Source organism: Streptococcaceae bacterium ESL0687, from assembly GCA_029392475.1.
GTDB lineage: Bacteria > Bacillota > Bacilli > Lactobacillales > Streptococcaceae > Floricoccus.
This window is the reverse complement of record CP113940.1, coordinates 115,343-171,462: the sequence shown is the minus strand read 5'-3', so window position 1 is coordinate 171,462 and position 56,120 is coordinate 115,343. Positions and strand designations below refer to the sequence as shown.

General features: G+C 38.3%; 67 protein-coding genes, 9 tRNA genes, 3 rRNA genes and 1 riboswitch (2 of these 80 running past the window's edge). Of the genes, 9 read left to right on the top strand and 70 right to left on the bottom strand.

Annotated elements, in window-relative coordinates; translation table 11 throughout:
- Window positions 1–156, top strand: the end of a protein-coding gene (locus tag OZX60_00970; protein ID WEV45351.1) for a C39 family peptidase. It extends 588 nt beyond the left edge of the window; only the last 156 of its 744 coding nucleotides appear in the window; its start codon lies beyond the left edge, outside the window; the stop codon is at window positions 154–156.
- A 30-nt stretch (window positions 157–186) separates the two neighbouring features.
- Here OZX60_00970 and OZX60_00965 read toward each other — a convergent pair whose 3' ends face one another.
- Window positions 187–1,170, bottom strand: coding sequence for an alpha/beta hydrolase (locus OZX60_00965; protein WEV45350.1), 984 nt, complete (start codon window positions 1,168–1,170; stop codon window positions 187–189).
- A 584-nt stretch (window positions 1,171–1,754) separates the two neighbouring features.
- On the opposite strand from OZX60_00965, the gene OZX60_00960 reads away from it, so the two are divergent.
- The gene (locus OZX60_00960; protein WEV45349.1) at window positions 1,755–2,729 is read left to right on the top strand and encodes a glycosyltransferase family 2 protein; all 975 of its coding nucleotides are present in this window, start codon (window positions 1,755–1,757) and stop codon (window positions 2,727–2,729) included.
- A 27-nt stretch (window positions 2,730–2,756) separates the two neighbouring features.
- Here OZX60_00960 and OZX60_00955 read toward each other — a convergent pair whose 3' ends face one another.
- The 13 genes from OZX60_00955 to OZX60_00895 all read right to left on the bottom strand — a co-directional run bounded on the left by OZX60_00955 (window position 2,757) and on the right by OZX60_00895 (window position 9,582).
- On the bottom strand, window positions 2,757–3,227 hold the full coding sequence (locus OZX60_00955; protein ID WEV45348.1) for an ASCH domain-containing protein: 471 nt from the start codon (window positions 3,225–3,227) through the stop codon (window positions 2,757–2,759).
- 32 nt (window positions 3,228–3,259) lie between these two features.
- Window positions 3,260–3,796 (bottom strand): GNAT family N-acetyltransferase, encoded by a 537-nt coding sequence (locus OZX60_00950; protein WEV45347.1) that lies wholly within the window; start codon window positions 3,794–3,796, stop codon window positions 3,260–3,262.
- A 124-nt stretch (window positions 3,797–3,920) separates the two neighbouring features.
- Window positions 3,921–4,004 (bottom strand) — tRNA-Leu (locus OZX60_00945).
- A gap of 19 nt (window positions 4,005–4,023) precedes the next feature.
- Window positions 4,024–4,095 (bottom strand) — tRNA-Gln (locus OZX60_00940).
- Between the two features lie 8 nt (window positions 4,096–4,103).
- Window positions 4,104–4,176 (bottom strand) — tRNA-His (locus tag OZX60_00935).
- A gap of 10 nt (window positions 4,177–4,186) precedes the next feature.
- Window positions 4,187–4,257, bottom strand: a tRNA-Trp gene (locus tag OZX60_00930).
- Window positions 4,258–4,261: 4 nt separating this feature from the next.
- Window positions 4,262–4,342, bottom strand: a tRNA-Tyr gene (locus OZX60_00925).
- Window positions 4,343–4,359: 17 nt separating this feature from the next.
- Window positions 4,360–4,432: transfer RNA gene (locus OZX60_00920), tRNA-Asp, on the bottom strand.
- Window positions 4,433–4,445: 13 nt separating this feature from the next.
- Window positions 4,446–4,518: transfer RNA gene (locus OZX60_00915), tRNA-Val, on the bottom strand.
- A 96-nt stretch (window positions 4,519–4,614) separates the two neighbouring features.
- Window positions 4,615–4,730 (bottom strand): 5S ribosomal RNA (gene rrf / locus OZX60_00910).
- An 85-nt stretch (window positions 4,731–4,815) separates the two neighbouring features.
- Window positions 4,816–7,718 (bottom strand): 23S ribosomal RNA (locus OZX60_00905).
- A 146-nt stretch (window positions 7,719–7,864) separates the two neighbouring features.
- Window positions 7,865–7,937 (bottom strand) — tRNA-Ala (locus tag OZX60_00900).
- Window positions 7,938–8,036: 99 nt separating this feature from the next.
- A 16S ribosomal RNA gene (locus tag OZX60_00895) occupies window positions 8,037–9,582 on the bottom strand.
- Together the 16S, 23S and 5S rRNA genes with 8 tRNA genes alongside form the textbook arrangement of a ribosomal RNA operon.
- Window positions 9,583–10,160: 578 nt before the next feature.
- On the opposite strand from OZX60_00895, the gene OZX60_00890 reads away from it, so the two are divergent.
- Window positions 10,161–10,799: an ATP-binding cassette domain-containing protein gene (locus OZX60_00890; GenBank protein ID WEV45346.1), complete on the top strand. Its 639-nt coding sequence runs from the start codon at window positions 10,161–10,163 to the stop codon at window positions 10,797–10,799.
- Window positions 10,796–11,566: an iron export ABC transporter permease subunit FetB gene (fetB, locus tag OZX60_00885; protein ID WEV45345.1), complete on the top strand. Its 771-nt coding sequence runs from the start codon at window positions 10,796–10,798 to the stop codon at window positions 11,564–11,566. The genes OZX60_00890 and fetB overlap by 4 nt, the downstream gene beginning before the upstream one ends.
- 20 nt (window positions 11,567–11,586) lie before the next feature.
- Here the strand turns inward: fetB and upp are convergent, their stop codons facing one another.
- From upp to OZX60_00860, 5 genes are all read right to left on the bottom strand, one after another.
- Window positions 11,587–12,216 carry a uracil phosphoribosyltransferase gene (upp, locus tag OZX60_00880; GenBank protein ID WEV45344.1) on the bottom strand — a complete coding sequence of 210 codons (630 nt, stop codon included), beginning with the start codon at window positions 12,214–12,216 and terminating at the stop codon, window positions 11,587–11,589.
- Between the two features lie 54 nt (window positions 12,217–12,270).
- Window positions 12,271–13,437 (bottom strand): pyridoxal phosphate-dependent aminotransferase, encoded by a 1,167-nt coding sequence (locus tag OZX60_00875; protein WEV45343.1) that lies wholly within the window; start codon window positions 13,435–13,437, stop codon window positions 12,271–12,273.
- 125 nt (window positions 13,438–13,562) lie between these two features.
- Window positions 13,563–14,828: a nucleobase:cation symporter-2 family protein gene (locus OZX60_00870; protein WEV45342.1), complete on the bottom strand. Its 1,266-nt coding sequence runs from the start codon at window positions 14,826–14,828 to the stop codon at window positions 13,563–13,565.
- Window positions 14,829–14,844: 16 nt separating this feature from the next.
- Window positions 14,845–15,426: a xanthine phosphoribosyltransferase gene (locus OZX60_00865; protein ID WEV45341.1), complete on the bottom strand. Its 582-nt coding sequence runs from the start codon at window positions 15,424–15,426 to the stop codon at window positions 14,845–14,847.
- Window positions 15,427–15,499: 73 nt separating this feature from the next.
- Window positions 15,500–15,595, bottom strand: a riboswitch (purine riboswitch).
- 177 nt (window positions 15,596–15,772) lie between these two features.
- Window positions 15,773–16,669, bottom strand: a complete 897-nt coding sequence (locus OZX60_00860; GenBank protein ID WEV45340.1) for a GRP family sugar transporter — start codon at window positions 16,667–16,669, stop codon at window positions 15,773–15,775.
- Between the two features lie 214 nt (window positions 16,670–16,883).
- On the opposite strand from OZX60_00860, the gene OZX60_00855 reads away from it, so the two are divergent.
- Window positions 16,884–16,956, top strand: a tRNA-Thr gene (locus OZX60_00855).
- A gap of 120 nt (window positions 16,957–17,076) precedes the next feature.
- Here the strand turns inward: OZX60_00855 and OZX60_00850 are convergent.
- The 3 genes from OZX60_00850 to OZX60_00840 all read right to left on the bottom strand — a co-directional run bounded on the left by OZX60_00850 (window position 17,077) and on the right by OZX60_00840 (window position 19,245).
- Window positions 17,077–17,790, bottom strand: a complete 714-nt coding sequence (locus OZX60_00850; GenBank protein ID WEV45339.1) for an ABC transporter permease — start codon at window positions 17,788–17,790, stop codon at window positions 17,077–17,079.
- A complete protein-coding gene (locus tag OZX60_00845) occupies window positions 17,790–18,608 on the bottom strand; it encodes an ABC transporter ATP-binding protein (protein ID WEV45338.1) in 819 nt (272 codons plus the stop codon). Before OZX60_00845 ends, OZX60_00850 begins: the two co-directional genes overlap by 1 nt.
- A 223-nt stretch (window positions 18,609–18,831) precedes the next feature.
- The gene (locus tag OZX60_00840) at window positions 18,832–19,245 is read right to left on the bottom strand and encodes a hypothetical protein (protein WEV45337.1); all 414 of its coding nucleotides are present in this window, start codon (window positions 19,243–19,245) and stop codon (window positions 18,832–18,834) included.
- A 331-nt stretch (window positions 19,246–19,576) separates the two neighbouring features.
- Between OZX60_00840 and OZX60_00835 the strand changes: the two genes are divergently transcribed.
- The gene (locus OZX60_00835) at window positions 19,577–20,563 is read left to right on the top strand and encodes an ETX/MTX2 family pore-forming toxin (GenBank protein WEV45336.1); all 987 of its coding nucleotides are present in this window, start codon (window positions 19,577–19,579) and stop codon (window positions 20,561–20,563) included.
- Between the two features lie 47 nt (window positions 20,564–20,610).
- Here OZX60_00835 and ilvA read toward each other — a convergent pair whose 3' ends face one another.
- The 42 genes from ilvA to pbp2a form a co-directional block, all read right to left on the bottom strand.
- Entirely contained in the window at window positions 20,611–21,864 is a 1,254-nt protein-coding gene (gene ilvA, locus OZX60_00830) for a threonine ammonia-lyase IlvA (GenBank protein WEV45850.1), read from the bottom strand.
- Between the two features lie 20 nt (window positions 21,865–21,884).
- Complete coding sequence (ilvC, locus tag OZX60_00825) at window positions 21,885–22,907, bottom strand: ketol-acid reductoisomerase (GenBank protein WEV45335.1); 1,023 nt, start codon at window positions 22,905–22,907, stop codon at window positions 21,885–21,887.
- Between the two features lie 168 nt (window positions 22,908–23,075).
- Window positions 23,076–24,425: a PFL family protein gene (locus OZX60_00820; protein WEV45334.1), complete on the bottom strand. Its 1,350-nt coding sequence runs from the start codon at window positions 24,423–24,425 to the stop codon at window positions 23,076–23,078.
- A gap of 9 nt (window positions 24,426–24,434) precedes the next feature.
- On the bottom strand, window positions 24,435–24,701 hold the full coding sequence (locus OZX60_00815; GenBank protein WEV45333.1) for an ACT domain-containing protein: 267 nt from the start codon (window positions 24,699–24,701) through the stop codon (window positions 24,435–24,437).
- A 165-nt stretch (window positions 24,702–24,866) separates the two neighbouring features.
- Entirely contained in the window at window positions 24,867–26,210 is a 1,344-nt protein-coding gene (gene brnQ / locus OZX60_00810) for a branched-chain amino acid transport system II carrier protein (GenBank protein ID WEV45332.1), read from the bottom strand.
- A 63-nt stretch (window positions 26,211–26,273) separates the two neighbouring features.
- Window positions 26,274–26,513, bottom strand: coding sequence for an ACT domain-containing protein (locus OZX60_00805; protein ID WEV45331.1), 240 nt, complete (start codon window positions 26,511–26,513; stop codon window positions 26,274–26,276).
- A complete protein-coding gene (gene ilvB / locus OZX60_00800; protein WEV45330.1) occupies window positions 26,506–28,215 on the bottom strand; it encodes a biosynthetic-type acetolactate synthase large subunit in 1,710 nt (569 codons plus the stop codon). The genes OZX60_00805 and ilvB overlap by 8 nt, the downstream gene beginning before the upstream one ends.
- A 51-nt stretch (window positions 28,216–28,266) precedes the next feature.
- Window positions 28,267–29,979, bottom strand: coding sequence for a dihydroxy-acid dehydratase (ilvD, locus tag OZX60_00795; GenBank protein WEV45329.1), 1,713 nt, complete (start codon window positions 29,977–29,979; stop codon window positions 28,267–28,269).
- Window positions 29,980–30,439: 460 nt separating this feature from the next.
- Window positions 30,440–30,820, bottom strand: a complete 381-nt coding sequence (gene rplQ / locus OZX60_00790; protein ID WEV45328.1) for a 50S ribosomal protein L17 — start codon at window positions 30,818–30,820, stop codon at window positions 30,440–30,442.
- 21 nt (window positions 30,821–30,841) lie between these two features.
- Window positions 30,842–31,780, bottom strand: a complete 939-nt coding sequence (locus OZX60_00785; GenBank protein WEV45327.1) for a DNA-directed RNA polymerase subunit alpha — start codon at window positions 31,778–31,780, stop codon at window positions 30,842–30,844.
- A gap of 49 nt (window positions 31,781–31,829) precedes the next feature.
- Window positions 31,830–32,213, bottom strand: a complete 384-nt coding sequence (rpsK, locus tag OZX60_00780) for a 30S ribosomal protein S11 (protein WEV45326.1) — start codon at window positions 32,211–32,213, stop codon at window positions 31,830–31,832.
- Window positions 32,214–32,238: 25 nt separating this feature from the next.
- On the bottom strand, window positions 32,239–32,604 hold the full coding sequence (rpsM, locus tag OZX60_00775; GenBank protein ID WEV45325.1) for a 30S ribosomal protein S13: 366 nt from the start codon (window positions 32,602–32,604) through the stop codon (window positions 32,239–32,241).
- A gap of 17 nt (window positions 32,605–32,621) precedes the next feature.
- Window positions 32,622–32,738: a 50S ribosomal protein L36 gene (rpmJ, locus tag OZX60_00770; GenBank protein ID WEV45324.1), complete on the bottom strand. Its 117-nt coding sequence runs from the start codon at window positions 32,736–32,738 to the stop codon at window positions 32,622–32,624.
- Window positions 32,739–32,782: 44 nt separating this feature from the next.
- Window positions 32,783–33,001 (bottom strand): translation initiation factor IF-1, encoded by a 219-nt coding sequence (gene infA / locus OZX60_00765; protein WEV45323.1) that lies wholly within the window; start codon window positions 32,999–33,001, stop codon window positions 32,783–32,785.
- Between the two features lie 106 nt (window positions 33,002–33,107).
- Window positions 33,108–33,755, bottom strand: a complete 648-nt coding sequence (locus tag OZX60_00760) for an adenylate kinase (protein WEV45322.1) — start codon at window positions 33,753–33,755, stop codon at window positions 33,108–33,110.
- A gap of 117 nt (window positions 33,756–33,872) precedes the next feature.
- Window positions 33,873–35,186, bottom strand: a complete 1,314-nt coding sequence (secY, locus tag OZX60_00755) for a preprotein translocase subunit SecY (protein WEV45321.1) — start codon at window positions 35,184–35,186, stop codon at window positions 33,873–33,875.
- 12 nt (window positions 35,187–35,198) lie between these two features.
- A complete protein-coding gene (rplO, locus tag OZX60_00750) occupies window positions 35,199–35,651 on the bottom strand; it encodes a 50S ribosomal protein L15 (protein WEV45320.1) in 453 nt (150 codons plus the stop codon).
- Window positions 35,652–35,743: 92 nt separating this feature from the next.
- Window positions 35,744–35,923, bottom strand: coding sequence for a 50S ribosomal protein L30 (gene rpmD, locus OZX60_00745; protein WEV45319.1), 180 nt, complete (start codon window positions 35,921–35,923; stop codon window positions 35,744–35,746).
- 13 nt (window positions 35,924–35,936) lie between these two features.
- The gene (rpsE, locus tag OZX60_00740) at window positions 35,937–36,431 is read right to left on the bottom strand and encodes a 30S ribosomal protein S5 (GenBank protein WEV45318.1); all 495 of its coding nucleotides are present in this window, start codon (window positions 36,429–36,431) and stop codon (window positions 35,937–35,939) included.
- A gap of 21 nt (window positions 36,432–36,452) precedes the next feature.
- Window positions 36,453–36,800 (bottom strand): 50S ribosomal protein L18, encoded by a 348-nt coding sequence (gene rplR, locus OZX60_00735; protein WEV45317.1) that lies wholly within the window; start codon window positions 36,798–36,800, stop codon window positions 36,453–36,455.
- A 134-nt stretch (window positions 36,801–36,934) separates the two neighbouring features.
- Window positions 36,935–37,471 (bottom strand): 50S ribosomal protein L6, encoded by a 537-nt coding sequence (gene rplF, locus OZX60_00730; GenBank protein ID WEV45316.1) that lies wholly within the window; start codon window positions 37,469–37,471, stop codon window positions 36,935–36,937.
- Window positions 37,472–37,666: 195 nt separating this feature from the next.
- Complete coding sequence (gene rpsH, locus OZX60_00725; protein ID WEV45315.1) at window positions 37,667–38,077, bottom strand: 30S ribosomal protein S8; 411 nt, start codon at window positions 38,075–38,077, stop codon at window positions 37,667–37,669.
- Between the two features lie 128 nt (window positions 38,078–38,205).
- Complete coding sequence (locus OZX60_00720; protein ID WEV45314.1) at window positions 38,206–38,391, bottom strand: type Z 30S ribosomal protein S14; 186 nt, start codon at window positions 38,389–38,391, stop codon at window positions 38,206–38,208.
- Between the two features lie 17 nt (window positions 38,392–38,408).
- The gene (gene rplE, locus OZX60_00715; GenBank protein WEV45313.1) at window positions 38,409–38,951 is read right to left on the bottom strand and encodes a 50S ribosomal protein L5; all 543 of its coding nucleotides are present in this window, start codon (window positions 38,949–38,951) and stop codon (window positions 38,409–38,411) included.
- 23 nt (window positions 38,952–38,974) lie between these two features.
- Window positions 38,975–39,280 carry a 50S ribosomal protein L24 gene (gene rplX / locus OZX60_00710; GenBank protein WEV45312.1) on the bottom strand — a complete coding sequence of 102 codons (306 nt, stop codon included), beginning with the start codon at window positions 39,278–39,280 and terminating at the stop codon, window positions 38,975–38,977.
- Window positions 39,281–39,362: 82 nt separating this feature from the next.
- Window positions 39,363–39,731, bottom strand: coding sequence for a 50S ribosomal protein L14 (rplN, locus tag OZX60_00705; GenBank protein WEV45311.1), 369 nt, complete (start codon window positions 39,729–39,731; stop codon window positions 39,363–39,365).
- A 22-nt stretch (window positions 39,732–39,753) separates the two neighbouring features.
- Window positions 39,754–40,017, bottom strand: a complete 264-nt coding sequence (gene rpsQ, locus OZX60_00700) for a 30S ribosomal protein S17 (GenBank protein ID WEV45310.1) — start codon at window positions 40,015–40,017, stop codon at window positions 39,754–39,756.
- A gap of 19 nt (window positions 40,018–40,036) precedes the next feature.
- Window positions 40,037–40,243, bottom strand: a complete 207-nt coding sequence (gene rpmC / locus OZX60_00695; protein ID WEV45309.1) for a 50S ribosomal protein L29 — start codon at window positions 40,241–40,243, stop codon at window positions 40,037–40,039.
- The gene (gene rplP / locus OZX60_00690) at window positions 40,233–40,658 is read right to left on the bottom strand and encodes a 50S ribosomal protein L16 (protein WEV45308.1); all 426 of its coding nucleotides are present in this window, start codon (window positions 40,656–40,658) and stop codon (window positions 40,233–40,235) included. Before rplP ends, rpmC begins: the two co-directional genes overlap by 11 nt.
- Window positions 40,659–40,661: 3 nt before the next feature.
- Complete coding sequence (gene rpsC, locus OZX60_00685; protein ID WEV45307.1) at window positions 40,662–41,315, bottom strand: 30S ribosomal protein S3; 654 nt, start codon at window positions 41,313–41,315, stop codon at window positions 40,662–40,664.
- Between the two features lie 12 nt (window positions 41,316–41,327).
- Entirely contained in the window at window positions 41,328–41,672 is a 345-nt protein-coding gene (gene rplV / locus OZX60_00680; GenBank protein ID WEV45306.1) for a 50S ribosomal protein L22, read from the bottom strand.
- Between the two features lie 15 nt (window positions 41,673–41,687).
- Window positions 41,688–41,966: a 30S ribosomal protein S19 gene (gene rpsS, locus OZX60_00675; protein ID WEV45305.1), complete on the bottom strand. Its 279-nt coding sequence runs from the start codon at window positions 41,964–41,966 to the stop codon at window positions 41,688–41,690.
- Window positions 41,967–42,170: 204 nt separating this feature from the next.
- The gene (gene rplB, locus OZX60_00670) at window positions 42,171–43,004 is read right to left on the bottom strand and encodes a 50S ribosomal protein L2 (protein WEV45304.1); all 834 of its coding nucleotides are present in this window, start codon (window positions 43,002–43,004) and stop codon (window positions 42,171–42,173) included.
- A 16-nt stretch (window positions 43,005–43,020) separates the two neighbouring features.
- Entirely contained in the window at window positions 43,021–43,308 is a 288-nt protein-coding gene (locus tag OZX60_00665) for a 50S ribosomal protein L23 (protein WEV45303.1), read from the bottom strand.
- Window positions 43,308–43,934: a 50S ribosomal protein L4 gene (gene rplD / locus OZX60_00660; GenBank protein WEV45302.1), complete on the bottom strand. Its 627-nt coding sequence runs from the start codon at window positions 43,932–43,934 to the stop codon at window positions 43,308–43,310. The genes OZX60_00665 and rplD overlap by 1 nt, the downstream gene beginning before the upstream one ends.
- A gap of 24 nt (window positions 43,935–43,958) precedes the next feature.
- On the bottom strand, window positions 43,959–44,585 hold the full coding sequence (gene rplC / locus OZX60_00655; protein ID WEV45301.1) for a 50S ribosomal protein L3: 627 nt from the start codon (window positions 44,583–44,585) through the stop codon (window positions 43,959–43,961).
- 14 nt (window positions 44,586–44,599) lie between these two features.
- The gene (gene rpsJ / locus OZX60_00650) at window positions 44,600–44,908 is read right to left on the bottom strand and encodes a 30S ribosomal protein S10 (protein WEV45300.1); all 309 of its coding nucleotides are present in this window, start codon (window positions 44,906–44,908) and stop codon (window positions 44,600–44,602) included.
- A gap of 253 nt (window positions 44,909–45,161) precedes the next feature.
- Complete coding sequence (gene thrC / locus OZX60_00645; GenBank protein WEV45299.1) at window positions 45,162–46,652, bottom strand: threonine synthase; 1,491 nt, start codon at window positions 46,650–46,652, stop codon at window positions 45,162–45,164.
- A 92-nt stretch (window positions 46,653–46,744) separates the two neighbouring features.
- Window positions 46,745–47,299: a transcription termination/antitermination protein NusG gene (gene nusG, locus OZX60_00640; protein ID WEV45298.1), complete on the bottom strand. Its 555-nt coding sequence runs from the start codon at window positions 47,297–47,299 to the stop codon at window positions 46,745–46,747.
- Window positions 47,300–47,379: 80 nt separating this feature from the next.
- Window positions 47,380–47,532 (bottom strand): preprotein translocase subunit SecE, encoded by a 153-nt coding sequence (secE, locus tag OZX60_00635; protein ID WEV45849.1) that lies wholly within the window; start codon window positions 47,530–47,532, stop codon window positions 47,380–47,382.
- 51 nt (window positions 47,533–47,583) lie between these two features.
- Window positions 47,584–47,733: a 50S ribosomal protein L33 gene (rpmG, locus tag OZX60_00630; GenBank protein WEV45297.1), complete on the bottom strand. Its 150-nt coding sequence runs from the start codon at window positions 47,731–47,733 to the stop codon at window positions 47,584–47,586.
- Between the two features lie 51 nt (window positions 47,734–47,784).
- Window positions 47,785–49,974, bottom strand: a complete 2,190-nt coding sequence (gene pbp2a / locus OZX60_00625) for a penicillin-binding protein PBP2A (GenBank protein ID WEV45296.1) — start codon at window positions 49,972–49,974, stop codon at window positions 47,785–47,787.
- Between the two features lie 68 nt (window positions 49,975–50,042).
- Between pbp2a and OZX60_00620 the strand changes: the two genes are divergently transcribed.
- Window positions 50,043–50,909: an RluA family pseudouridine synthase gene (locus OZX60_00620; protein WEV45295.1), complete on the top strand. Its 867-nt coding sequence runs from the start codon at window positions 50,043–50,045 to the stop codon at window positions 50,907–50,909.
- Between the two features lie 66 nt (window positions 50,910–50,975).
- Here OZX60_00620 and OZX60_00615 read toward each other — a convergent pair whose 3' ends face one another.
- From OZX60_00615 to ispE, 4 genes are all read right to left on the bottom strand, one after another.
- Complete coding sequence (locus OZX60_00615; protein WEV45848.1) at window positions 50,976–51,788, bottom strand: metal ABC transporter permease; 813 nt, start codon at window positions 51,786–51,788, stop codon at window positions 50,976–50,978.
- Window positions 51,785–52,480: a metal ABC transporter ATP-binding protein gene (locus tag OZX60_00610; GenBank protein ID WEV45294.1), complete on the bottom strand. Its 696-nt coding sequence runs from the start codon at window positions 52,478–52,480 to the stop codon at window positions 51,785–51,787. The genes OZX60_00615 and OZX60_00610 overlap by 4 nt, the downstream gene beginning before the upstream one ends.
- Window positions 52,481–53,389: a metal ABC transporter substrate-binding protein gene (locus OZX60_00605; GenBank protein ID WEV45293.1), complete on the bottom strand. Its 909-nt coding sequence runs from the start codon at window positions 53,387–53,389 to the stop codon at window positions 52,481–52,483.
- Window positions 53,390–53,461: 72 nt separating this feature from the next.
- The gene (gene ispE / locus OZX60_00600) at window positions 53,462–54,310 is read right to left on the bottom strand and encodes a 4-(cytidine 5'-diphospho)-2-C-methyl-D-erythritol kinase (GenBank protein ID WEV45292.1); all 849 of its coding nucleotides are present in this window, start codon (window positions 54,308–54,310) and stop codon (window positions 53,462–53,464) included.
- Between the two features lie 175 nt (window positions 54,311–54,485).
- On the opposite strand from ispE, the gene OZX60_00595 reads away from it, so the two are divergent.
- Both OZX60_00595 and OZX60_00590 read left to right on the top strand, forming a co-directional pair.
- Window positions 54,486–54,950: a YdhK family protein gene (locus OZX60_00595; GenBank protein ID WEV45291.1), complete on the top strand. Its 465-nt coding sequence runs from the start codon at window positions 54,486–54,488 to the stop codon at window positions 54,948–54,950.
- Window positions 54,951–54,976: 26 nt separating this feature from the next.
- The gene (locus OZX60_00590; GenBank protein ID WEV45290.1) at window positions 54,977–55,579 is read left to right on the top strand and encodes a YdhK family protein; all 603 of its coding nucleotides are present in this window, start codon (window positions 54,977–54,979) and stop codon (window positions 55,577–55,579) included.
- Window positions 55,580–55,623: 44 nt separating this feature from the next.
- On the opposite strand, the gene comGG is transcribed toward OZX60_00590, so the two are convergent.
- Entirely contained in the window at window positions 55,624–55,935 is a 312-nt protein-coding gene (comGG, locus tag OZX60_00585) for a competence type IV pilus minor pilin ComGG (GenBank protein ID WEV45289.1), read from the bottom strand.
- Window positions 55,925–56,120: the final stretch of a competence type IV pilus minor pilin ComGF gene (comGF, locus tag OZX60_00580; GenBank protein WEV45288.1), read on the bottom strand. 257 nt of this gene lie beyond the right edge of the window; only the last 196 of its 453 coding nucleotides appear in the window; the start codon falls outside the window, past its right edge; its stop codon occupies window positions 55,925–55,927. The genes comGG and comGF overlap by 11 nt, the downstream gene beginning before the upstream one ends.

The following is a 56,120-nucleotide window of genomic DNA, read 5'->3' as shown; positions in this document are numbered from 1 at the left end:
GTTGGTCACATTTTAGTCCTAAGTTCAGCAAATGACCAAGGAATTCATCTCCTTGATCCAAATGATGATGCTAAAAAAAGGCATTCTCTGACAACCTATAGTAATGAACAAATCCAAAATGAACTTGCCCACCTATGGGTTTATAAACCAGAGTAAAAGGGAGTATTCACTCCTTTTTTATTTTGATTAAAAATTATTTTTTTGACTGGCAAATTTTGTTTCGACTGCTTTTTTATAAGCGGCAAGAAGATTTTTTACTGCTTCTTTTGACTCGGTTGAATCCGGCGCAAACATATCAAAGGCATGGTAACACCCTTCATAAACATCAAGGGTAGCCTCCCCGCCGCTAGCTTTTATATTTTCAATATAGAAGCTAGTCTCGTCATAAAAGGGTTCAATTGTCCCCACAAATGAATATGTCGGAGGAAGATCCTTGAAATTTTGAAGTCTAGCTGGAGCTGCATAAGGGGGAATATCTTGACTACCATACATGGGCCCCAAATACATCTTCCAAGCCAAGATATTTGCCTTCTGATCCCAAACAGGGGCATTATTATTAACTACTGATACAGTCTTACATCTATCATCAAGCATGGGATAAAGTGGAATTTGAAAGGCTATATTAACCTCACCTCTGTCTCTTGCATACGCTGACAGAGCACAAGTCAAACCACCTCCAGCACTCTCCCCACCTACAAAAAGTTGGTCCTCCCTTATTCCAAGATCTTTGTGGTGCTTTTTCATCCATAAAAGGCTCAAATAGGCATCATTAAGAGGCGCTGGATAAGGTTTTTCAGAGGATAATTGATAATCAGGCGCAATAATAACTGTAGGACTTGTCCTAATAAAATTTTCAATGGTTCTGGTCTCAATCTCAGGTCGTCCCATAGCGTAACCCCCTCCGTGGAACCATAAAAGCCCAGGTAACCCCTTCATTGACTGGTAGCCCTTAGGTTTATAGATACAGAGTCTGAGTTTACTACCATCATCCCGGTCAATAAAGACCTCTTCAAAGGAAATATCATCAGCTGGTCTTATTCTCTTAAGTATACGGTCAAGCAAAAATTGGCTGAAATAAAATCCCAGTCTACTATGCCAGGGAAGTAAAACCTTTAATACCTCACCCCTTTTACGAAGATCAGGAGCAATCATTTTCCTAGTAACTTTCATTAATTCATCCTTTTTATCAATATTACAAAATAGTATATCATAAAACAGCAAAAAGACAGTTTTAAGAGGTTAAATTAGTAAAAAATAATGATGATTAGGGAAAACAATTTTGTTTTAAAAAAATTAAAATGAGACAGTGTGCAAATAGGAAAAGGAGTTAATTATGAACTAGTTTTGCTTTAATAATCGTTCAAATTTAACGATAATTTTTAACTTTTTATCTAATAAATCCCTTCAAGTTACAGCTACAGTCTTAGCTATCTTAGAACTTATACTATTTATCATGCTTGGTTCTTATAAGTACTACCCTAAGTCGTTTTGGTTATCAGGACGGGATCCTAAAATTATTATTTAATGCTAGTTACCCAGTTCTAGGTTTCCCAGCCTATGTCCTTCTACTTGGTTCACTAGGTATGGTAGTCTTTTCAGTACTTAAATTTGTAAAATCAAAACACAACTAAATACAGCTAATAAATCCTTTCCCACAATAAAGAACCCAAATTTCGAGTTCTTTTTTCTTTTAATGGAAGCCTTTACTCCAGTATGTTACAATGAGATTATTCAAAAATTAAAGGGTGAACAAATTGCAGAAAAATAAACCAAAAATTTCAATAATAATACCAGTCTATAATTCAGAAAAATATATTAAACAATGTATTGATTCTATTCTCCAGAATACCTATACCGACTATGAAGTTTTACTTATTAATGATGGATCTACCGATAATAGCCTCACTATTTTAGAAGATTTTAGACAAAGTGATGATAGAATACAGGTAATAAATAAGGAAAATCAAGGGGTAGCTCCTACCAGAAATTTAGGAATATCTATAGCTCAAGGGGAATATATTGTTTTCATTGATAATGATGATTTTATCGATTCTGATTATCTAGAAATTTATCTCCAAGAGATTGAAAAAAATAAGTCAGATATTGTAATCGGTGGATATAAACGAACAAACAAAGAAAAAATTCTTTTTTCTGACTATCCAAGGGATAGTAAATGGGGAAAATATATAATCCTTGCACCTTGGGCAAAAATATACCGTAAGTCTTTTTTACTTAAAAATGACATTCAATTTCTTGATTATCCAATTGGAGAAGATGTTTATTTCAACTTAAAAGCATTTAATTTTACCAAGAAAATAAGCTCAATTAATTATACTGGTTATAATTGGTTTTATAATGGGGAAAGTGTATCGAATACCTCCCAAAAAGGTTTTAGCCCAAAAATAAATATTATATATTTTTTAAACAAACTCCTTGAAATTTCAAAAAACAGTCAGGAAAATGAGTATTTTAAATACTATATTAAACGTTATTACATTTGGTATCTTCTTTTTTCAGGAAGACAAGCATCAGCAAATGAATTTATGAACCAGTATCATACCATTAAAAATTGGATACAAGAAAAGGGACTTGAAAGTAAGCTAAATCCCCTTTCAAATAAATTATCAGGAGAAAATTACAAGAATCGTCTTATTGTAATGATTTTTAGATTCCTTGAAAAAACTCACCTCTTACCTATATTTGCAAAATTATACTGCCAAAAAAGATAGATTCTCTAATCTATCTTTTTTCATATTTCATATATGATTATCAGGAACATAAACAACTTCAAACTCTTCGGCTACGACCTTCATTTCTTCACTAAAAGATTTGCCGTAGTCCTTTAATTCTTTAGTAAAAAATTTTTGATGCTCCCTTTGCCAATAGCCCAAACTAAGATCTCCTTCACCCTCCTTAAGAGCATGGTTTTTATCAATTTCAGAGAATTTTAAAATTTTAACCCTATTTGTTCTAATAATACAAAGGGGATGATTTTTAGAGTCCAAAATGATACTGTAGTCATCCACCTGAGGGATTCTCTCCCCATAAAAATCATAGCCATCATAAGCACTAGCCGTTGCCGTTTTTTTACCTTCAAGCACAAGCTGCCCTAACTTATCAGGTTCTACCCCAAATTGCCAGGCATCATACCTGATGTCAATCACATCCAAATTTTTACGGCCCAAAAATTCATTCCATAAATCAGTAACCTTTTTATTCCCATCCATCTTTATCTTCTCCTACTGTCCTTATCCAATACCTAATCTTCTCCTACTGTCCTTATCCAATACCTAGCTAAAATTTCCCCATCAGATTTTTCATAATATGAATCTAGTCGACCACCAACTTTTTCAATCGTAGCCCTACTTGCAAGATTATCTTCCAAGGCTGTTATAAAGACATCTTCAATCTGCCTTTCTTTAAATTTATCCAGGGCAAACTTCAGAAGTTCTGACATAATCCCTTGACCTCTGAAAGCAGGAGCTGTAACATACCCAATATGACCTCCTTCAGTCGATAAATTTCCCTTAGTCAAATCCCATCTACAAGTAATTTTTGCACAAATACTTCCATTTTTAAAATAATAGTATGCTATCACAGGAGAATAATCAGGATTAGAAGGACATTTCTCATTTTGGTATAACTTTTTTAAGTAAAGATTAAAATCAGACACTGGTCTAATAGCTTGGGAAGAGTATTTAAAGCCCTCATTCTTTTCAGTAAGAAGAGCATCTAGAAAAATTCTAAATTCCCTTTCATCCTTGCCTTCTAATCTTCTAATTTCAATCTCATTCATAAGTTCTTCTCCTAGCCTAAAGTATTTTTATAACTGTAGCATAGAAAAAATTAATAAGCAATTATCTACATGTCTTACATTTTCTAAAACAAAAAAAGCAAGATATCATCTTGCTTTTACTTTATACCGGCGGCCGGGGTCGAACCGGCACGATCGTGAGATCACTGGATTTTGAGTCCAGCGCGTCTGCCAATTCCGCCACGCCGGCTTATTACTTTAAATTACAACTGGGGTAGCTGGATTCGAACCAACGCATGAGGGAGTCAAAGTCCCTTGCCTTACCGCTTGGCTATACCCCAATAAAATAGGCGAATGAGGGGAATCGAACCCCCGAATGTCAGAGCCACAATCTGATGTGTTAACCACTTCACCACATCCGCCACTTTTTAACACGGACAGTAGGAATCGAACCCACACTAAAGGTTTTGGAGACCTTTGTTCTACCGTTAAACTATGTCCGTAATATGGAAGGGGAGGGATTCGAACCCCCGAACCCGAAGGAGCGGATTTACAGTCCGCCGCGTTTAGCCACTTCGCTACCCTTCCGATATAATAAATCTTAACGGTCCCGACGGGAATCGAACCCGCGATCTTCGCCGTGACAGGGCGACGTGATAACCGCTACACTACGGGACCTACAAATTGTTTATGGGAGTTAACGGGATCGAACCGCTGACCCTCTGCTTGTAAGGCAGATGCTCTCCCAGCTGAGCTAAACTCCCAAGGGTGGTCGTTCAACTCAGCCAGCAGTGGAAAACTTATGTTTTCTTTATCCGCCGATTCGGAATATACTCCGAACTGAGCTAAACTCCCAATTCGCTTGGCGCCTACCTTATCTCACAGGGGGCAACCCCCAACTACTTCCGGCGTAACGAGACTTAACTTCTGTGTTCGACATGGGAACAGGTGTATCTCTCGTGCAATAAGCACCAAACTTGTTTGTAATCTTTCGATCACTCAAAATTGAATAATTTCTTCTATAACTCGAAACAACTTCAAATGTTGCTTGACTCTTATTTTAGGATAAGTCCTCGAGCGATTAGTACTAGTCCGCTACATGTGTCACCACACTTCCACTTCTAGCCTATCTACCTGATCATCTTTCAGGGCTCTTAACCAATAATTGGTGGGAAATCTCATCTTGAGGTGGGCTTCGCACTTAGATGCTTTCAGCGCTTATCCCTTCCCTACATAGCTACCCAGCGATGCTCTTGGCAGAACAACTGGTACACCAGCGGTAAGTCCATCCCGGTCCTCTCGTACTAAGGACAGATCCTCTCAAATTTCCTACGCCCGCGACGGATAGGGACCGAACTGTCTCACGACGTTCTGAACCCAGCTCGCGTGCCGCTTTAATGGGCGAACAGCCCAACCCTTGGGACCGACTACAGCCCCAGGATGCGACGAGCCGACATCGAGGTGCCAAACCTCCCCGTCGATGTGAACTCTTGGGGGAGATAAGCCTGTTATCCCCAGGGTAGCTTTTATCCGTTGAGCGATGGCCCTTCCATGCGGAACCACCGGATCACTAAGCCCGACTTTCGTCCCTGCTCGATTTGTAGATCTCGCAGTCAAGCTCCCTTATACCTTTACACTCTATGAATGATTTCCAACCATTCTGAGGGAACCTTTGGGCGCCTCCGTTACCTTTTAGGAGGCGACCGCCCCAGTCAAACTGCCCGTCAGACACTGTCTCCCACCATGATTAATGGTGCGGGTTAGAGTAGCCATAACACAAGGGTAGTATCCCAACAACGCCTCATCATACACTGGCGTGCATGAATCATAGGCTCCTACCTATCCTGTACATGTGGTACAGATACTCAATATCAAACTGCAGTAAAGCTCCATGGGGTCTTTCCGTCCTGTCGCGGGTAACCTGCATCTTCACAGGTACTAAAATTTCACCGAGTCTCTCGTTGAGACAGTGCCCAAATCGTTACGCCTTTCGTGCGGGTCGGAACTTACCCGACAAGGAATTTCGCTACCTTAGGACCGTTATAGTTACGGCCGCCGTTTACTGGGGCTTCAATTCATACCTTCGCTTACGCTAAGCACTCCTTAACCTTCCAGCACCGGGCAGGCGTCACCCCCTATACATCATCTTACGATTTAGCAGAGAGCTGTGTTTTTGATAAACAGTCGCTTGGGCCTATTCACTGCGGCTGACTTAAAGTCAGCGCCCCTTCTCCCTAAGTTACGGGGCCATTTTGCCGAGTTCCTTAACGAGAGTTCTCTCGCTCACCTGAGGCTACTCGCCTCGACTACCTGTGTCGGTTTGCGGTACGGGTAGATATTATTTAAACGCTAGAAGCTTTTCTCGGCAGTGTGACATCACATACTTCGCGACCTTAGTCGCTTCCCCATCACAGCTCAATGTTAGAAGTACAAGCATTTGACTCATACTACACCTCACTGCTTAGACCAGAATCCATTAACTGGCACATGTTAGCCTACTGCGTCCCTCCATCACTATAATATCTAGTACAGGAATATCAACCTGTTGTCCATCGGATACGCCTTTCGGCCTCTCCTTAGGTCCCGACTAACCCAGGGCGGACGAGCCTTCCCCTGGAAACCTTAGTCTTACGGTGGACAGGATTCTCACCTGTCTTTCGCTACTCATACCGGCATTCTCACTTCTATACGCTCCAGCACTCCTCACGGTATACCTTCGGCGCTGTATAGAACGCTCTCCTACCAATTACTTAAAAAGTAATTCCACAGCTTCGGTAATATGTTTAGCCCCGGTACATTTTCGGCGCAGGGTCACTCGACTAGTGAGCTATTACGCACTCTTTGAATGGTAGCTGCTTCTGAGCTAACATCCTAGTTGTCTGTGCAACCCCACATCCTTTTCCACTTAACATATATTTTGGGACCTTAGCTGGTGGTCTGGGCTGTTTCCCTTTCGACTACGGATCTTAGCACTCGCAGTCTGACTGCCGTACATATGTCATTGGCATTCGGAGTTTATCTGAGATTGGTAATCCGGGATGGACCCCTCACCCAAACAGTGCTCTACCTCCAAGACATTTAAATTACGACGCTAGCCCTAAAGCTATTTCGGAGAGAACCAGCTATCTCCAAGTTCGTTTGGAATTTCTCCGCTATCCACAAGTCATCCAAGCACTTTTCAACGTACTCTGGTTCGGTCCTCCAGTGAGTTTTACCTCACCTTCAACCTGCTCATGGATAGGTCACATGGTTTCGGGTCTACATCATGTTACTAAAGCGCCCTATTAAGACTCGCTTTCGCTACGGCTCCGACTCTTCATCTTAACCTCGCAACATAACGTAACTCGCCGGTTCATTCTACAAAAAGGCACGCTCTCACCCATTAACGGGCTCGAACTTGTTGTAGGCACACGGTTTCAGGTGCTATTTCACTCCCCTTCCGGGGTTCTTTTCACCTTTCCCTCACGGTACTGGTTCACTATCGGTCACTAGGGAGTATTTAGACTTGGGAGATGGTCCTCCCGGATTCCGACAAGATTCCTCGTGTCTTGCCGTACTCAGGATACTGCTAGGTATACATTCTATTTCGATTACGAGGCTATTACTCTCTCTGGCTTACCTTTCCAGGTAATTCTTCTATAAAATGTAAGTCCACGTTGCAGTCCTACAACCCCAAGGGACAAGTCCCTTGGTTTGGTCTTCTTCCGTTTCGCTCGCCGCTACTCAGGAAATCGCATTTGCTTTCTCTTCCTGCAGCTACTTAGATGTTTCAGTTCACTGCGTCTTCCTTCTCATACACTATGTATTCATGTATGGATAACATCCATTAGATGTTGGGTTCCCCCATTCGGAAACTCACGGATCATCGCTTACTTACAGCTCCCCGTGAAATATCGTAGTTAGTCACGTCCTTCTTCGGCTCCTAGTGCCAAGGCATCCACCGTGCGCCCTTATTAACTTAACCTTTAATTTTGAATTATTAAATTCAGTTATAAGTTTTGATTTCTTCGTTTTTAAACTCTTTAAATCACAGCATTTTCGGTTTATTTCTTTGTTATATTAGAAATTATTCAATTTTCAATGATCGATTGGTAGTCATTCAACTACCTATGGAGCCTAGCGGGATCGAACCGCTGACCTCCTGCGTGCAAAGCAGGCGCTCTCCCAGCTGAGCTAAGGCCCCAATCTTCTTTGAGAAGATATATATCTTGTTTTAGGTATAAACCTCTCAAAACTAAACAATGCAAAACTAAATGTGCAGGTATCCTCGTATTTTCCTTAGAAAGGAGGTGATCCAGCCGCACCTTCCGATACGGCTACCTTGTTACGACTTCACCCCAATCATCTATCCCACCTTAGGCGGTTGGCTCCTTACGGTTACCTCACCGACTTCGGGTGTTACAAACTCTCGTGGTGTGACGGGCGGTGTGTACAAGGCCCGGGAACGTATTCACCGCGGCGTGCTGATCCGCGATTACTAGCGATTCCGACTTCATGTAGGCGAGTTGCAGCCTACAATCCGAACTGAGAGAAGCTTTAAGAGATTAGCTTGCCGTCACCGGCTTGCGACTCGTTGTACTTCCCATTGTAGCACGTGTGTGCCCAGGTCATAAGGGGCATGCTGATTTGACGTCATCCCCACCTTCCTCCGGTTTATTACCGGCAGTCTCGCTAGAGTGCCCAACTTAATGATGGCAACTAACAATAGGGGTTGCGCTCGTTGCGGGACTTAACCCAACATCTCACGACACGAGCTGACGACAACCATGCACCACCTGTATCGAGTGTCCCGAAGGAACTCCCTATCTCTAGGGATAGCACTCGTATGTCAAGACCTGGTAAGGTTCTTCGCGTTGCTTCGAATTAAACCACATGCTCCACCGCTTGTGCGGGCCCCCGTCAATTCCTTTGAGTTTCAACCTTGCGGTCGTACTCCCCAGGCGGAGTGCTTAATGCGTTAGCTGCGACACTCAGGGGTGGATACCCCCGAACATCTAGCACTCATCGTTTACGGCGTGGACTACCAGGGTATCTAATCCTGTTTGCTCCCCACGCTTTCGAGCCTCAGCGTCAGTTACAGTCCAGAGAGCCGCTTTCGCCTCCGGTGTTCCTCCATATATCTACGCATTTCACCGCTACACATGGAATTCCACTCTCCTCTACTGCACTCAAGTTCACCAGTTTCCAATGCTTACAATGGTTGAGCCACTGCCTTTTACATCAGACTTAATGAACCGCCTGCGCTCGCTTTACGCCCAATAAATCCGGACAACGCTTGCCACCTACGTATTACCGCGGCTGCTGGCACGTAGTTAGCCGTGGCTTTCTGGTAAGATACCGTCAGCCAGTGATCTTTCCACTATCACTGGTGTTCTTCTCTTACAACAGAGTTTTACGATCCGAAAACCTTCTTCACTCACGCGGCGTTGCTCGGTCAGACTTTCGTCCATTGCCGAAGATTCCCTACTGCTGCCTCCCGTAGGAGTCTGGGCCGTGTCTCAGTCCCAGTGTGGCCGATCACCCTCTCAGGTCGGCTATGTATCATCGCCTTGGTGAGCCTTTACCTCACCAACTAGCTAATACAACGCGGGTCCATCTATAGTGTACCAATTGGCACTTTCAACTCTGTATCATGTGATACTAAGTGTTATGCGGTATTAGCTACCGTTTCCAGTAGTTATCCCCCTCTATAAGGCAGGTTACCCACGCGTTACTCACCCGTTCGCTGCTCATCCATCTAGTACAAGTACCAGATTTCAGCGCTCAACTTGCATGTATTAGGCACGCCGCCAGCGTTCGTCCTGAGCCAGGATCAAACTCTCATATAAATTATGAGCAGACTCTTAAGAGTCACTAGCTCGCTTTTGTTGCTTTATTTATTGTCAAAATTGACAGTTGAATGTTTAAACATTCACCCTGCACATTTGGTTCGTTTTGCTTTGTTCAGTTTTCAAAGGTCTATCGTCATCTCTTGCGAGACAACTTCATTAGTTTATCAAAACTTGTTTTACTTGTCAACTACTTTTTTAAAGTTTTTTTGACTCAAGTTTTAAGCTGTTGCCCTCAGACAACTTTTATAGTTTACTATGACTCAACGTCTTTGTCAACTACTTTTTTTAACTTTTTTCTTAGTTATTTAACTGAGTTATTCAACTAAGTGTTGCCCTCAAGCAACTTTGTTAGTTTACCATCTACAGGACACTCTGTCAACATGTTTTTTTAACTTTTTTCAAAGTCTTAAATCACAATAAATCGACCTGCCCTTGACAGTGTTATTATTCTATCAAACATCAAAAGCGCTGTCAACTAGTTTTTTGAAAAAATAGTTCCTATTCTTGGAATTGTATCTTTTATCTTGCTATACTTTGTTGTGTATGTTTATAAAGAAAATTTTTAGGAGTAAATTATGAATATTATTGACTTTAAAGATGTCGATTATTCAATTGATGACTTGAATATTTTAAAAAAGTGTAACTTATCAATTGAAGAAGGAGACTTTCTTACAATTACTGGTCCTTCAGGGAGCGGGAAATCAACAATTTTAAAACTGGCAGCTAATTTAATTTCTCCAGTAAGTGGGGAAATTATGTATGATGGAAAAAATGTAGCAAGTCTTAATCCGATGACCTATAGACAGAATGTATCCTACTGCTTTCAACAACCTCTTTTATTTGGTAAAACAGTAAGTGACAACCTTGAATTTCCTTTTAAAATCAGGAACAAAGAAGTTGATTCTAAAAAAATATCTGATTTTTTAAAGGAAGTTGATTTAGATGATTCCTACAAAACAAAATTCATTAACGATTTATCTGGGGGAGAAAGACAAAGAATAGCCTTGATTCGTAACCTTTTATTTACGCCCAAGGTTCTACTACTTGATGAGGTAACTGCGGGACTTGATGAAAAGACAAAGGGAATTGTTCTTGATTTAATCGATTCAACTAATAAAAAGGGAGTAACTGTAGTTAGGGTTACCCATGATCAAAAGGAAATCGATCAAGCCAAGCATCTAATAAAAGTTGTTAACGGGGAGGTGGTTAAATGAACTCAATTGATGTAAATAATTTATCCCTTGTTCTTAGTTTGGGACTTGTTCTAGTTGCCGTTCTTATCTCTCAAAAAGAGCATTTGGGTCTTGCAAGAGACATAATCTATAGTGTCACACGCGCTGTTATTCAACTTACCATTATTGGTTATGTCTTAAAATATGTATTCCATATTGACAATGCTCTCTTGACTCTACTTATGGTTCTCTTTATTATCTTGAATGCTTCTTTAAGTGCCCACAAACGAAATCCTAATCCTAGGGGAAAATTCTTTAATTCTTTCTTGGCACTTTTTGTTAGTACTTCAATTACCCTAGGCATTCTTCTTTTATCTGGTGCCCTAAAATTTGTTCCATCGCAGGTTATTCCAATTACAGGAATGATTGCTAGCAACTCCATGGTCGCTATCGGTCTTTGCTACCGCAGTATGGGAACTCAGTTTGGACAAGAGGAACAACAAGTTTTAGAAAAGCTTTCTCTTGGAGCAAGTCCTAAGCAAGCTTCAATTGATATTTTAAGAAGCAGTATTAAAACCGCCATGCAACCAACTATTGATTCAGCTAAAACGGTCGGTCTAGTCAGCCTTCCTGGAATGATGTCTGGATTAATCTTTGCGGGAGTCGACCCAGTTCACGCTATTAAATATCAAATTATGGTTACTTTCATGCTTCTTTCAACAACAAGTATTGGATCCTTTATTGCGGGTTATAGAAACTATAAGGATTACTATAATAGCCAGGATCAACTTGTTAATGAGCAAAAATAAAAAAGCGATTAATCGCTTTTTTATTTGGTTCCAAATAATCTGTCTCCAGCATCTCCAAGGCCTGGAACAATGTATCCATGTTCATTCAAGCGTTCATCAAGACTTGCTGTATAGATATCGATATCTGGGTGAGCTTCTTCTAAAGCTTTAACCCCCTCAGGAGCTGCAACCAGGCAGACAAATTTAATATTTGTAGCACCGCGCTTTTTAAGACTATCGATAGCTAAAATAGCTGATCCACCTGTGGCAAGCATTGGATCAACAACAAAAATCTGTCTTTGATCAATGTCTTCAGGTAGTTTCACCAAATATTCTACTGGTTGTAGGGTTTCCTCATCACGGTACATACCGATATGTCCTACCTTGGCAGCTGGAATAAGACTTAAAATTCCATCAACCATTCCAATACCTGCTCGTAAGATAGGAACAATTGCTAATTTTTTACCAGCGAGAGTTTTTTGGACCGTTTTTGTAATGGGTGTTTCAATTTCGATATCCTCAAGGGGTAAATCGCGACTGATTTCATATCCCATAAGCATTGATATTTCATTGACTATTTCACGAAATTCTTTAGTTCCGGTCTTAGTTTGACGGATAATAGTAAGTTTGTGTTGAATAAGCGGATGATCAATTACTTGAAATTTTCCCATCTTCTTCCTCCTAGATTTATTATAAATATTATAGCAAAAAATAGCTAAATTTTCTTATTCAAGTCCAGCAAGCATGTTGGCAAGTCGCGTGCAGGCTGTCTTAATATTTTCCAAAGAAGTTGCAACATTCATTCTGGCATGAAGTTTACCTTCCTTACCAAAACTTATACCTGGATTTAAAATCAACTTAGCTTCTTCCTTTAAAAGACGATTTAATTCTTTATCATCTAAATTGTAGGCTGAAAAATCAAGCCATAGAAGGTAGGTACCCTGTGGTCTCATTACCTTTAACTTACTTGCATTTTCTGAAAGGTAGTCTATCAAATAAGTAACGTTTGTTTCTAAGACTTTTTTAAGTTCCTCTAACCAAGCCTTACCGTGAGTATAGGCTGCTTCAGTTGCCATGTAACCCAGGGTACTAATTCCCGTTTGATTGTTGGCCTGCTGAATCTCCTTAAATTTTGCTCGTAACTTAGGATTTTCAATTATTGCAAATGAATTTTTAGTCCCAGCAATATTAAAGGTTTTTGTTGCAGCAGTCAAAAGAATGGTAAAGTCAGAAAAGCTAGGATCAACTGTATTTATTGAATGGTGAATATTATCAAAAAGAATCAAATCCTGATGAATCTCATCAACCAAAAGAATTACCCCGTATTTTTGACAAAGTTTACCAATTCTTACAAGCTCATCCCAAGACCAAACACGCCCACCAGGATTATGGGGACTACAAAGGATATACAACTTAACCTCATTTGTAGCTAAATCCTTTTCTAATTGATCAAAATCAATCTCAAATTGACCATTTTTTTCAGCTAAAGAATTAGCAACAAGTTTTCGTCCCTTAAGTCTTACCGTTTTAGCAAAGGGTGGGTAAACTGGACTATTAATTAAAATAGCATCTCCCTTACAGGTAAATGACTCAATTGCAATTGATACACCAGCAAGGACACCTTCTAAAAAGCTAATGCTATCCTTTGAAATTTTATAATTATGCTCGCGCTCCTCCCAGTCTATAATAGCTTGATAAAGGCTATCAGGTGCATAGCTATATCCGTAAACATCAAAGAGGGCAAAATTTTGAGCAGCTTCTCTAATATCACTTAAGACTTCAAAGTCCATATCAGCAATCCACATGGGTAAAAGCTCAGGATCATCTTTTACCTCTGCCCACTTGATGCTATTGTCATTTAATCTACTTGGTATATCTGTAAAATTGTACACTTTGTCTTCTCCTTCTAATTTAGTTGGCTGGTTAAACTAATTTTCATTGTAACATTAATAGTACGAAAGAGAAAAAAATAATAGTAGAAAGAAGATTCTTTCTACTATTACTATGAAATTAGCTACTATTTCTTTTTAGAATTAAAGATTAGATTTAAGACGATTGAAACAAGAGCTGCGATAACAATTCCGTTAGTCAAAAACATTTGAGCTGTTTGAGGGAAAGAGTTAAAGAGGCTGGTGTTATGAAGACCCACTCCACTTGCTACTGATACAGCAGCAATCAATAAATTGTATTCATTTTTTTCAAAATCAATACTATTAAGCATTCTCATACCTTGAACAGCTACCATACCAAACATGACAAGCATACCACCACCTAGAACAGGACTTGGAATCATTTGAGCAAGGGCTCCAAATTTTGGAACCAGACCAAGAATAACTAGGAAGAAGGCTGTATAATAGATTGGTTTACGTGACTTAATTCCTGAAAGTTGAACCAGACCAACATTCTGTGAGAATCCTGTATAAGGGAAGGTATTGAAAATACCTCCAAAAATAACTGCCAGTCCTTCTGCCCTATAACCATTACGAAGTCTTTTCTCAGTTAGCTTGTCTCCTGTAATATCAGCAAGGGCGAAATATACACCTGTTGATTCAACTAAAGAAACAAGAGCAATGATACACATCATAAGGATACTTGAAAGTTCAAATACCGGTTTTCCAAAGAAGAAAGGAGTTGGGACATGCACCCAAGGGGCTGAAGCGATAGCTTGGGTATCAACTAAACCGAAGAAACTTCCAATTACAGTTCCTACAATCAGACCAATTAAAATAGCAATTGATCTAATAAATCCTTTAAAGAAATAATTGATAGCAAGAATGATAAAGATTGTCACTAAAGCCAGGATAACACTTTCCACACTTGGATTATCTGAGTTACTTCCCATGTTTCCAACAGCTACCGGTATAAGGGTAAGTCCAATAGTTGTGATTACACTTCCTGTCACAATCGGAGGAAACAGCTTTCTAATTTTTGAGAAGAAGCCAGCAATTAGAACAACAAAGATTCCTGAGGCAATAATTGATCCGAACATAGCACCAGGTCCGTGCTTGGCTCCAATAATTGAAAGAGGAGCCACTGATTGAAAGGCTACCCCTAGAACCACCGGTAGACCCACACCAAAATATTTATTAAGTTGAAGCTGAAGGAAGGTTGCCAGTCCACACATAAAAATATCAGTTGAAATTAAGTAGGTTAATTGAGCTGGTGTGTAATTTAGGGCACTTGCAATTAAAATTGGAACAAGTATACTTCCTGAATACATGGCAAGTAAGTGCTGAAGACCAAGTACTGCGGCTTGACTATTTTTATTTTCATTAAATTCCATTTAGCTAGGCTCCAATCTAGGCGTCTGCTTGAGCAAAAACAACTTGCCCATCTTCAAATTTTTCGATTCGGGCTAGAGATACGACCTTATAATCCGCATCTATAAGAAGTTGACGTCCATCCTGGAATGATTTTTCAATAACAATTCCAATTCCTTCAACGCTAGCACCAGCTGCCTCAATAATTTCAATAAGTCCTAGAGCAGCCTGGCCATTTGCCAAGAAGTCATCAATTATTAAAACACGATCGTCTTCATTTAAGAATTTCTTTGAAATTGAAACAGTACTTGTAACTTGTTTTGTAAATGAATAGACATCAGCTGTTAGAAGTTCATCGTTCATGCTAATATTTTTTGCCTTTTTAGCAAAAATCATTGGCAAATCAAGTGCTTCTGCCACATAAAGAGCCGGAGCAATTCCACTTGCTTCAATAGTAACTACCTTAGTAATTCCAGCATCTGCAAATACTTCCGCAAATCTTTGTCCGATGGCTTTCATTAGCTTGTAGTCAACCTGGTGGGTTAAAAAGCTATCAACCTTTAAAATATCTTCCTTTAGAACTTGACCATTTGTCTTAATTCTTTCTTCAAGTAACTTCATTTGTATCTATCTCCTAATTTTTGTAAAAAATAAAAAACTAGCACTTATTGTGAAAGTGCTAGCCATTACAAATGATAAGACAACTTCCACTCATTGTAAGACATTCCGGTGTCTTGTAGAGACTCTAGGCCAATCCCTAGAATAAATAAGTGATAACTATTTTTATTTTTAGATTTATGTGTACATTTAAGGGTAAATTTAGTTCTATATTAACTTTATGACCCAAGTATAGATATCATTATATCATTTTTTATCAAAAAATCTACCATATCCGATATATTTGAATATTTTTTAAATGATAGTTCGTTTTTAAAAGGGAGCCTCCGAGGAGACTCCCTAAAATCTTTTAAATTAGCGCTGTAACAACAGCCCCTGCAACTACCAACAGAATCCCCATCAAGAAACGATGAAATTCCTTCTTAGTTTTATTTTCATGCAGGATATAAATTCCACTAAATCCTCCAATAACCAGATTAAGTTGAGAAAAGGTAAAGGCTGTTGCAAGTCCAAGGCTACTTGTTGAAGAAATAAGTAGGCACATGTTACCTATTGCCCATAAGAAACCAACAAAAATACTTTTTACAACAGGTACTTCTGTCAGGGCTTTGAAAGGATTTCCCTTTCTGATAAAGAAGTAAATAAGCAGAGCTCCTGTGATTCCTCCAATTGCTTGAGGAAGAAGTAAACTATCAGTAAACTCCCTAGTACCATTTATGTCACCGAAGAACTGATAGGCTTTAGGAAGAACTGAGTAAAGTCCCCCAAAGATACCAGCCACAAGAAGGCTTGCAATCCCTTTTTTACTAAACTTAGATCCACTTTTACTTGAATTCTCCTGGTAGCTAGTCATGCTAGCTCCTGCAATTACCAAAATAATTGAAATAATCCCAAAAATCCATTGGACAATTCCAACCCACTCATGAAAGATAAAAGCACCTAGAAGAGAATTAAGTATTAATTGGAGGGCTGCAACCAGGGGAACTGTTTTTGAAACCCCTAACTCGTTCATAGCTGAGAATTGACCAATATTTGCTAGAGAGAGTAAAAATCCGCTAGCAAATCCAACCGCAAAAACAGGAAGGGTTATATTAGTTGTACTTATTAAAGTAACAACTGTTGAGAATATTAGGAATCCTGCCATGGATCCTAAGGTCGTCTCTTCAGGGGTTGCCTTGCTCTTTGCAAAGCCCACTCCAATTAGCCCCCAGGAAATTGCTGGAACCAAAGCGATTAAATACATCATGTCGAATACTTCTCTTTCTATCTCGTTAACTTTATTATATAATCGTATACGTATCTATCCTATTTTAATACTTTTGTAAAATGATATCAAGATTTTAACGTTTTTTTCACTATTTCAAGCATTAAATGCCCAATTTAAAGCCTCTGAAAGTATTTTTAATTTACCTATTTTCAAAAAATAAATTATCTGCTATAATAATCAAAGATAAAGATTTGCCGCAATAGCTCAGTCGGTAGAGCAGCACCATGGTAAGGTGAAGGTCGTAGGTTCGATTCCTATTTGTGGCATAGAAAAACACCCCTTAGAGCCATATATGACACGGGTTCTATTTTTTTGATCAAAAAGCAAAAGCAGCTGGAAACTCCAGCTGCTTTTTTATAAATAATTTTAATAGATATTAATAAAAATCACTCATATCCCCTTTGTTTATATAATATAGGGGTAAATGCGAGAAGAATTAGACTCCAAATTATCATTATAAGAGCTTGTTTTCCTGTATAACTTGCAAAGGAAAAAGCATTTTCTGCAAAGGTAAAGGGAACATATTCTATGAAAGACCGTAATTCTGAAAAATTGCCTAAGATATTCACAATCATTGCACCTAATCTAAGAAACAAGAGAACAAAAATGAAAGAAAATAGGGTATTTTTTAAATATAAGACCACGATAGTGCCTATAGAAAATAAAAATAAACCAAAAAATAAATATGATGAAGTTATACGACTCAAAAGATTTACTAAGTTAATTTCATTATGGCCATAATAAAGCTGCTGTATGAGGACCTCAGAATAAGCAATCAAAGAAGTTACCAAGCTAACTATTAACATAACCGTAAGCTTCCTTAAAATAATTTCCAAAGGACTTCTATTGCTGATTCGAATCATATTTATCGTCTTATATTGAAATTCTGTTCCAAATAAACTTACAGATAAGTATATTATTAAAAAAATTGAGAAGGTCGAAAACATAGCATAGATGTTGTCCACCCTAAATGGTCCACCTAAATATTCCCTCGAATAAATAATGCTAAATCCTGATATTAATGATAACATCCAAAAAATGGGAATACTCAGCTTGCAGATATCTTTCTTTAAAAATAAAGTTCCAAATTTATTTGCCATTAAAAAATTACCTCACTTAGACTTACTTTTTCCTTATTCATTGGGATATTTTTTCCATTTAAAAGTGACTCAACTTGTCCAATATTTATAGCTGAAACAATAATATCTCGCCCCTCTAATTCATAAGGAATATCTTCTGCTTCTAATAGTTCAATTAATCCACTTTGGCTAACCTCAAAACTGTAGATTTTGAATTTCAAATATTCTACTGAGTCTAGCATGATCAACTTTTGATCCCTCAGCAAAACATTTTTATTACAAACCTTATCTAAGTTTTCTAAAATATGACTTGAAATGATAAAGGTGATTCCATGATCCACAGACAATTGTTTGATAAGTTTTAAAAGATTATCTATTCCAGCTGGATCTAAACCATTTGTTGGTTCATCTAGTAAAATAAATTCATTGGAAGCAATCAAGGCCACAAACAAGCCAATTCTTTGCTTCATCCCCAGAGAAAGCCTAGAAACTTTTTTATTTAAGAAACTTTCTACGCCAAGCATATTCTTATATTTACCGATAATATCATAATCTTTTTCATATAATTTACAGTAAAATTTAAGATTACTTAAAACTGACATATCCTTATACAAACTAGGTTCCTCAATAAGAACTCCTATGCTTTTAGAGTTAACAGTAATGCTTTCTGAATATCCTGGAATAATCCCGGAAATAAGTTTCATTAAAGTACTTTTCCCGGCACCATTATTACCTATCAGACCTACAATATCTCCTGCTCCTATCGTCAGATTTCCATCATCAATAACTAGCTTTTTCCCATATGAAAAATTTAAATTTCTAATGGTTAAAATATCCATTCTTTTTCCTCCCATAACAATAAAATTAAACAGCCCTTTAAAAAAATAAAATTATTTTTTTATATAAATACTATATCATAATTTTGTGATTAATTATTCATTGTAAAATATAGAACATTTAAAGAGCACTATTTATAGATGGAATTGGCACTTAAAAAGCAGCCGGAAACTCCAGCTGCTTTTTTAATTTTTAACATTTTTATGGTTGTTCAATCAATCCATTCTAAAAGCTATCTGAACTTACCAGCTCACAATTTCTAAGATCGACTTGGCCAATATTTTTTTCCAAAACCTTATTATTAATAAATTTTGAATCATAGGCTAAAAGCTTGTTTAATTTTAAGAACCCCAATGAATTATCCGTAAGCTTACTATCAAAGATATTAATATCTCCACTAGAAGAAATCTTAGTAAAGTTACAATTTTTAAAACTACAATCCTTAATGTCTTTTCTATTTACGTCTTCTAGATAAACCTTATCAAAAAAACAATTTAAAAAATGCATTTTATTTAAATCCAAATGAGAAAAATTAATTTCTGATAAATTTAATTCATTTAAGATTAAAATATTTCGCGGGTTAGTAGAATTTTGTTTGTCAATCATTTCCTCAATTTGATCTTGAGTAATTTTTTCCATATAATTCATATTTCAGTACCGTTTAAATTCTCCTTAATAGATTTTTTGAATTCAATAATTCAAAAAATTATATCTTTATATTTATTTGTAAGATTTAATCTTAACCTTTTATCACCTAAAAGTAAAGAGTGCATAAAATTTAAAAAATAAAAAGAAATTAGATTAAAGCCAATCGCTTTTTATTTTACTATTTTTATTTTCGATATTTTTTGTGATTTATGTTACAATAAATAGTGGTTGTTTTGTTTTTATGATTTATCGATTTAATTTTAGGGCTTCATTAAATCGTAAAGCAACATACCACTAATTACTAAACAAGGAGAAAAATTTTATGTTTAAAAAGAATTTAGGAAAAGTTGCTATTACTAGTATGGTAGCTTGTGCAAGCCTTGGAACGGCACATCACGTTTTAGCTGATGATACCTTTCAAATAGAAAAAAATAATATTTTTGCACAAGATAATTCCATTGTTAAAAATGTTAATCCTGATGTCAGAGCTAAAGAGGACCTTAAAGATTTAGCTTATGCCTACTCTTACAATTTATATAAAATTCATGAAATCTCTCTTGACGATTCCATACCCCTTAATAAAGGTTGGTCAAGCCCACGTTCATACTACGCTTTTCCTGTAGTTAAACTAAATGGTGACATGGGGATTTCTGAAGGAGATGCTATGGCAGCACATACTGCGTCACTTACTAATTCAACAGGGCACAATCAAACTCTTAGTACAGCTAGTTTCACTTATACCCAAGAAGACTCTGTAACAACAGTAAGTTATAATTCATCGGGTATGGGAATGTCAGCAACAGCAGAAATAAAAATTCCATTTATCGCAGGTATATCAACTACCGTTGCAGCTACATTCGATTATACTAAGGGAGAAGAAGCTAGAAGAACTACCACTAAAAGCTGGACTGTTCCCCCACAAACAATTGATATTCCCGCTGGTAAGACTTACAAAGTTGAATGGATGATGAAAACCGGAGTTGCCAAGGGTACTGCTAATCTTACAACACGAGTAACAGCTGATATTCCTTATCAAGTAAATAATGGCACTGTATCAACTACCGATCTTAAAACAGCAATGACTAGACAACAGGCACTCGTAAATCAGCTCACTTACCCGACATTATGGGATTATCAGTGGCAATGGGAAGTTTCTGGTGACTCCGTCTTTAGACAATGGGGAACCAGCACATACACGGTCAAATATGGGACAGACTTAGTAATGAAGGTATATGATGTTACAAAAAGGAATGCAGAACCCGTCTTAATTGATAGTATCCCAATGGATATCACTCCAACTCCTATTTAATAATAAATATAAAAAGAAGCGATAATTTTCGCTTCTTTTTATATTCTTTAAACCAAAAGGTTATAAAGCTTATTATTTGATTCTAAATCAATAAATCCTGGATCAAATTCCTTCATCCTACCAATTAATGGCTCGTAATCTTCTTTTTCATTTAATAATATACCAACAAGGCCTGGCCCCATTCCTTTGTTGGCTTTTTTCATATACTCAAAACGTGTAATATCGTCTTTTGGTCCCAAAACATCATTTACAAATTCACGTAATGCTCCGGGCCTTTGAGGAAAATTAATAATAAAATAATGCTTCAAACCCTGATAAACTAGGCTGCGTTCCTCAATTTCAGGCATCCTATTTATATCATTATTTCCACCACTTACGATACAAACAACATTTTTGCCTTTAATTTCATCTGCTATAAGTTCCAGAGCAGCAATTGTAGTAGCTCCTGCAGGTTCAGCGACTATTCCCTGTTTGGAATAGAGGTCGATGATAGTAGATGCAATAAGGCCTTCATCAACAGCTAGTAGTTCATCAACATATTTTCTGGCAAGTTCAAAAGTTTTCTTACCCACTTCTTGAACTGCTATGCCATCAGCAAATTTATCAATCAATTCAAGTCTAACGGGATGACCCACATCAAAAGCAGCTCGCATGCTTTGAGCTCCTAAAGCCTCTACACCAACGACTTTAGTTGCTGGACTAATTGATTTTGTATAAGTTGATACGCCAGAAATTAAGCCGCCACCACCAACTGCAGATAGAAGATAGTCAAAATTAATACCTTCTTGCTTGGCATCCTCAAAAATTTCATAGGCTACCGTACCTTGCCCTGCAATGACATCATAGTCATCAAAAGGATCGACAAAGGTCATCTGATTAATTTCAGCAAATTCCTTGGCTGCCTTTGCCGACTCATCAAAGGTATCTCCAATTAAAGCAATTTCAACCTGACCTCCCCCAAAAAATTTAACCTGATTTATTTTTTGTTGGGGCGTTGTAGTCGGCATAAAAATTGTTGCCCTTACTCCAATCCTCTGACAAGTATAGGCTACTCCCTGGGCATGGTTACCAGCACTTGCAGCTACCACACCAGCCTTTAATTTTTCATCTGGTAAATTTGAAATAGCATAGAAGGCTCCCCTTAGCTTAAAAGAACGGACAACTTGGAAATTCTCCTGCTTAAGGTAGATGTTAGCCCCATACCTTTCAGATAATGATGGATCCTTTACAAGAGGTGTTTTACTAACAACATCTGCCAATTTTTCTTGGGCCTGTAAAATTTTTTCTGCTGTAAATTCCATCATTTTCCTTCTTCTAATATTTATTCGTAGATTTTAAAGGCTGCATCATCGCCTGATTGAGTAAACGGCATTGCTTGACGAAGTTCACTACCAACTTTTTCAATTTCAAGATTTTGTGCACGTTCCCTGTAAGCTTTCATTTTAGGATTTCCTGCCTTGTAATCATCCATAAATTCTTGGGCGAAGGCACCTGTTTGAATATCTTTTAGGACTTGGCGCATGTTTTCTTTAACTTGATCTGTAATGATTCTTGGTCCTGCTGTATAGTCACCAAATTCAGCTGTATTAGAAATTGATTGACGCATTTTCTTGAAGCCACCCTCATAAAGAAGATCCACAATAAGTTTCATTTCATGGAGAACTTCAAAGTAAGCAAGTTCTGGAGCATATCCTGATTCTGTTAGGATTTCAAATCCTGCCTCAATTAGGGCAGTAACTCCCCCACACAAGACAGCTTGTTCACCAAAGAGGTCTTCTTCTGTTTCTTCCTTAAAGCTAGTTTCAAGCATCCCCACTCGGGCAGCTCCAACACCAACACCCCAATCCATAGCAATATCACGCGCCTTTCCACTGGCATCTTGATAGACAGCGAAAAGAGCTGGTACTCCAAATCCTTCATCATAAGTTCTACGAACTAGATGTCCTGGACCCTTAGGTGCAAGCATGAAGACGTCAGCACTTGCAGGTGGTTCAATAATTCCAAAATGAATGTTAAATCCGTGACCAAATCCTAGAGCTACGCCTTCTTTTAAGTTAGGCTCAATTTCGTTTTTGTAAAGATCACCTTGAATCTCATCTGGAGCAAGGATCATTACAACATCAGCTTGAGCTACTGCTTCTGCTACTGGAAATACTTCAAATCCATCTTCCTTAGCTTTATCAAAAGATTTACCAGGTCTAACCCCGATAATTACATCCTGTCCGCTGTCGCGTAGGTTTTGAGCATGAGCATGCCCCTGGCTTCCATATCCAATGACCGCAATTCTCTTGCCCCCAAGAACCTGATCTTTTACATCGTTTTCATAATACATTGTTACTGGCATAAATGTTAACTCCCTTTCTAATTTTATATAATGTTACAACTTTTCTGATAATTTTTCAAGAAATATTATGAACTTTTTTAAATTATTTTAAATTTTCTGAATAAATAAATTAATTGACCCTATATAAGCAAAAAAAACAGGAGATTTACTCCTGTTTTTTCTTTTTTATTAATTTTTAAATGAGTGAATTGGTGCAGGAATTCTTCCCCCACGATCAATAAAGTCAATAGACTGGGCTGAATTTACCTTCATTACAGGAGCTGTCCCTAAAAGACCTCCAAATTCAACCATATCTCCAACTACTGTATCCTTGGCAGGAATAATCCTAACAGCTGTTGTCTTGTGGTTAATAACCCCAATCGCTGCCTCATCTGCAATCATAGCAGCAATGGTTTCAGCCCTAGTATCACCAGGGATAGCAATCATATCAAGACCTACTGAACAGATGGCAGTCATCGCTTCAAGTTTCTCAAGATTCAAATGACCAGTTTCAACAGCCTTAATCATCCCAGCATCTTCTGAAACAGGAATAAAAGCACCTGATAGTCCACCAACGTGGTTGCAGGCCATAACCCCACCTTTTTTGACAGCATCATTTAAAAGAGCTAGAGCTGCAGTTGTTCCGTGGGTCCCAACTGACTCAAGACCCATTTCTTCAAGAATTAGTGCAACGCTATCTCCTACAGCTGGCGTTGGAGCAAGGGATAAATCAACAATTCCAAATGGAACACCGAGTCTTTCTGATGCAATTCGTCCTACCATTTGACCCATACGAGTAATTTTAAAGGCTGTCTTTTTAACAGTTTCTGCAACGACATCAAAAGATTGTCCCTTAACCTTTTCAAGGGCCTTTTTAACTACACCAGGACCAGATACACCAACATTAATCTCACAATCAGCCTCACCTACCCCGTGAAAGGCACCAGCCATAAATGGATTATCCTCAACAGCATTAGCAAAAACAACAAGCTTGGCACAGCCCATATCAGAAGCTTCCGCTGTCTCTTTAACTGTTTGACCCATAAGTTTTACAGCGTCCATATTAATCCCAGCCTTAGTTGATCCGATATTAACTGAAGAACAAACATAGTCTGTTTGAGCTAGAGCTTGAGGGATTGATTTGATAAGTTCAAGGTCACTTCCCTGATATCCTTTTTCAACAAGAGCACTGTATCCACCAATAAAGTTTACCCCAACCTCTTTAGCAGCACGGTCTAAAGTTTTGGCAAATTTTATACACTCTTCGCTACTTGCCTTAGAAGCTGAAGCAACAATTGCAATTGGAGTTACCGAAATCCTTTTATTAATAATGGGAATACCATATTCAAGCTCGATATCTTCACCAACCTTAACTAAATTTTTAGCCTTGGTTGTTATCTTCTGATAAATTTTTTCACAGGCAGCATCAACGTCTGGATCCATACAGTCTAGTAGGGAAATTCCCATGGTGATAGTTCGAATGTCTAGGTTCTCTTCATCAACCATTCTTATTGTTTCTAATATTTGATTTGCTTCCATTTTTTACTCCTATAATTTATGCATGGTATCAAAGATTTCGGCATTTTGGATGGTGATTTTAACCCCTAACTCATCCCCAAGTTTGTCAAAAATTGCCCTAATTTTTTCAAAGTCTGACCCTGCAGGTAGGGCAGTCGCCATAATCATTGTAAAATAATCATCCATAATAGTCTGGCTGATATCTATAATATTAATATCTAAATTAACCAGCTCATTACTTACCGCTGCAACAATACCAACCTTATCCTTACCAATTACCGTTAAAATTCCGCGCATTTCATATCTCCTCTTAATTTTTGTTTATTATATCATACAAATACCGAATGTTAAATTACTATCAAGATTTTTCTCTTAAAATTAACGTACTTTTATATTTCATTTTATAATTTTTTGCTAAAAAAACGAATATTGATTAAATTCATAATCAATACTCGTTAATTGTTAGTTCTTTTTAGGTGAAACTTTCATTAGGATAATTCCCACAATAAAACCTACAAGAGCTGGTAAAACCCAAGTCATCCCCAAATCAAAGAAGGGAAGTTTTTGACCAAATTCAATTATCACAGTTGCAAATTTACTATTTTTAATAAAATCAGGACTAGTATTTAAGGCATCAATAACTGATGCAATCAAAGTAAAGTACGTTGTCATCTGATAAACTCTTGAATCACCTTTAAATAAATTGTTTGCAAGAGTTAAAATAATTAAAGTAATAGCAAGTGGATAAATAAAGTAAAGAACCGGTACCGCATAGCTGATAATATTTGTCAGACCTACATTGGCAAAGATACATGGAAAAATACTTACAAGAGCTGCATAAAATCCATAAGATCTACTTGGGAAAAGTTCAGTAAAGGTTTCTGAAAAGGCAGTGATCAGACCAATTCCTGTTTTCAAGCAGGCAAAGACAATAATTAAAGCCAGCAGAACAGCACCGTAACTACCTAGATAATGCTGAGTAATCTCTGCTAGGGCGATACCACCATTTTCAGACATTGGAAATGTTCCTAGACTCATTGTACCCATAAGTGAAAGTAAAGTGTAGATCACACCCATTAGTACAATACTGATCGCCCCTGATTTAATAGCTGATGTAGCAATTGCAGATGGTTTTTCAACTCCCTTACCTTTTATGGCATTAATAATAATAATGCTAAAAGCTAAAGATGCTAAGGCATCAAGGGTTTGGTATCCTTCCGTAAATCCTTTCATAAAAGGACTTGTTGCATAGCTTTCTTGGGCGCTAACTCCTGAAACTGGCCCCATTGGGTTAATAAAGGCCATAACAAGAATAACAGCAAGTAGGGCTAGGAAAATTGGATTCAAATACTTACCAATGTAATCCAAAAGCTTACCGGGTTTTCTTGATAAGAACCAGGCTACTGCAAAGAAAGCAACACTAAAGATTGCAAGAGCTAGGCTTTGATCTTTATCACTAATAAAGGGTGCAAGACCAATTTGATAAGAGGTTGATGCAAGCCTTGGAACAGCAAAGAATGGACCAATGACTAAATATAGTAAAACCGTAAATATGTATGCATAAGTTCTATTGATACGACTAGCAAGTTCAAAAAGTCCAGTACTTCTACTAATCCCAATAGCAATAACACCTAGAAATGGTAGACCAATTCCTGTAACTAAAAACCCGAAATTGGCTAATAATATGTTAGACCCAGCCTCTTGTCCCATGTGAACCGGGAAAATTAAATTTCCTGCTCCAAAAAACAAACCAAAAAGCATTGAGCCTATATAGAGATAATCACTCCTACTTAATTTTTTCTCCATTAAGTATCCTCCTTAAGTATATAGGCTTAATATATCATATTATTCGGACAATTTCATTATAATTTAAAGATCTGAGCCGTCAATTTGAAGGACATCTATTTGCCTTTGTAGCTGTTTGACAACAAGTTCAAACTCACCCGGATTATTTTCCTTAAATGATATTTGAATCTTAGAGTATCTAGGATCCTCAGTTACCTCAACATGAAGGTAGAGAACATTAACCTGGATCCTACTTAAGACACTGACCACGCGGTCAAGAACACCTGGTTTATTGGACAGCAAGGCCTCAATTGTTTTAATCATTAAATACCACCCCAATCATCTTATTATTTGCCTGTCCAGCAGGTACCATTGGAAAAACTTTTTCCTCAGGATTTATCATAACCTCAAGTAGGAGAGGAAGTTTTTTATTAATGATTTTTAGGTCCTCCCTTAAATTTTTAGGATTTTCTAGTCTGTAATGCTCAATCCCGTAAGCCTCAGCTAAAATCTGGAAATTAGGATCTGAAAATCCAAGGACACTTTGACTTAGATGGTTATTATGAAAACTTGTCTGCCACTGGCGAACCATACCCAAAGAAGTATTATTAATCAAAACAATTTTAATATCAATCCCGTACTGATTTAAAAGGGCAAGCTCTTGGTTGGTCATCTGGAAACCACCATCACCAACAAATAGAATAACCTCCTTATCTGGATTGGCTAATTTGGCACCGATAGCCGCTGGAATTCCAAATCCCATGGTACCTAGTCCCCCACTAGTTATCAACTGCTTGCTATTTTTATAAGGATAGTGCTGGGCTGCCCACATCTGATGCTGCCCAACGTCAGTTACAACAATTGCCTCACCTTGAGTATACTCTCCGATAATTTTTACAAGTTCCTGGGGACTAATAAAATTATCACTTAGATTATAAGAATATGGGGCCCGGAATTTATTGTTTTTCGTCTCCTCCAACCAGTCCTTATGGACAACAACATCACTAGCATCAAACTTAAGAAGTTCAATTAGGGCAAGTTTAGCATCACTTATAACCTTAATATCTGTCTTTACAATCTTATCAATTTCAACATTATCAATGTCAATATGGGCAATCTTAGCCTGAGGGGCAAAATCCTTTGGATTACTTACAACTCGGTCATCAAAACGACTTCCTATATTTATCAAAAAATCAGTTTCCATTAGGGCAGTATTTGCTGCATAACTTCCGTGCATGCCACCCATTCCAAGAAACAAAGGATGACTAACATCCATAATCCCTTGACCCAACAGTGTAGTAACTACTGGCAAATTATGTTTTTCAATAAAATCAATAAATTCATCCTTAGCCTCAGCATAGTTTACCCCACCACCAACAAGGACCACTGGTTTTTTAGCCTGGCTGAGACTGTAAATAATTTTCTTAAGTTCAGCAAGATCCGGGTATGCCGTCGGTTCATAGTTAGGTAGCTTAAGGGCTGGATTTTTTATCTCATCCACTATTTTTGCAGATATATCTTTTGGTAGGTCAACAACAACAGGTCCTTTACGTCCGGTCGTTGCCAAATGATAGGCCTCTTTTACAATCCTTGGAATATCTTCAGTATCTCTAACCTGATAATTATACTTGGTAACAGGAATGGTGATATCAATTAGATCAACCTCCTGAAAGGCATCCTTACCAATTCCTGGTGTTCCGACTTGACCAGTAAAGACCAAAAGAGGAACTGAATCCATATAGGCATCTGCAAGACCTGTAATTACATTTGTGGCACCTGGCCCACTGGTAACGATTACAACGCCTGCCTTATCAGATGACTTAGCATAGCCTTCAGCTTCATGGATTGCACCTTGCTCATGGCGCGATAAAATATGCCTGATGCCTTCAAAGTCATAAAGGGCATCGTAAAAAGGTAAGACGGCACCACCTGGATATCCAAAAATGGTGTCCACCCCAAGCTCCTTCAAACTATCTAAAAGTAGTCTGGAACCAGACTGCTTTTCTTTCAATTTTATCTTATCCATATATTTCCTCCTCTAGTGAAGGATTGAAAACTTTCTTCCTCAATCCCTAGCTTATTGATTCAATTCTTCAAGTAGTAATTTTTGTAGTTCACTTGGGCTTAGAAGAATACCTCCAGTGTTGGCGCTTGTTGTTAGGGCTGCATATCTTGCTAGCCAACCACTTTCAACCTTCGGAACAAAAGGTTTAACTTCCTTCTTACGTGCCTCAAGTTCTTCGTCTGACAGACTAACATTTAAAGTACGCTCGGTAAGATCAATTACAATCTCATCCCCGTCTTTAATAAGGGCAATAGGTCCACCACTTGCTGCCTCTGGGCTAATATGCCCAATAGCAATTCCCCTTGTAGCCCCTGAAAAACGTCCATCTGTAATTAGGGCAACATCCTTACCAAGGCCACGACCAACAATTGAACTTGTCGGAGCAAGCATTTCAGGCATTCCAGGCCCACCCTTTGGTCCTTCGTAGCGAATTACAACAACATGACCCTTGTCTACAATCTTTTTATCAATGGCTTCTACAGCTTCATCATGCGAACTAAAGCAAATGGCCTTACCAACAAATTTTTTAATACTTGGGTCAACTCCACCAACCTTGATAACTGCACCCTTAGGAGCAATATTTCCGTAAAGAATTGAAAGTCCCCCTGTTTTAGAGTAAGCCTTGTCAACAGGATGGATTACCTCTTCATTTAAAATTTTTGCATCTGCCACATTATTTCTAATGGTATCTCCAGTAACTGTAATCCTATCTGGATGGATAACATCAATGTCAACTAGTTCCTTGACAATTGCTGAAACACCACCTGCTTCATGGACATCATGCATAGAATAAAGGGAACTTGGAGCAATTTTTGAAAGATAAGGAACCCTTTTTGCTATATCATTTACCCTAGTTAGGTCGTAATTAATTCCTGCCTCATTTGCAATGGCAAGGGTATGAAGAACAGTATTGGTTGATCCACCCATGGCCATATCAAGGGCAAAGGCATCATCAATAGCATCTTTAGTTACAATATCCCTTGGGCGAATATCCTTTTTAACCAGATCCATTAGTTTAAAGGCAGCCTCTCTGATTAATTGTCTTCTTTCTTCACCGACAGCAAGAGCTGTTCCATTTCCTGGAAGGGCCATTCCTAGAATTTCCATCAGTGAATTCATCGAGTTAGCCGTAAACATTCCTGCACAAGATCCACAAGTAGGACAGGCATTTTCTTCCATGAAATTAACCTCTTCAGAGGTCATGGTACCTTCCTTATAGCTACCAACAGCTTCGAAGATAGATGATAGAGTAGCCTGGTGACCTCTCATATCCACTCCTGCCTTCATGGGTCCACCAGAACAAAAAATACTTGGAACATTAGTCCTCATTGAGGCCATAAGCATACCTGGTGTAATCTTGTCACAGTTAGGGATGAAAAAAACACCATCAAACCAATGGGCATTGATTACAGTCTCTGCACTGTCTGCAATCAACTCTCTACTAGGAAGGCTGTAGCGCATACCAATATGCCCCATAGCGATACCATCATCAACTCCAATTGTATTAAATTCAAAAGGAATTCCACCAGCTTCTCTAATAGCTTCTTTTGCAATATCAGCAAGCTCCCTTAAATGGACATGCCCTGGAACAATGTCAATATAAGAATTACAAATTGCAATAAAGGGTTTACTCATATCCCTGGCTGATTTAACCTGTCCTGTTGCATAAAGAAGGGATCTTGCCGGAGCCTGTTCAATTCCTTTTTTTATAGTATCACTACGCATATATTACCTCTTTTCCTTCATTAAAAACTTAGTAATATTATAACATGACAATTTCAAAAATCAATCGAATAGTCAGAAAATTATAAATTAATTAAATAACTTGGACCATTCATTGATTCTTTTTAAAATAATAATAGATTTTAAAGAAAGAAAAGAATTTAAAGTGAATTAGATTCAAATAAAATGATGATTTTAAAAATAAAAAAACCACTCTTTACGAGTGGTTTATCTTGTCTGGACAGGTTTATAAAATAAAAAAAATAGCACTGATGTGCATTTTCTTCTTAATTAAATTTAAGTGTTTTTTCAAATTTATGATGAGTGTCCCGGAGTAGGCAACCTACTCCGGAAAGCCAGAGCTAGACTAAGTAAGGGTTGGTCTAAGACCGAACTAAAATAAGTCCATGCCCCTACCACCATCATAACACTCAACAAAAAGTGATGAAGACACTTCTATTTATTAAACTAATTCGATGATAGCCATTGGTGCGCCATCTCCACGACGAGGTTCAGTTTTAAGAATACGAGTGTATCCTCCGTTACGTCCTTCGTAGCGAGGTGCGACATCATTAAATAGTTTTTGTAGAGCAGTTGGGAATGATTCTGTTTCTTCGTTGAAGTCTTTTAATGAAACTTCGTTACGAACGAATGCAGCTGCTTGACGACGTGCGTGTAAATCTCCACGTTTACCAAGAGTGATCATTTTTTCAACTGATTTACGAACTTCTTTAGCGCGTGCTTCAGTAGTTACAATGTATTCATTCATAAGAAGATCTGTAGTTAGATCACGAAGCATTGCTTTACGTTGTGCACTTTTGCGTCCAAGTTTACGGTAACCCATGTTATTCTCCCTTCTTAAATATTATTTTTCGTTTTTAAATTTTAAACCAAGATCAGCAATTTTGAATTTAACTTCTTCCATTGACTTACGTCCTAGGTTACGAACTTTCATCATTTCAGCTTCAGTCTTATCTGTTAAATCTTGTACAGTATTAATTCCTGCACGTTTTAAACAGTTGTAAGAACGAACTGATAGGTCAAGTTCTTCGATAGGTTTGTCCAAAGTCTTCTCAGGAGAAACTTCATCTTTTTCAACCATGATGTCAGCACTTTGTGCAACTTCTGATAGGTTTACAAAAAGACTCAAATGATCGGTTAAAATTTTTGCAGAAAGACTTAGAGCCTCTTCTGGATCAATTGTACCATCTGTTACGATTTCAAGTGTAAGCTTATCAAAGCCGTCTTGACCCCCAACTCGAGCTGGTTCTACTTGGTAGTTAACCTTGTTTACTGGAGTGTAAATTGAGTCAACAGCGAGCATACCAATTGGTGCGTCTTCCACTTTATTATCTTCAGCGGCAACATAACCACGACCAGTGTTTACTGTCATTTTAGCTTTAAGACTGTGTCCGTCAGCAATTGTAAGTAGGTAATGATCTTTGTTTGTAATTTCGATATCACTGTCTGTTAAGATGTCACCAGCAGTAACAACAGCAGGACCTGTAATATCTAATTCAATTTGTTTTTCACCATCAACATAAGACTTGATAGCAAGCCCTTTGATATTCAAAATGATCTGAGTCACGTCTTCACGAACACCTGGGATAGTAGCAAATTCATGGAGAACTCCATCGATTTGAATACCAGTCACAGCAGCACCAGGAAGAGATGATAATAAGATACGACGTAATGAATTACCAAGAGTTGTACCATATCCACGTTCAAGTGGTTCTACGACAAACTTGCCGTAAGTTTTTTCTTCATCAAATTTTGTAATTTTTGGTTTTTCAAACTCAATCATGTGTAATCTCCTCAATTATTAAAGTGTGTAAATTCAGCACTTACGAAAATTATACACGACGACGTTTTGGAGGACGTGCACCATTATGAGGTACTGGAGTCACATCACTGATAGCAGTAACTTGTAGGCCAGCAGCTTGTAAAGCACGGATAGCAGATTCGCGTCCTGATCCAGGTCCTTTTACAGTAACAGCAACAGTTTTCAAACCATGTTCTTGAGCAGATTTCGCAGCAGCTTCACTTGCCATTTGAGCAGCAAAAGGTGTTGATTTTTTAGATCCTTTGAATCCAAGAGCACCAGCTGATGACCAAGCAAGAGCATTACCATGAACATCTGTAATCATAACGATTGTGTTGTTAAAAGTAGCGTGAATGTGAGCAATCCCAGATTCAATATTCTTTTTCACACGACGTTTACGTGTTGGTTTAGCCAATGTTTTTCTCCTTTCTATTTATTAATTATTTTTTCTTACCAGCGATTGATTTCGCAGGTCCTTTACGCGTACGAGCGTTGTTCTTAGTGTTTTGTCCACGAACAGGCAATCCACGACGGTGACGGATTCCACGGTAGCTACCGATTTCCATCAAACGTTTGATGTTAAGATTTACTTCACGACGAAGGTCACCTTCGACTTTAAGTCCATCTACTTCACGACGAATTGCATCTTCTTGATCAGTTGTAAGGTCTTTAACACGAATATCTTCTGCTACACCAGCAGCTGCAAGAATCTTCTTAGATGTTTGTAGACCGATTCCGTAAACGTAAGTAAGTGAGATCACTACTTGTTTGTCGTTTGGAATATCAACTCCAGCGATACGAGCCATTTAGTTCTTTCTCCTTTCTAACCTTGACGTTGTTTGTGTTTAGGATTTACTGAGCAAATCACCATAACACGACCATTACGACGGATAACTTTACAGTATTCGCAAATTGGTTTTACTGATGGTCTTACTTTCATTTTAATACCTCCTATTAATTTATAGGGAATATTTTCCCTTCGGTTTATTTAAAGCGGTATGTAATGCGACCACGAGATAAGTCATATGGACTAAGCTCAACGGTAACACGGTCACCGGTTAAAATACGAATATAGTTTTTACGCATCTTACCTGAAATAGTAGCCAAAACTTGATGGCCATTTTCAAGCTCAACAGTAAACATCGCATTGGGCATAGTATCAATTACTTTACCTTCGATTTCAATTACATCATCTTTTGCCACGCAAAAGCACCTCCTTAAAATTCCCCGCTATGATAATAATATCTAAAAGTCGGACTAGATTATTTTATCATTTTTTAGTCCATTACGCAAGAGTTTTTATGAAGCTTTATTTTAAAATTTCGATGATTTCTTCAGAAACCTTCTCAATATCTTGCTCACCATTAACATCTTTAACTAGACCAAGTTTTCCGTAGTGTTCAAGAATTGGTTGTCCTTGTTCGATATTAATATCAAGGCGGTTTTTAACTGTTTCAGGCTTATCATCTTCACGTTGGTAGAAATCATGTCCACCACATTTATCACAAGTTCCTTCAACCTTAGTTGGATTGAAAATTTTGTGGTAAGTTGCCCCACAAGTACGACAGATAAAACGTCCACTTAAACGATCTACAAGAATTTCTGGGTTAACGTCAATGTTGATTACTCCGTCAAGTTTAAGACCAAGTTCTTCAAGCATTGTATCAAGTGCGTAAGCTTGTTCAATAGTACGTGGGTATCCATCAAGAAGGAAACCTGTTTCTTTGATGTCATCTTGGGCTAAGCGTTCTTTAACGATTCCGTTGGTAACATCATCTGGTACTAATTCACCCTTGTCGATATAACTTTTAGCAAGAGTTCCCATAGGTGTTTCATTTTTCATGGCTTCCCTGAACATATCACCAGTTGAGATGTGTTTTACACCTTTTGCTTCAATGATAGTTTCAGCTTGTGTCCCCTTACCTGCTCCTGGTAGGCCCATGATTAAAAGATTCATCTTTATTATTCTCCTTAAATATTAAGTTTGTTTAAATTATAAGCTCAAATATAAATTATTATATCTCAACTTATAACTCAAAACAAGAGAGGCGAGAAACTCGCCTCACTGCCTGAATTAATCTTCAAATGGATCGTCCATAAATCCTACATACTTTCTCTTAAGCAGATAACCTTCGAGCTGCTTGATTCCTTCAATACTTGTCGTAATTACGATAAGTAAACTTGTTCCTCCAAGGGCTACCATTTTTGGTAGGTCCCATAGGTTGGTTGCAAGTATTGGAATGATAGAAATCACACCTAGGAAGATTGACCCAACTGTTGCAAGCCTAATAAGGATTTTTGAAATATATTTCTCAGTTCCCTTACCAGGTCGCACACTTGGAATATAGCTTCCTTGCTTCTGTAAGTTTTCTGCCATTTTTTCAGGATTAACCTGAACAAATGAATAGAAGAAAGTAAATAATATGATTAATGTTGCATATACTAACATACCTGACCAAGTATTATAGTCAAGAGCATTCCTTAAATTTTCCACCCAAGCAACATTTCCTTTGGTTGAATTCAAGATTTGAATCAAGGTCGCTGGAAGTGCTGTAATTGAGCTGGCAAAAATTACTGGGATAACTCCAGCTGGGTTAAGTCTTAGGGGCAGATACGAACTTGTAGGTGCTCCTTGGACCAACTTAGTATACTGGATAGGTATTTTCAGAATTGCCTGCGTGAAATAAGTTGTAAAAGCAATTATTAAACACATAGCAATTATTAGTAAGATTACAAATACAATCGAACTTGAAAGTTGCTCTGGTCGAATATTTACAAATTTTGAATCGTAAATATTTTTTATTGCTTGCGGAATTGATGAAATGATACCTGCAAAGATGATCATTGACACACCATTACCAAAACCTTTATCAGTAATCTGTTCTCCCAACCAAACGACAATCATCGATCCGGTTGTTAGAATCATACCAATCATTAAGTAGGTTGCAGTATTTGGAGTGTTAACAATTCCTGTTGAACTCATTAAGTTAAATCCTGCAGTAATAGCAATTGACTGAGCCATGGCTAAAACTAAGGTAATATAACGAGTAGTTTGATTAAGCTTGCGACGCCCAACCTCACCCTGCTTACTCCATTCAACAAATACTGGAAGTATATCCATCTGAAGAAGTTGCACAATGATTGACGCTGTAATATACGGCGACACACCCATTGCAAAGACAGAGAAGTTCTGCATGGCATTACCACTAACCAGATTCATCATATTGATGAAGGGAAGGTCAGCTATATTATTTAAACTATTTGCATTTATACCAGGTACAGTTATATGAGTTCCCAATCTAAATACAAAAAGAATGAATATTGTAAATAAAATGCGACTTCTAATGTCCTTTACTTTGAAGGCGTCTTTCAATGTCTTGAAAAACATAGAGCCTCCTTACTAGTTAGCTTCTGGAAGTGTTACAGTTCCACCGTTGTTTTCGATAGCAGCTACTGCTGATTTTGAAGCTTTAGTTGCAGTTACTTTAAGGTTTTTAGCTGTAAGCTCACCGTTACCAAGAATCTTGATACCAGATTTTACATCCTTAACAATTTTAGCAGCTACAAGAGTGTCTGCATTAACTTCTGCACCATCTTCAAAACGGTTTAGGACTTCAAGATTCACAACTGCGTAATCTTTACGGTTTACGTTTGAGAATCCACGTTTTGGAATACGTTTGAATAATGGAGTTTGTCCACCTTCAAAACCAAGACGTACTCCGCCACCGCTACGAGCTTTTTGACCTTTTTGTCCACGTCCAGATGTTTTACCGTTACCTGATGAAGTTCCGCGTCCAACACGGTTGCGTACTTTACGGCTTCCAGCCGCTGGTGTTAATTCATGAAGTTTCATTCTTATTTTCTCCTAATTCTTTACTATGCGCCAAAACTTCCGCCGGAGTCGGCGAAAGTTTGGCTCGCTTTTATTTTGTTAAAAAGTTTATATTAAACTTCTTCAACTGTTACTAAATGTGAAATTGAGTTAACCATTCCACGAATAGCAGGTGTGTCGTTTTTAACAACACTTGATTGTAGTTTTTTAAGTCCTAATGCAGTCACTGTTTTACGTTGAACAGGAAGGCGACCGATTGGAGACTTAGTTAAAGTAATTTTTAATTGAGCCATTATCTTATCCTCCTTATGCTAAATCTTCTACAGATTTACCACGTAATGCAGCAACTTCTTCAGCACGTTTAAGTTGTTTAAGTCCATCAACAGTTGCGCGAACAACGTTGATTGGTGTGTTTGAACCTAGTGATTTACTTGTAACGTCAGCAACTCCTGCTAACTCAAGTACGGCACGAACAGCTCCACCAGCTGCAACTCCAGATCCTTCTACGGCTGGTTTGATAAGGATACGTCCCCCACCGAATTGTCCGATTACTTCGTGAGGTACAGTAGTTCCTACCATTGGTACTTCAACAAGATTCTTCTTAGCTGCTTCTACTGCTTTACGGATTGCTTCTGGAACTTCTTGAGCTTTACCAGTACCAAATCCTACGCGACCGTTACGGTCACCAACAACTACAAGCGCTGCGAAACGTAGACGACGTCCACCTTTAACAACTTTAGTTACACGGTTGATTCCAACTACGCGTTCTTCGAATTCTTTTACTTCAATTTCTCTAGCCATTCTGATGATTACCCCTTTCTATTAGAATTTAAGTCCATTTTCGCGTGCTGCTTCTGCAAGAGCTTGCACACGTCCATGGTAAAGGTAACCACCACGGTCGAAGACAACTTCAGTTACACCTTTGGCAGTTGCTGCTTTAGCTACTAATTCACCAACTTTTTGAGCCTGTTCTACTTTAGTACCAGTCTCATTTAGTGATGAGGCACTTGCGAGCGTTACACCTGCTACGTCATCAATTACTTGCGCGTAGATGTTTGTGTTAGAACGGAAAACATTCAAACGTGGGCGCTCTGCAGTACCAGAGATTCTTCCGCGTACGCGACGGTGGCGTTTTTGACGCGTTTTATTTTTATCTGGTTTAGAAATCACAATTTTACCTCTTCTATTTCTTTATTATGATAAGTTTTTGCCTATCTTTAATCTGATTATAACCTATAAGTCAGGCAGCCAGGACCTTTGGAAAAAATCCAAGGAAGTCCAAGCTGACCAAAAAACTTATAAAATTATTTACCAGTTTTACCTTCTTTACGGCGAACGAATTCTCCAACATAACGGATCCCTTTACCTTTGTAAGGTTCTGGAGTACGTTTGCTACGGATGTATGCTGCTACTTCACCAACAACTTCTTTGTTAGAACCACTTACTACGATTGTAGTTGGGTTTGGAAGTTCAAAAGTGATTCCTTCAGGAGCAACAACTTCGTCTGGGTGAGATTTACCAACGCTAAGTACAAGTTTGTTTCCTTGTAATTGAGCACGGTACCCTACCCCACGCATTTCAAGTTCTTTTTTGAAACCTTCAGAAACTCCGATAACCATGTTATTGAAGTTGGCACGAGTTGTACCGTGAATAGTTTTCATTTCTTTTGAATCATTTGGACGAGTGAAAGTCACTTCTTGTCCATCTTGTTTTAATTCGATCGCTGTAGGGAACGTACGAGTAAGTTCACCTTTAGGACCTTTAACAGTAACTACACCATCTTTAGCGTCAACAGTAACGCCTGCAGGTAGTACTACTACTTTATTACCAATACGGCTCATAATTTCCTCCTGTTAAATTTTCCCACTAATATATCATTGTGGGTTTTCACGGGGGTTAAGCTTTACGCTTGACCTTTACTTATTACTTTCCACAAATGACTTGGATGTCCAATCACCTGCTTTAAGCATTAATGAAAAAGAGTTATATGCGGAAATAATTATAGAAAAATTCCCACATACGACTTCTCGTTCATTTTACCAAACGTATGCTAGTACTTCTCCACCAATGTTCTTAGCGCGAGCAACTTTATCAGTTACAACACCTTCAGAAGTAGAGATGATAGCGATACCTAGTCCGTTAAGAACTTTTGGCACATCAGCAGATTTAACGTATACACGTAGACCTGGTTTAGAAATACGTTTAAGTCCAGTGATTACGCGTTGTCCTTTGTGTTCACCATCTTGAGCGTATTTAAGATATACACGAACGATTCCTTGTTTGTCATCTTCGATATATTCAACATCTTTAACGAATCCTTCAGCAAGTAAGATTGAAGCGATTTCGCGTTTGATTTTTGATGCAGGTACTTCAACAACATCGTGTTTTACCATGTTAGCATTACGGATGCGTGTTAGGAAGTCTGCGATTGGATCTGTCATTACCATTACGGTTATTTCTCCTTAATCATTTGTAGTTTGGGTTTGTTTTATTCAATAAAACGTCAGTATCCCACTTGCAAATTAATCTTGCCTATAAGCAATAGTTAAATTGAAGTGGCGAATGCCGCTTCAGATTACCATGAAGCTTTCTTAACGCCCGGAACTTGACCTTTGTAAGCCAGCTCACGGAAGCAAATACGGCATAATTTGAATTTGCGGTAAACTGAGTGTGGACGCCCACAACGTTCACAACGAGTGTAAGCTTGCGTTGAGAATTTCGCTGGACGTTTGTTTTTAGCAATCATTGATTTTTTTGCCACGTCTTTTGCCTCCTATATTATTTAGCAAATGGCATACCCATTTGGGCAAGCAATTCGCGTCCTTCTTCATCAGTGTTAGCAGTAGTAACGATTACTACGTCTAGACCACGGATTTTATCAACGTTATCGTAGTTAATTTCTGGGAAAATTAGTTGTTCTTTAACACCTAGTGTGTAGTTTCCGCGTCCGTCAAATGATTTACTTGACACACCGTGGAAGTCACGTACACGTGGAAGAGAGACAGTCACTAATTTATCTAGGAATTCATACATGCGTTCTCCGCGAAGAGTTACTTTCGCACCGATTGGCATACCTTCACGTAGACGGAAACCAGCGATTGATTTCTTAGCTTTAGTGATAAGTGGTTTTTGACCAGAAATGATAGCAAGTTCTTCAACTGCTTTATCTAGGTTCTTAGAGTTGCTTACTGCATCACCAACACCCATGTTAAGTACGATCTTGTCGACTTTAGGTACAGCCATTACAGATGTATAGTTGAATTTCTCAGTTAGAGCTGGGATTACTTCAGCACTATATTTTTCTTTTAAACGATTAGCCATTTTTTTCCTCCTCTCTTACGTGATTAATCTAGGATTTCACCAGATTTTTTGTTGTAGCGTACTTTTTTGTCGCCTTCAACCTTGTATCCAACACGTCCAGCAACACCGTTTTTGTCAAGAACTTGAACATTTGATGCGTTGATTGGAGCTTCCATTTCAAGGATAGCACCGTTTGGATTTACGTGGTTAGGTTTTTGGTGTTTTTTCATGATTGCAACACCTTCAACTACAACTTTGTTTACTTTTGGTAAAGCTTTGATTACTTTACCAGTCTTGCCTTTATCTTTACCAGCAATGACTTTTACTGTATCGCCTGTTTTTACAAACATTTAGATTTCTCCTTTTTTTCTTACGTCCCGCAGGACACCCCCACCTAAGGTGAGGGGACTATGCGACTTTTATATTCTATTATTATAGAACTTCAGGTGCAAGTGAAACGATCTTCATGAAGTTTCCTTCACGTAATTCACGGGCAACAGGGCCGAAGATACGAGTTCCACGAGGTGTTTTGTCATCACGGATGATAACTGCAGCATTTTCATCAAATTTGATGTATGAACCATCAGTACGACGAGCGCCTGATTTAGTACGTACGATAACTGCTTTAACAACTTCACCTTTTTTAACAACTCCTCCAGGAGTTGCAGCTTTTACTGTTGCAACGATAACGTCACCGATGTTTGCGATTTTACGCCCTGAACCACCAAGAACTTTGATAGTTAGGATTTCGCGGGCACCACTGTTATCAGCAACTTTCAAACGAGTTTCTGCTTGAATCACTGTTCATTTCTCCTTTCAGAATTTAGATAATTACAGCTTCTTCAACGATTTCAACTAAACGGAAACGTTTGTCTTTTGACAATGGACGAGTTTCCATAATGCGCACGATGTCGCCAGTTTTTGCTGAGTTGTTTTCGTCATGAGCTTTGTATTTTTTAGAATAATTAATACGTTTACCGTAGACAGGGTGGTTACGTTTTGTTTCGACAACAACTGTGATAGTTTTATCCATCTTGTCAGATACCACACGACCTTGATAAACTTTACGTTGATTACGTTCAGACATGATCTTCCTCCCCTATCTATTATTTTGCTTCACGTGCTACTGTTTTAACACGTGCAATTGATTTTTTAACTTCGTTAATTTTCGCTGTATTTTCAAGTTGACCAGCTGCCGCTTGAAAACGTAGTTCGAATAATTCTTTCTTAAGCTCTTGCTCACGAGTAGCAAGTTCTTCCGCTGAAAGACCACGAAGTTCTGTCAAAAGTGTTTTTACTTCATTAAGCTTCATTTGAATCCTCCGCACGTTTTACAATCTTAGTTTTTACTGGTAATTTATGAGACGCTAGGCGTAAAGCTTCGCGAGCTACTTCTTCAGATACACCTGCGATTTCGAACATTACTTTACCGCGTTTAACTGGTGCTACCCAACCTTCTGGAGCTCCTTTACCTTTACCCATACGAACCCCAATGGCTTTACCTGTATATGATTTGTGAGGGAAGATTTTAATCCAAACTTTACCACCACGCTTCATGTAACGAGTCATTGCGATACGGGCTGCTTCGATTTGGCGGTTAGTGATCCAGTGACTTGTAGTCGCTTGAAGACCAAATTCACCGAAAGTTACTTCCTTACCACCTTTAGCTTCACCACGCATTTTCCCACGGAATTCACGACGGTGTTTTACACGTTTAGGTACTAACATGAACTATTTATCTCCTTTCACTGATTTTCTTGTTGGAAGGATTTCACCACGGTCGATCCAGATTTTAACACCTAGTTTACCGTAAGTAGTATCAGCTTCTTCCCAAGCGTAGTCGATATCTGAACGAAGTGTGTGAAGTGGAACTGTCCCTTCAGAGTAACCTTCGCTACGAGCGATATCAGCACCATTAAGACGTCCAGATACTTGAGTTTTAATTCCTCGAGCTCCAGCACGCATAGCGCGTTGAATTGCTTGTTTTTGTGCACGACGGAATGCAACACGTGCTTCAAGTTGACGTGCAATTCCTTCACCAACAAGGTGAGCGTCAAGATCTGGTTTCTTGATTTCAACGATGTTGATGTGAACTTGTTTACCAGTAAGAGCGTTTAAGTCTGCACGAAGTGCATCAACGTTCGCTCCACCTTTACCAATAACCATACCTGGTTTAGCAGTGTGGATTGAAACAATCACTTTGTTCACTGCACGTTCAGTTTCAATAGTTGATACTGAAGCATCTGCAAGGCGAGATTGGATAAGGTTACGGATTTCAAGATCTTCATGAAGGTAATCTGCGTATTCTTTTTCAGCATACCATTTGGCATCCCAGTCACGGATGATTCCGACACGAAGTCCGATTGGATTTACTTTTTGACCCACGATTTTACCTCCTTATCTTTCTTCTACTACCACTGTGATGTGGCTAGTACGTTTGTTGATTGGTGAAGCACTACCTTTCGCACGTGGACGGAAACGTTTCATTGTTGGTCCTTCGTTTACGAATGCTTCGCTCACATATAAATCAGCTTTTTCAAGACCAAGATTGTTTTCAGCGTTTGCAACTGCTGAATTAAGAACTTTCTCGATGACTCCTGCTGCTTTATTTGGTGTGAATTTTAAAATTGTAATTGCTTCTGCAATGTTTTTTCCACGGATCAAGTCGATAACCAAGCGTGATTTACGAGGTGAAACGCGAACTGTACGTGCAGTAGCTTTAGCTGAAGTATTTTCTGCCATTTCTTTCTCCTCCTATTAACGTCTTGTTTTCTTATCGTCTGCAACGTGACCTTTGTAAGTACGAGTTGGTGCAAATTCACCAAGCTTGTGACCTACCATGTCTTCTTGGATGTAAACTGGTACATGTTTACGTCCATCATATACAGCGATAGTGTATCCGATGAAACTTGGGAAAATCGTTGAACGACGTGACCAAGTTTTGATTACTTTTTTCTTTTCGTCTTTAGCTTGAGCTTCAACTTTTTTCATTAAATGCTCATCGACGAAAGGTCCTTTTTTAAGACTACGTCCCATTTTAGTTATCTCTCCTTTAAAAGATACCACAACTGCTACTAAGGCAGAGTTGGCGGAATTTATTATTTTTTTATTACACTGTCTGAACACACTTGAACTCTATAGTTAGCTTTAAAATTAAAGCTAACTACACAGTCTGCAACTTTTTAGTAGATTTCTCGGCCAGCTTAAGCTGCTAAGAAATTTGTAACCTTCAAAGTAAAATTATTTTTGACCGCGACGACGAACGATAAGTTTGCTTGATTTAGCTTTCTTACTACGTGTTTTAAGTCCGATTGCTGGTTGACCCCAAGGTGAAACTGGAGCTTTACGACCAACTGGTTGTTTACCTTCACCACCACCGTGTGGGTGATCGTTCGGGTTCATTACGCTACCACGTACAGTTGGACGGATACCACGCCAGCGGTTACGTCCAGCTTTACCAATGTTGATAAGGCTGTGTTGTTCGTTACCAACAACTCCAACAGTTGCACGACAAGTAGATAGGATCATACGTACTTCACCTGAGTTAAGACGTACAAGAACGTATTTACCTTCGTTACCAAGAACTTGTGCACTTGTTCCCGCAGAACGGATAAGTTGTCCACCTTTACCAGGTTTAAGTTCGATGTTGTGGATAAGTGTACCAACTGGGATGTTTGCAAGTGGTAAAGTGTTACCAACTTTGATATCCGCTTCAGGACCTGAAACCACAGTCATACCAACTTCAAGACCTTTAGGTGCAAGGATGTATGATTTAACACCGTCAGTGTAAGTGATCAATGCGATATTAGCTGAACGGTTTGGATCGTATTCGATTTGTGTTACTTTTGCAACAACACCATCTTTAGTACGTTTGAAGTCAACTAAACGGTATTTACGTTTGTGTCCACCACCTTGGTGACGAACTGTAATACGACCGTTGTTGTTACGACCTGCTTTGCTTTTTAGTGAAACTAACAAGCTCTTTTCAGGAGTACTTGTAGTGATTTCTGCAAAGTCGCTACCAGTCATGTGACGACGACCGTTAGTGGTAGGTTTATAAACTTTAATTCCCACGTTTTTCCTCCTTTAATTATTCACCGAAGATTTCGATTTTTTTAGAATCTTCAGTTAGTGTGATGATTGCTTTCTTGTATTTGCTTGTAAATCCAGTATAACGACCAACGCGTTTAGCTTTTGGTTTAACGTTAATTGTGTTTACAGATGCTACTTTAACTCCATCAAAAGCACGTTCAACGGCTTGTTTGATAAGTTCTTTGTGAGCACGAGCATCAACTTCGAAAGTGTATTTTTTCTCATCCATTGCAAGCATAGATGCTTCAGTGATGATTGGTTTTTTGATTACATCATAAAGGTTCATTATGCAAGGACCTCCTCGATTTGAGATAGAGCTGCTTGAGTAACCAATAATTTATCATTGTTAACAATGTCAAGAACGCTTGCTGAGTTAGCAGTAGTTACTTGTACATTTGGAATGTTACGAGCAGATAGTTCAGCAAATTCATTTCCTTCGTTTTCAACGATTACAAGGACTTTACGGTCGATTGCAAGAGCTGAAAGAACTTTTACGAATTCACTTGTTTTTGGTGCGTCAAATGATAAAGCGTCAACAGCTACAAGTTTGTCACCAGCAACTTTTTCTGAGTAAACAGATTTAAGAGCAAGTTGACGAACTTTTTGTGGAAGCTTGTAAGCATAGCTACGTGGGTTTGGTCCGAAGACAACACCACCACCACGCCATTGCGGGCTTCTGATTGAACCTTGACGTGCACGTCCAGTACCTTTTTGGCGCCATGGTTTACGACCACCACCTGATACTGCTGAACGGTTCTTAACTGCACTTGTACCTTGACGAAGACTTGCGCGTTGGCTTAGGATTACATCGAAAACTACAGTTTCATTTGGTTCAATTCCAAATACTGCGTCATTCAGAGTAACTTCGCCAGCTTTGCTACCATCTTGTTTAAATAATGCTACGTTAGCCATTTCGGTAAGTTTCTCCCTTCCTTATTATTTCGCAGATTTTACTGCAGTTTTGATAGTGATGAGTGATTTTTTCGCTCCTGGAACGTTACCTTTAACAAGGATAACATTCTTCTCTGGAACAACCTGTGCAATTTCAAGGTTTTGAATTGTTACACGGTTTCCACCCATACGACCTGCCAAGTGTTTATTTTTGAACACGCGGTTAGGCGCTACAGGACCCATTGACCCTGGACGACGGTGGTAACGAGATCCGTGAGCCATTGGTCCACGTGATTGTCCATGACGTTTAATAACACCTTGGAAACCTTTACCTTTAGTCGTACCTGTGACATCAACGATATCTCCAGCTGCGAATGTATCAACAGTGATTTCTGATCCAACTTCTAAGCCTTCAATACCTTTAAATTCACGGATGAAGCGCTTAGGAGCCGTGTTTGCTTTAGCAACATGACCTTTGGCAGGTTTGTTACTCAAAACTTCACGTTTGTCATCAAAACCAACCTGAGTTGCTTCGTAACCGTCAGTTTCAACAGTTTTAACTTGAAGAACAACGTTTGGAGTTGCTTCGATGACAGTAACTGGGATTAATTCACCAGACTCAGTGAAGATTTGGGTCATTCCCACTTTTTTCCCTAAGATTCCTTTTGTCATTAGAGTTCCCTTTCTTAAAGTTTAATTTCGATGTTTACACCGCTTGGTAAATCAAGTTTCATCAATGCATCAACAGTTTTTTGTGTTGGTTCGATGATATCGATTAAGCGTTTGTGTGTGCGCATTTCGAATTGTTCACGGCTATCTTTGTATTTGTGAGTCGCACGAATTACTGTGTATAGCGAACGGTCAGTTGGAAGTGGGATTGGACCACTTACTTGAGCACCTGTACGTTTAGTAGTTTCTACGATCTTTTCAGCCGCTTGATCAAGGATACGGTGTTCGTATGCTTTCAAACGAATGCGAATTTTTTTATTTGCCATTTTTTCTCCTCTCGTCTATTGTCTTGAATAGGCTAGCTCCACAAGAAAACCAACTCCCCTAGCTTGGCAATGCTTCCGGGTGTGTCGCAACCTCTTGCTTCAATGCCATAGTCTGCATTTTTGCAGTACTTATCTATACTATCAAATTATTTATCCATTTGCAAGACTTTTATTTTATAATAATTAATTTTTTTCTTTCTTCTATAAATAATTAAAAAAAGATAGTAGGTTACCTACTATCTATCTTCATTGATTATTTTAAACCTAAATACTCTTCAACTGCCTTTTGCATGTCAGAAATACCAACCACTGTTTTATGAAGGACAGGTTCTTCTTTTAGATTTCTTACGGCTTCGGGTTGTTTAACCTTAGAAAGTTCTTCTAGTTGATCAACCAACGCAAAATCATCCAAATCACTCTTAGTACCGGTTAATGCCTCAACAACTACTCTTGGAAACTTATAAGGGCTTGCAGTAGATACGACTACAGTCTTAGTAGAATCTGAGCTAGTTTCTCGGTAATCTCTATAAACCTTACTTGCAACTGCTGTGTGAGGATCTTCTGTGTAAGATGTTTGTTCGAAGATTTCCTTTATCTCTTGGCTGGTAGACTCCTGGCTGGCATATCCTGAAATAAAATCAGCCAAATGTTTTTGCATCTCTTTAGTGATTTCATAAGTTCCCTTACTATAAAGTTCATCCATTAAAGAGTTTGTTAGTTTATCATTGTCTTCTGTTGAATGGAAAATCAGGCGTTCAAGATTACTTGAAACTAGAATATCCATTGATGGGCTTGATGTTACGAAAAATTCCCTATTTTTATCATAAAGTCCCGTTTCAAAAAAGTCTGTAAGAACTTTGTTTTCATTAGAAGCACAGATTAATTTGTTTACAGGTAGTCCTATTTCTTTGGCATAATAAGCAGCAAGGATGTTCCCAAAGTTACCAGTTGGTACGCTAAAGTTGATTTTCTCTCCGTTTTCAATCTGCTTTTCTTTAAGAAGCTGAGCATAAGCATAAACATAATAAACAATCTGAGGAACAAGGCGTCCGATATTCATTGAGTTAGCACTTGAAAATTGTTTTTTATTGGCATGCATCTTCTCGCGCAAATTAAGGTTATTAAACATCTCCTTAACCTTGGTTTGGGCGTCGTCAAAATTTCCTTCAATTGCTACCACGTGGGTATTGGCACCCTTTTGGGTTACCATTTGTTGCCTTTGAATCTCACTAACCCCGTCTTTTGGATAAAAGACAATGATTTGAGTATTTTCGACATCAGCAAATCCCGCCATGGCAGCCTTCCCTGTATCACCACTTGTTGCTGTAAGAATTACAATCTCATTTTCAATACCAGACTTTTTAGCAGCAGTAGTCATTAAATACGGCAAAATTGATAGGGCCATATCTTTAAAGGCAATAGTGTTACCGTGGAATAATTCCAAGTTATAGTGGCTACCTACTTGGACAAGAGGAGCAATCCTTTGATCGTCAAATTTGTCATCATAGGCAGAATTTATACAGTAATCTAGCTCTTCTTCTGTAAAATCATCTAAAAATCCCGCTAAAACGACCTTAGCTACTTCCTGATAACTCGCATCTTTTAGTTTTTCAAAATCCAAATCTATCTGAGGAAGTTTTGTGGGTACATATAGACCTCCATCGGTAGCTAATCCTTGTAAGATGGCCTGGCTGGCTGTAACTGTATTGCTCTTATCTCTTGTGCTCTGGTATTTAAGTGGCATGCTATATATCTCCTTGATTTTATTTTTATTATTATAACAAAAATTATCAATAAATTAATGAATTTTAAAAAAAGGAGCAAGGCTCCTTTTGTTTATTTACTAATTTCATCAATTTGATCAATTTCAAGGTCAACTACTGTTTCACGACCAAACATTTCAATTGATACTTTAAGCTTACGGCTGTCAACAATCTCTGTAACATTACCAACCATGTCAGCGAAGGCTCCGTCAATAATCTTAACAGGATCACCAACTTTAAGGTCGATTTCGTGGTTACGAAGCGTTTTGCCCATACCGTTTAGGATGTGGCGGATTTCTTCTTCAAATAGAGGAGTTGGTTTACTACGGTTACCGTGAGATCCAACGAATCCTGTAACGTTTGGTGTGTTACGAACGACAAACCAAGCTTCATCAGTCATGTTCATTTCAACTAACACATAACCTGGGAACATATTTTCTTCAGTTTCCTTAATTTTCCCGTTAACATCACGAGTAACTGTTTCTGTAGGGATTTCAATACGAAGAATGTTATCTGTCATATTATAAGTATGAGCACGCTCAAGTAGCGTCTCCTTTACCTTATTTTCATATCCTGAATAGGTTTGAATTACAAACCAACCTTGGTCAAAACTTGTTAAGTTGTCCATTTTGTCTCCTTTTTTCAACTAAAAAAGCCCCTAAGGACTTTGTTTTTTTTATTATATCACAAATGTTAAATTAAGTTGTACTATTTTGCAAATAAACTTAAAACAGATGTAATACCTAATTTAATTAACTTATCGAATATAAAGATAATGAGCAGAAAGAAAGCAGAATACTCGATAACGCCTGCGAAATCAATTGCTGCCTCTTTTTTAGTTGGCCATGTAACTTTATTCATTAAACTTAAGACGCTTTTGATAAATTTCATACTTTCTTATGAGCTAATGCCCTACCTCGTTTCTTTATGTTCTGTGTATTTTCCGCAATGCTTACAAAACTTGTTTACAACTAAACGTTTTTCTTTAGCATTACTACTTAGGTTTATTGAATAATTGCGTGATCCACATACTCCACACGCAAGAGATGCTTTTTTTAACATATCGTCTCCTATCGCTTCATTCTATCATATTATTCTTTTGTTGACAATTGCTTAAAATTTAGATTTGATGTCATTCCAAAAGTCCTTAATCTTCTCTCCAATACCAGATTTTTCGACCTGTTCTTTAACTCGGTTTGTAAAATCTTTGGCCTTTTCTTGAGCTTCATCTAAAATACTAGAGTCACTACTAATGACAACACTATTTTTATTATCACCATCCGTCTCAACTGGCGCCTGGCCGTTTAGAGCATAGGCATTTTCAACTGAGAACTTGGTTCCTTTGGTATGGGGCAAGATATAGGTAGCAGCCTGCTTAAATATTTTTGAAGCCTGGCCACTACTTGCTCCCTCCAGATAATGGGTGTCATCTGTTTTTTCAAAACCAAGCCACAAACTAATTACAACATCTGGTGTATAACCAATAACCCACTGGTCATTTGTATTGTTGCCATCAGCAGTTTCTGTTGTTCCTGTTTTTCCAGCTAGAGTATAGCCATAAGGCTCAGCATAAACTCCTGTACCATTTGAATAGGTTCCAAGCATCATACTAGTCATCTTGTCGTTGGTACTCTTATCGATAACGCGCTTCTGATTCTGCTTATAACTCTTAAGGACCTGACCACTAGAGCTTTCAATCTTAGTAATCAGGTGAGCTTCATTCATGATTCCATTATTAGCAAATGCCCCGTAAGCTTGAGCCATCTGCCAGGGATTAGTTACAACCCCGCCACCCAAAGCAACCTGGAGTTCCTCATTTTTATCAGTCAAGTCAAGACCAAAGGCCTTACCCTTGGCAACTGCTGTCTTAACTCCTAATTTGTTTACGGTGTAAACAGCAGGTAGGTTTAGACTCTGGGCTAGGGCTTCATACATTGGAACTTGCCCCTGATAGGTTCTTGTGTAGTTCTGCGGGCTGTATCCATTATAATCATGCGGCTTATCTTCAAGCTCTTGATTGATTGACCAACCAGCCTCAATAGCTGGACTATAAACAACTAGAGGTTTAATAGTCGATCCCGGACTCCTTTGGGCCTGGGTTGCAAAATTAAACCCTCTAAAGGTATCATTGTCGTCTGTAGGAACCCTTCCTACAAGAGCTGCTACTGCACCTGTTGAAGGATCAAGGGCAACACTTGCACTTTGGGCTACTGTTCCGTCTGCAGCAATAGGGAAAAGATAGGTCGATGAATAAGTTTCCTGAAGACCTGCTTGGTAATCTTGATCAAGACCTGTATAAATCTTATAGCCATTATTCAAAATATCATTTTCACTTAAACCATACTTACTTATCGCCTCTTGAATTACTGCATCGAAGTAAGATGGATACTTGTAGTCACTATCTTTACCCGTATAATCATCATCAAGTTTGCTATTCATATCGATATTTGCAGCTTGATTGGCATCATCCTGGGTTGCCAGTTTGGCATTAACCATATTTTGAAGGACCGTATTTCTCCGGTCAGTCGCAAACTTCCCATCCTTATAAAGAGGATTGTAAACCTCAGGCCATTTTAAGATACCAGCAAGGGTTGCCCCTTCATCTAAGGTCAACTCAGCTGCAGTCTTTCCAAAGTACTTATGGGATGCATCCTCAATCCCCCAAATTCCATTACCAAAGTAGGAGTTATTTAAATACATGGCCATAATATCGCTTTTACTATACTTCTTAGTAATCTCCATGGCCAGGAATATTTCCTTGGCCTTACGGTCAATGGTTTGTTTTTGGGTTAAATAAGCATTCTTTGCCAGCTGCTGGGTTATGGTAGAACCTCCACCAAATTTACCAAGGGTTGCTACTGCAAGAAGAGTCCGCTTGATATTTACCCCGCGGTTTGTATAAAAACTCCTATCCTCAGTAGCAACTACAGCATCAATTACATAAGGTGATATCTCATCGATATCCACATAGGTTCCTTTTTGACCATACATGGATCCAGCCGAATCACCATTCTTATCGATAATAACTGTTGTTGATCTTAGGGATTCCTGAAGGTCTGATACATTAGCCGTTTTGGCTAGGTAAAACAGGTAACCTCCTATCATCAGGATGAAAGATAAAATTATAAGCAGGAAAATTTTCGTCAGATTATGACGCTTCCACCACATTTTAAATTTATTCCAGCGGGGATGTTTAGGTTCCCTCGATTCAACTCCGTCCTCAGGACTATCTGGATCAGGATTTAAGTTATCTTTATTATTTGCTTTATTAATTCTTCTAGATCGACTATATTTTTGACTCAAGTGTTTAACCTCCACTTGTATTAATTTCTTAAATCTTATTTCCTATTTTATATGTTAGAATAAAAAATATGAAATATAATATTACAATACCACAAAATTCCTCAAATATGACATTAAATATGCTTTTGGAAGAAAAGTGGCTTCTTCCGCGTAAGCAAAGGCATCTTTTAAGGACCAAAAAAGGAGTCCTTATTAACAATGAAAACAAGTCCTGGGAAACAATTGTAGGTCCAGGGGACCTTATTAGTCTTAACTTTGATCCAAGTGATTATCCTCAAAAACAAGTAACCTTTGGCGATAAAAATTTAATTGACTGCCTTTACGAAGATGAACACCTAATTATTGTAAATAAACCAGAGGGCATGAAAACCCATCCTAATGAACCTCAAGAGATTGCTCTTTTGAACCATGTTTCAGCCTACCTAGGACATAGTGCCTATGTGGTCCACAGACTCGATCAGGAAACCAGCGGAGCTATTTTATTTGCCAAAAATCAATTTGTTTTACCCCTACTAGGCAAAATGCTTGAGGAAAAAAAGATCTACAGAACCTACCTTGCCTTGTCTCAAGGAAAAATTGCAGGAGAAAGCTTTACTATTGATAAGCCTCTTGGACGAGACCGCCACAATAGTAAGAAAAGAGTTGTCAGCAAATCAGGGAAAAGGGCTGTGACTCATATTCAATTACTTGATAGACTTAATAGGACTTCCTATGTTAGTTGCCAACTTGAAACTGGAAGGACCCATCAAATTAGGGTCCATTTAGCCAGCATCAACCATCCCATTGTGGGAGATCCCCTCTATGGTAAAATCAAGGAAAAAAGAATGATGCTCCACGCCAGTAAGCTTTCTTTGATTCACCCTTTTACTGGTGAAAATCTTGAGTTTCATGCTTCTAGCAGCACATTTAATTCGATAATAAACAAGTACTCTTAAAGAAGACTTAATAAAAACCAGCAGGATGTTAAGAAAACATTTCAGCTGGTTTTTTAATATTTGCTATCACTTTCTTTGAAGTAACTTTTTATAAATAAGCATGAGAACAAACATTGCCACAAAGACAATCGTGATACTTGCACTGGCTGGAGTTGCCCAGTAGTAGGAAATAAGTAAACCACTTACCATCCCAAAAAATCCTAGGATAATACTGATTAGCATTACTGACTTAAAGGATTTAGCAACCCTTAAAGCTATACTACCTGGCATTACCATGATTGCACTAACTAAGAGGGCACCTGCGACAGGAATCATCAAAGCAATTGAAATACCTGTTATGATATTAAAGGCTGTTGACATAAATCTCGTAGGTAAGCCGTCAACAAAGGCCACGTCCTCATCAAAGGTTAAAATATACATGGGCCTCATAAAAAGAAGGAAAAGAACTACTATTGCTAGGGCTAAAACAAATAGAAGAACTACTTGAACCTCAGATATAGTAACAATTGATCCAAAAAGATACTGGTCAATGCTTACAGAGTTCGACCCTCCTGATTTACTGGTTAAGATTAGAGCCACCGATAGACCCAGACTCATTAGTATGGCTGTTGCTACCTCCAAAAAGTCACTATAAACTGTCCTTAGATATTCAAGTAAAATAGCTGCAAGGATAACAACAATAAGGGTTGCAGCCGTTGGAGAAATACCTAGAAATAGGCCCATAGCAACCCCTGCTAAAGAGACGTGACTTAAGGTGTCACTCATTAGACTTTGCCGCCTTAATATGAGAAAAACTCCTAGGAGGGGGGCAAAGATAGACATGGCCACAATCGCTAAGAAGGCGCGAATCATAAAGTCATATTGGAATATCTCCATTATTTTTCCCTCCAATCATCGTGGACACTGAAACAACGCCAAGGTGAATCTTGCTTTCTCACCAGATGAATATTGCGGTCAGCAAAGTCTTTTACATCCTCAGCATCATGGGTAATCATTAAAACAGATTTTCCGTGTTCATGAACACTATGGTGCATGAGTTCATAAAAATCCCTCCTACTCACATCATCCATTCCAGTTGTTGGCTCATCTAGCACAAATAAATCTGGGTCTGAAGCAAACATTCTAGCAATGACAATCCTTTGCTTTTGACCACCCGATAGTTCCCCAATTTTCTTGTGCCTAAATTCCCACATGCCTACGGCTTTTAGAGATTTTTCTACATGTTCCCAGTCATGTTCGTTGATCTTACGAAACCATCCCTTACGCGGGTAACGCCCACTGGTTACAAATTCTGAAACGGTACTCGGAAAACCCGCATTAAAACTGGCTACTTGCTGAGGTAAGTAGGAAATTCTTAGTTTTTTCCCCTTGTTGTTGACCTTGGAAATTTCAACCTTGCCCTCCTTTGGTTTAAGAATACCTAAACTAGCCTTGATTAAAGTTGACTTGGCTGCCCCATTTTCACCCGTTAAGGTTACAAACTCCCGGTCATCCACATGGTAACTTACATTTTCAAGGACTGGTTCGTCATCATAATAAAAGGACAAATCTTTTACATTAATATAGTGCATTTATTTTATACTCTTCTTCAAATTCTCTAAATTCTGCTCCATGATTGAAATATAGGTTGCTCCGTCCTTTTGTTCTTCCTTGCTAATACCTTCAACAGTATTTAAAACAAGGGTCTCGGCACCAACTTCTTGGGCAAGGGTTTTAGCAATCTTATCATCAGCATTTTCTTCAAAATAAACAACATCTAGCTTGTCTTCTTGCATTATATTTTTAAGGTTTGCAAGGGTCGCACTAGATGGTTCTGCATCAGGCGTTAAACCAGCGATGTAAATCTGAGTTAAGCCATAGTCGTTAGCCAAGTAACCAAAGGCTGCATGTTGGGTTACAAATTTTTTATTTTCAGCACCTTCAAAACTCGATGCGTATTCTTTATCTAAATTATCCAGTTTTTCCAGGTAAGCAGAAGCATTTTCCTTGAAGTCTTTTTCGTATTCTGGATATTTCTCAGACAGCTGATTAAAAATGGTCTCAACTTCAATTTGAGCGTTCTTCAAAGACAGCCAAGTGTGAGGATCAATTGCTTCTTGACTACCTGTTTGTCCATCAAACTTAAGTAGGGTGACATCTTTACTAGCTTCAATGACAAGTGTGTCTGATTTCAAATTCTTTTTGGCATTAGTGAACCACTTTTCCAAATTATCATTATTATAAACAACAACATCACTATCAGTAATTTTTGCCATATCACGCGCACTAGGTTCATAGTCATGAACCTCTTGACCCGCAGGTACAATATAAGACACATCAGCATGTTCACCTACAACATTCTTAGTGAATTCGTACATGGGATAAAAACTTGTACTTATCTTGATTTTATCACTACTCTTTTGCTTACCACATGATCCAAGCATTAAAGCAAGTAAACATACTGCGGTAAATCCCAGTATTTTTTTCATTCCCTTATTCATTTTGGCTAATCTCCACACTTCCATTAATATACAGTGAATTATAGCAGAAGAAAGAAACGTTTACAAGTGTAATCATAAACTCCTAATTAGATGGACTTCCTTACAAAATCCTTTGATACTGTTAACAGCGCGTGTTGCTCTGCTTTTTTTATCAAAGAGGGCAAAAACTGTTGGCCCACTTCCACTCATCAACACACCTTGGGCACCTGCTTCAGTCAATACCTGCTTGATCTTTCTAATTTCTGAGTGCATTTTTATGGTTATATCTTCCAAGGAATTACCCAGGTTACCAGCCACCTGGTCAAAATCATTAGTTAAGACAGCTTCTTCAATAATATCCATATCAAAATTTCTTATAGTATTCAAATCAACTCTTTTAAAGACATCTGGAGTTGAAACACCAAACTCTGGTTTTACAAGAAGAACCCAGTAATTTTCAAGACCTTTTATAGGACGTACAATTTCACCACGTCCCTTGACTCGCGCAATCCCCCCGTAAATACAATAGGGAACATCACTTCCTACTTCTTCTCCTAATTTAGCAAGTTCCTGCAAGGAAAGGCCTAGATTCCATAGCTTATTTAGAGCCCTAAAGGTCGCAGCTGCATCACTTGACCCTCCAGCAAGGCCAGCAGCCACTGGAATTACCTTTTTGATATAGATTTCTACTCCTTTCTTTATTCCAAAAGTATTTTTAATTAATTCAGCAGCCTTGTAGGCATGATTTTTATTATTTTTAGGGACAGAAACACCATCAGATTTGATAATTATCTTATCCTCTTTGATTTCCTTAATTGTAATTCGATCAGAAAGATCGATACTTGCCATAATCATGTCTAATTCATGAAAGCCGTCTTCTCTTTTATCAACTACATTAAGCCCTAGATTTATCTTTGCGGGCGCTTTTTCTGTTATTTCCATAGTCTAAAGTATAGCAAATTAAAGAGCCTTTTGCAGTAGGGATTCTATTTAACGTCTCTAAAAAATAGGCCAGCAGCCAAAATTTATCAAGATCTGTACAAAGGCTAATATTTTTAATTAATTAAACCTTTTGTTATAATCAAAATATAAAATTAAAAGGAGCTATATGATGGATATGTCTAAAATGTCAATGGGATCTACTATGGGATCTGCTAAGATGAACATGAACGGATCCCCTGCCCCAGCTGACCTTAAGAATGCTGTAAATCCTGAGTTCCCTGTCGGCAGTAAAATTACTATAACAGCCGATCACATGCCCGGAATGAGGGGAGCAAGTGGTAAGGTTGTTGGAGTCTATGACACAAAACTTTATACAGTTGATTATATGGATACAGAAGATCATCAAATGGTTACCAATCATAAGTATCTGATTGCCGACGAGATTAAGGGAGATTTGACGGTCGGTAGTAAAATCATCCTTGAAGCAGACCATATGACAGGTATGAAAGGAGCTGAAGGGACTATTGTTGCTATAAGTGATGGTCCTGCCTACATGGTTGACTATACCTCAAACGATTCTTCTAAGATGATGATTACCAATCATAAGTGGCTTCGTCAGTCTGAACTTGAGAGTCGTTAATAGCTAAAAAATAGAAGAAGGACAAAATGAAAAAACATAATTTTTTACAGGCTGGTTTAGTATTATTAGTAGCACTTAGCCTCGGTGCCTGTGCCAATAAAAATGAATCCAAAGATACTTCCTCTGACATGTCCAGCTCATCTTCTATGAGCCAAATGGACAGTATGTCATCTAGTGGAATGTCCATGGATGAAACCAGCAAAATGAACATGAACGGATCAGCCGCCCCAGCTGACCTTAAGAATGCTGTTAATCCCAAATTCCCCGTTGGTAGTGAAATCACTATAACAGCTGATCACATGCCAGGAATGAAAGGTGCAAGCGGTAAGGTCGTTGGAGTCTATGACACAAAACTTTATACAGTTGATTACATGGACACGGAAGACCACCAAATGGTTACTAATCACAAGTATCTGATCGCAGATGAAATTAAAGGAGATTTGACGGTCGGTAGTAAAATCACCCTTGAAGCAGACCATATGACGGGTATGAAGGGAGCCGAAGGGGCCATTGTTGCTATAAGTGATGGTCCTGCCTACATGGTTGACTATACCTCAAACGACTCTTCTAAGATGATGGTTACTAACCACAAATGGCTTAGTCAATCTGAAATTGAAAGTAAAAAATAAGATATTTATTTAATGAAAGTTGTATTACCTATACCTATGCATGACTATCGCTCCTTATCCCGGTTAATTTGATAAACCTCTCCGTGATTATGATCAAAGGTTATCCTTAGGATATAGTGATTATCACTAGATTCAAAAAAACAGGAAGCGTCTGTAAAAAGGATGGTTCCTGTTTTTTTATCTCCATCAATCTTTTTAAGGGCTAAATCTGCCATTAACTCTGCCTTAATCCTGTTAGTTTGGGATAATATATTTCTTTGATTTGAAAAAGTAGTAAAAAGATAAAACTCCAAGACCAATGTAAAGACGACAAGTAAAAATAAAACCTGAATTAAGACACCTGCCCTAACCCGCATCCTGTTCCCTCCCTTCAAATCTATAGATCATTGTATATTTTTTCCCGCTAAGAAAGGTTAAATTAAAGGTGACCAGTCCATCACACTCCTCTATCGAAGTTGACTTTAAATTAAAAATCATGGGCTGATAACCACGTCCACTAACATGTGTTTTACGAAAATCAGAACTGTTTTCATTCTGCCCA

Coding starts and splice junctions, on each gene's coding strand:
- OZX60_00965 (WEV45350.1), bottom strand. CDS start 1,170: ATGAAAGTTACTAGGAAAATGATTGCTCCTGATCTTCGTAAAAGGGGT.
- OZX60_00955 (WEV45348.1), bottom strand. CDS start 3,227: ATGGATGGGAATAAAAAGGTTACTGATTTATGGAATGAATTTTTGGGC.
- OZX60_00950 (WEV45347.1), bottom strand. CDS start 3,796: ATGAATGAGATTGAAATTAGAAGATTAGAAGGCAAGGATGAAAGGGAA.
- OZX60_00890 (WEV45346.1), top strand. CDS start 10,161: ATGAATATTATTGACTTTAAAGATGTCGATTATTCAATTGATGACTTG.
- fetB (WEV45345.1), top strand. CDS start 10,796: ATGAACTCAATTGATGTAAATAATTTATCCCTTGTTCTTAGTTTGGGA.
- upp (WEV45344.1), bottom strand. CDS start 12,216: ATGGGAAAATTTCAAGTAATTGATCATCCGCTTATTCAACACAAACTT.
- OZX60_00870 (WEV45342.1), bottom strand. CDS start 14,828: ATGGAATTTAATGAAAATAAAAATAGTCAAGCCGCAGTACTTGGTCTT.
- OZX60_00865 (WEV45341.1), bottom strand. CDS start 15,426: ATGAAGTTACTTGAAGAAAGAATTAAGACAAATGGTCAAGTTCTAAAG.
- OZX60_00860 (WEV45340.1), bottom strand. CDS start 16,669: ATGATGTATTTAATCGCTTTGGTTCCAGCAATTTCCTGGGGGCTAATT.
- OZX60_00850 (WEV45339.1), bottom strand. CDS start 17,790: ATGGCAAATAAATTTGGAACTTTATTTTTAAAGAAAGATATCTGCAAG.
- OZX60_00845 (WEV45338.1), bottom strand. CDS start 18,608: ATGGATATTTTAACCATTAGAAATTTAAATTTTTCATATGGGAAAAAG.
- OZX60_00840 (WEV45337.1), bottom strand. CDS start 19,245: ATGGAAAAAATTACTCAAGATCAAATTGAGGAAATGATTGACAAACAA.
- OZX60_00835 (WEV45336.1), top strand. CDS start 19,577: ATGTTTAAAAAGAATTTAGGAAAAGTTGCTATTACTAGTATGGTAGCT.
- ilvA (WEV45850.1), bottom strand. CDS start 21,864: ATGGAATTTACAGCAGAAAAAATTTTACAGGCCCAAGAAAAATTGGCA.
- ilvC (WEV45335.1), bottom strand. CDS start 22,907: ATGCCAGTAACAATGTATTATGAAAACGATGTAAAAGATCAGGTTCTT.
- OZX60_00820 (WEV45334.1), bottom strand. CDS start 24,425: ATGGAAGCAAATCAAATATTAGAAACAATAAGAATGGTTGATGAAGAG.
- OZX60_00815 (WEV45333.1), bottom strand. CDS start 24,701: ATGCGCGGAATTTTAACGGTAATTGGTAAGGATAAGGTTGGTATTGTT.
- brnQ (WEV45332.1), bottom strand. CDS start 26,210: ATGGAGAAAAAATTAAGTAGGAGTGATTATCTCTATATAGGCTCAATG.
- OZX60_00805 (WEV45331.1), bottom strand. CDS start 26,513: ATGATTAAAACAATTGAGGCCTTGCTGTCCAATAAACCAGGTGTTCTT.
- ilvB (WEV45330.1), bottom strand. CDS start 28,215: ATGGATAAGATAAAATTGAAAGAAAAGCAGTCTGGTTCCAGACTACTT.
- ilvD (WEV45329.1), bottom strand. CDS start 29,979: ATGCGTAGTGATACTATAAAAAAAGGAATTGAACAGGCTCCGGCAAGA.
- rplQ (WEV45328.1), bottom strand. CDS start 30,820: ATGGGTTACCGTAAACTTGGACGCAAAAGTGCACAACGTAAAGCAATG.
- OZX60_00785 (WEV45327.1), bottom strand. CDS start 31,780: ATGATTGAGTTTGAAAAACCAAAAATTACAAAATTTGATGAAGAAAAA.
- rpsM (WEV45325.1), bottom strand. CDS start 32,604: ATGGCTCGTATCGCTGGAGTTGATATTCCAAACGACAAACAAGTAGTG.
- rpmJ (WEV45324.1), bottom strand. CDS start 32,738: ATGAAAGTAAGACCATCAGTAAAACCAATTTGCGAATACTGTAAAGTT.
- OZX60_00760 (WEV45322.1), bottom strand. CDS start 33,755: ATGAATCTTTTAATCATGGGCCTACCAGGAGCAGGTAAGGGGACACAA.
- secY (WEV45321.1), bottom strand. CDS start 35,186: ATGTTTTTCAAGACATTGAAAGACGCCTTCAAAGTAAAGGACATTAGA.
- rplO (WEV45320.1), bottom strand. CDS start 35,651: ATGAAACTTCATGAATTAACACCAGCGGCTGGAAGCCGTAAAGTACGC.
- rpmD (WEV45319.1), bottom strand. CDS start 35,923: ATGGCTCAATTAAAAATTACTTTAACTAAGTCTCCAATCGGTCGCCTT.
- rpsE (WEV45318.1), bottom strand. CDS start 36,431: ATGGCTAGAGAAATTGAAGTAAAAGAATTCGAAGAACGCGTAGTTGGA.
- rplF (WEV45316.1), bottom strand. CDS start 37,471: ATGAGCCGTATTGGTAATAAAGTAGTAGTACTACCTGCAGGCGTTACT.
- rpsH (WEV45315.1), bottom strand. CDS start 38,077: ATGGTAATGACAGATCCAATCGCAGACTTCCTAACACGCATCCGTAAT.
- rplE (WEV45313.1), bottom strand. CDS start 38,951: ATGGCTAATCGTTTAAAAGAAAAATATAGTGCTGAAGTAATCCCAGCT.
- rplX (WEV45312.1), bottom strand. CDS start 39,280: ATGTTTGTAAAAACAGGCGATACAGTAAAAGTCATTGCTGGTAAAGAT.
- rpsQ (WEV45310.1), bottom strand. CDS start 40,017: ATGTCTGAACGTAATCAACGTAAAGTTTATCAAGGTCGTGTGGTATCT.
- rpmC (WEV45309.1), bottom strand. CDS start 40,243: ATGAAGCTTAATGAAGTAAAAACACTTTTGACAGAACTTCGTGGTCTT.
- rplP (WEV45308.1), bottom strand. CDS start 40,658: ATGTTAGTACCTAAACGTGTAAAACACCGTCGTGAATTCCGTGGGAAA.
- rplV (WEV45306.1), bottom strand. CDS start 41,672: ATGGCAGAAAATACTTCAGCTAAAGCTACTGCACGTACAGTTCGCGTT.
- rpsS (WEV45305.1), bottom strand. CDS start 41,966: ATGGGACGTAGTCTTAAAAAAGGACCTTTCGTCGATGAGCATTTAATG.
- OZX60_00665 (WEV45303.1), bottom strand. CDS start 43,308: ATGAACCTTTATGATGTAATCAAAAAACCAATCATCACTGAAGCATCT.
- rplD (WEV45302.1), bottom strand. CDS start 43,934: ATGGCTAACGTAGCATTATTTAAACAAGATGGTAGCAAAGCTGGCGAA.
- rplC (WEV45301.1), bottom strand. CDS start 44,585: ATGACAAAAGGAATCTTAGGGAAAAAAGTGGGAATGACCCAAATCTTC.
- rpsJ (WEV45300.1), bottom strand. CDS start 44,908: ATGGCAAATAAAAAAATTCGCATTCGTTTGAAAGCATACGAACACCGT.
- thrC (WEV45299.1), bottom strand. CDS start 46,652: ATGCCACTTAAATACCAGAGCACAAGAGATAAGAGCAATACAGTTACA.
- nusG (WEV45298.1), bottom strand. CDS start 47,299: ATGGACAACTTAACAAGTTTTGACCAAGGTTGGTTTGTAATTCAAACC.
- secE (WEV45849.1), bottom strand. CDS start 47,532: ATGAATAAAGTTACATGGCCAACTAAAAAAGAGGCAGCAATTGATTTC.
- rpmG (WEV45297.1), bottom strand. CDS start 47,733: ATGTTAAAAAAAGCATCTCTTGCGTGTGGAGTATGTGGATCACGCAAT.
- OZX60_00620 (WEV45295.1), top strand. CDS start 50,043: ATGAAATATAATATTACAATACCACAAAATTCCTCAAATATGACATTA.
- OZX60_00610 (WEV45294.1), bottom strand. CDS start 52,480: ATGCACTATATTAATGTAAAAGATTTGTCCTTTTATTATGATGACGAA.
- OZX60_00605 (WEV45293.1), bottom strand. CDS start 53,389: ATGAATAAGGGAATGAAAAAAATACTGGGATTTACCGCAGTATGTTTA.
- ispE (WEV45292.1), bottom strand. CDS start 54,310: ATGGAAATAACAGAAAAAGCGCCCGCAAAGATAAATCTAGGGCTTAAT.
- OZX60_00595 (WEV45291.1), top strand. CDS start 54,486: ATGTCTAAAATGTCAATGGGATCTACTATGGGATCTGCTAAGATGAAC.
- OZX60_00590 (WEV45290.1), top strand. CDS start 54,977: ATGAAAAAACATAATTTTTTACAGGCTGGTTTAGTATTATTAGTAGCA.
- comGG (WEV45289.1), bottom strand. CDS start 55,935: ATGCGGGTTAGGGCAGGTGTCTTAATTCAGGTTTTATTTTTACTTGTC.